The sequence below is a fragment of the Mesorhizobium sp. 128a genome (genome assembly GCF_053848025.1).
Window position 1 is genome coordinate 1 of the sequence record NZ_JBSPKY010000010.1, and the last position, 54,497, is coordinate 54,497.

58 protein-coding genes and 1 pseudogene (1 of these 59 running past the window's edge) are annotated in these 54,497 nt (G+C 63.2%); 40 read left to right on the forward strand and 19 right to left on the reverse strand.

Translation table 11 applies throughout. The features are described from left to right. Window positions 1-401 (forward strand): porin (locus ACWTU9_RS17285; RefSeq protein WP_455859335.1); only part of this gene is annotated, 401 nt, incomplete at its 5' end. Window positions 402-638: 237 nt separating this feature from the next. Continuing rightward, window positions 639-1,718, forward strand: coding sequence for a tyrosine-type recombinase/integrase (locus ACWTU9_RS17290; RefSeq protein WP_455859336.1), 1,080 nt, complete (start codon window positions 639-641; stop codon window positions 1,716-1,718). 59 nt (window positions 1,719-1,777) lie between these two features. Here the strand turns inward: ACWTU9_RS17290 and ACWTU9_RS17295 are convergent, their stop codons facing one another. Continuing rightward, window positions 1,778-2,677 (reverse strand): alpha/beta fold hydrolase, encoded by a 900-nt coding sequence (locus tag ACWTU9_RS17295; protein WP_455859337.1) that lies wholly within the window; start codon window positions 2,675-2,677, stop codon window positions 1,778-1,780. A 299-nt stretch (window positions 2,678-2,976) separates the two neighbouring features. Next, on the reverse strand, window positions 2,977-5,010 hold the full coding sequence (locus ACWTU9_RS17300; protein ID WP_455859338.1) for a lytic transglycosylase domain-containing protein: 2,034 nt from the start codon (window positions 5,008-5,010) through the stop codon (window positions 2,977-2,979). A gap of 248 nt (window positions 5,011-5,258) precedes the next feature. Between ACWTU9_RS17300 and dapA the strand changes: the two genes are divergently transcribed. The 3 genes from dapA to ACWTU9_RS17315 all read left to right on the forward strand — a co-directional run bounded on the left by dapA (window position 5,259) and on the right by ACWTU9_RS17315 (window position 7,474). Further along, on the forward strand, window positions 5,259-6,140 hold the full coding sequence (gene dapA, locus ACWTU9_RS17305) for a 4-hydroxy-tetrahydrodipicolinate synthase (RefSeq protein WP_455859339.1): 882 nt from the start codon (window positions 5,259-5,261) through the stop codon (window positions 6,138-6,140). Between the two features lie 25 nt (window positions 6,141-6,165). Beyond that, window positions 6,166-6,645 carry an SsrA-binding protein SmpB gene (smpB, locus tag ACWTU9_RS17310; protein WP_455859340.1) on the forward strand — a complete coding sequence of 160 codons (480 nt, stop codon included), beginning with the start codon at window positions 6,166-6,168 and terminating at the stop codon, window positions 6,643-6,645. Between the two features lie 88 nt (window positions 6,646-6,733). Beyond that, window positions 6,734-7,474 (forward strand): glycoside hydrolase family 25 protein, encoded by a 741-nt coding sequence (locus ACWTU9_RS17315; RefSeq protein WP_455859341.1) that lies wholly within the window; start codon window positions 6,734-6,736, stop codon window positions 7,472-7,474. A 37-nt stretch (window positions 7,475-7,511) separates the two neighbouring features. Here the strand turns inward: ACWTU9_RS17315 and ACWTU9_RS17320 are convergent, their stop codons facing one another. After that, window positions 7,512-8,417 (reverse strand): DMT family transporter, encoded by a 906-nt coding sequence (locus tag ACWTU9_RS17320; protein ID WP_455859342.1) that lies wholly within the window; start codon window positions 8,415-8,417, stop codon window positions 7,512-7,514. 131 nt (window positions 8,418-8,548) lie between these two features. Between ACWTU9_RS17320 and ACWTU9_RS17325 the strand changes: the two genes are divergently transcribed. Next, entirely contained in the window at window positions 8,549-9,037 is a 489-nt protein-coding gene (locus ACWTU9_RS17325) for an Lrp/AsnC family transcriptional regulator (protein ID WP_454577025.1), read from the forward strand. A gap of 18 nt (window positions 9,038-9,055) precedes the next feature. On the opposite strand, the gene ACWTU9_RS17330 is transcribed toward ACWTU9_RS17325, so the two are convergent. Continuing rightward, complete coding sequence (locus ACWTU9_RS17330; RefSeq protein ID WP_455859343.1) at window positions 9,056-9,721, reverse strand: uracil-DNA glycosylase; 666 nt, start codon at window positions 9,719-9,721, stop codon at window positions 9,056-9,058. Then, entirely contained in the window at window positions 9,718-10,299 is a 582-nt protein-coding gene (locus tag ACWTU9_RS17335) for a LabA-like NYN domain-containing protein (protein WP_454588395.1), read from the reverse strand. Before ACWTU9_RS17335 ends, ACWTU9_RS17330 begins: the two co-directional genes overlap by 4 nt. A 331-nt stretch (window positions 10,300-10,630) precedes the next feature. On the opposite strand from ACWTU9_RS17335, the gene rpoZ reads away from it, so the two are divergent. The 11 genes and pseudogenes from rpoZ to ACWTU9_RS17390 all read left to right on the forward strand — a co-directional run bounded on the left by rpoZ (window position 10,631) and on the right by ACWTU9_RS17390 (window position 19,909). Then, window positions 10,631-11,032: a DNA-directed RNA polymerase subunit omega gene (gene rpoZ / locus ACWTU9_RS17340; RefSeq protein WP_454588394.1), complete on the forward strand. Its 402-nt coding sequence runs from the start codon at window positions 10,631-10,633 to the stop codon at window positions 11,030-11,032. Window positions 11,033-11,160: 128 nt separating this feature from the next. Then, the gene (locus tag ACWTU9_RS17345; protein ID WP_142867696.1) at window positions 11,161-13,392 is read left to right on the forward strand and encodes a RelA/SpoT family protein; all 2,232 of its coding nucleotides are present in this window, start codon (window positions 11,161-11,163) and stop codon (window positions 13,390-13,392) included. Window positions 13,393-13,513: 121 nt separating this feature from the next. Next, the gene (gene pyrE / locus ACWTU9_RS17350) at window positions 13,514-14,092 is read left to right on the forward strand and encodes an orotate phosphoribosyltransferase (protein ID WP_455859344.1); all 579 of its coding nucleotides are present in this window, start codon (window positions 13,514-13,516) and stop codon (window positions 14,090-14,092) included. A 16-nt stretch (window positions 14,093-14,108) separates the two neighbouring features. Further along, window positions 14,109-14,489 carry a VOC family protein gene (locus tag ACWTU9_RS17355; protein ID WP_455859345.1) on the forward strand — a complete coding sequence of 127 codons (381 nt, stop codon included), beginning with the start codon at window positions 14,109-14,111 and terminating at the stop codon, window positions 14,487-14,489. A gap of 261 nt (window positions 14,490-14,750) precedes the next feature. Next, complete coding sequence (locus tag ACWTU9_RS17360; protein WP_454577033.1) at window positions 14,751-15,335, forward strand: DUF2062 domain-containing protein; 585 nt, start codon at window positions 14,751-14,753, stop codon at window positions 15,333-15,335. Continuing rightward, the gene (acpS, locus tag ACWTU9_RS17365; protein ID WP_455859346.1) at window positions 15,332-15,745 is read left to right on the forward strand and encodes a holo-ACP synthase; all 414 of its coding nucleotides are present in this window, start codon (window positions 15,332-15,334) and stop codon (window positions 15,743-15,745) included. Before ACWTU9_RS17360 ends, acpS begins: the two co-directional genes overlap by 4 nt. Before the next feature lie 96 nt (window positions 15,746-15,841). Next, window positions 15,842-16,591, forward strand: coding sequence for a signal peptidase I (lepB, locus tag ACWTU9_RS17370; protein WP_454588391.1), 750 nt, complete (start codon window positions 15,842-15,844; stop codon window positions 16,589-16,591). Continuing rightward, a complete protein-coding gene (gene rnc, locus ACWTU9_RS17375) occupies window positions 16,591-17,307 on the forward strand; it encodes a ribonuclease III (protein ID WP_455859347.1) in 717 nt (238 codons plus the stop codon). The genes lepB and rnc overlap by 1 nt, the downstream gene beginning before the upstream one ends. Continuing rightward, on the forward strand, window positions 17,304-18,236 hold the full coding sequence (era, locus tag ACWTU9_RS17380; RefSeq protein ID WP_454588389.1) for a GTPase Era: 933 nt from the start codon (window positions 17,304-17,306) through the stop codon (window positions 18,234-18,236). The genes rnc and era overlap by 4 nt, the downstream gene beginning before the upstream one ends. Window positions 18,237-18,607: 371 nt before the next feature. Continuing rightward, window positions 18,608-19,384 (forward strand): DNA repair protein RecO, encoded by a 777-nt coding sequence (gene recO, locus ACWTU9_RS17385; protein ID WP_455859348.1) that lies wholly within the window; start codon window positions 18,608-18,610, stop codon window positions 19,382-19,384. A 7-nt stretch (window positions 19,385-19,391) separates the two neighbouring features. Further along, window positions 19,392-19,909: pseudogene (locus ACWTU9_RS17390) on the forward strand (PaaI family thioesterase). Between the two features lie 33 nt (window positions 19,910-19,942). Here the strand turns inward: ACWTU9_RS17390 and ACWTU9_RS17395 are convergent. After that, entirely contained in the window at window positions 19,943-20,407 is a 465-nt protein-coding gene (locus ACWTU9_RS17395; protein WP_455859349.1) for an NUDIX domain-containing protein, read from the reverse strand. Window positions 20,408-20,639: 232 nt separating this feature from the next. Here ACWTU9_RS17395 and ACWTU9_RS17400 point away from each other — a divergent pair, with 232 nt between their 5' ends. The 8 genes from ACWTU9_RS17400 (at window position 20,640) to ACWTU9_RS17435 (ending at window position 28,666) form a co-directional block, all read left to right on the forward strand. Further along, on the forward strand, window positions 20,640-23,411 hold the full coding sequence (locus ACWTU9_RS17400) for a DUF2339 domain-containing protein (RefSeq protein ID WP_455859350.1): 2,772 nt from the start codon (window positions 20,640-20,642) through the stop codon (window positions 23,409-23,411). A gap of 61 nt (window positions 23,412-23,472) precedes the next feature. Further along, window positions 23,473-23,715 (forward strand): type II toxin-antitoxin system VapB family antitoxin, encoded by a 243-nt coding sequence (locus ACWTU9_RS17405; protein ID WP_455859351.1) that lies wholly within the window; start codon window positions 23,473-23,475, stop codon window positions 23,713-23,715. After that, the gene (locus tag ACWTU9_RS17410) at window positions 23,712-24,131 is read left to right on the forward strand and encodes a type II toxin-antitoxin system VapC family toxin (RefSeq protein ID WP_455859522.1); all 420 of its coding nucleotides are present in this window, start codon (window positions 23,712-23,714) and stop codon (window positions 24,129-24,131) included. Before ACWTU9_RS17405 ends, ACWTU9_RS17410 begins: the two co-directional genes overlap by 4 nt. A gap of 162 nt (window positions 24,132-24,293) precedes the next feature. Beyond that, on the forward strand, window positions 24,294-24,812 hold the full coding sequence (locus tag ACWTU9_RS17415; protein WP_455859352.1) for a sigma-70 family RNA polymerase sigma factor: 519 nt from the start codon (window positions 24,294-24,296) through the stop codon (window positions 24,810-24,812). Further along, window positions 24,809-25,600 (forward strand): anti-sigma factor family protein, encoded by a 792-nt coding sequence (locus ACWTU9_RS17420; protein WP_454588382.1) that lies wholly within the window; start codon window positions 24,809-24,811, stop codon window positions 25,598-25,600. Before ACWTU9_RS17415 ends, ACWTU9_RS17420 begins: the two co-directional genes overlap by 4 nt. A gap of 206 nt (window positions 25,601-25,806) precedes the next feature. After that, entirely contained in the window at window positions 25,807-26,904 is a 1,098-nt protein-coding gene (locus ACWTU9_RS17425; protein ID WP_455859353.1) for a peptidase C39 family protein, read from the forward strand. 5 nt (window positions 26,905-26,909) lie between these two features. Beyond that, a complete protein-coding gene (locus tag ACWTU9_RS17430; protein ID WP_454588380.1) occupies window positions 26,910-28,373 on the forward strand; it encodes a RimK family protein in 1,464 nt (487 codons plus the stop codon). Window positions 28,374-28,393: 20 nt separating this feature from the next. Next, on the forward strand, window positions 28,394-28,666 hold the full coding sequence (locus ACWTU9_RS17435; RefSeq protein WP_454577047.1) for a DUF3303 domain-containing protein: 273 nt from the start codon (window positions 28,394-28,396) through the stop codon (window positions 28,664-28,666). 38 nt (window positions 28,667-28,704) lie between these two features. Here ACWTU9_RS17435 and ACWTU9_RS17440 read toward each other — a convergent pair whose 3' ends face one another. After that, window positions 28,705-29,610, reverse strand: coding sequence for a LysR substrate-binding domain-containing protein (locus tag ACWTU9_RS17440; protein ID WP_455859354.1), 906 nt, complete (start codon window positions 29,608-29,610; stop codon window positions 28,705-28,707). 86 nt (window positions 29,611-29,696) lie between these two features. Here ACWTU9_RS17440 and ACWTU9_RS17445 point away from each other — a divergent pair, with 86 nt between their 5' ends. Beyond that, entirely contained in the window at window positions 29,697-30,614 is a 918-nt protein-coding gene (locus tag ACWTU9_RS17445) for a fatty acid desaturase family protein (RefSeq protein WP_455859355.1), read from the forward strand. A 9-nt stretch (window positions 30,615-30,623) separates the two neighbouring features. Here the strand turns inward: ACWTU9_RS17445 and ACWTU9_RS17450 are convergent, their stop codons facing one another. Then, entirely contained in the window at window positions 30,624-31,814 is a 1,191-nt protein-coding gene (locus tag ACWTU9_RS17450) for an amidohydrolase (protein WP_455859356.1), read from the reverse strand. A gap of 91 nt (window positions 31,815-31,905) precedes the next feature. On the opposite strand from ACWTU9_RS17450, the gene ACWTU9_RS17455 reads away from it, so the two are divergent. Next, window positions 31,906-32,766, forward strand: coding sequence for an AraC family transcriptional regulator (locus ACWTU9_RS17455; protein WP_455859357.1), 861 nt, complete (start codon window positions 31,906-31,908; stop codon window positions 32,764-32,766). On the opposite strand, the gene ACWTU9_RS17460 is transcribed toward ACWTU9_RS17455, so the two are convergent. From ACWTU9_RS17460 to ygfZ, 3 genes are all read right to left on the reverse strand, one after another. Continuing rightward, on the reverse strand, window positions 32,723-34,861 hold the full coding sequence (locus ACWTU9_RS17460) for a putative bifunctional diguanylate cyclase/phosphodiesterase (RefSeq protein WP_455859358.1): 2,139 nt from the start codon (window positions 34,859-34,861) through the stop codon (window positions 32,723-32,725). The two genes, ACWTU9_RS17455 and ACWTU9_RS17460, sit on opposite strands and share 44 nt — an antisense overlap. Before the next feature lie 66 nt (window positions 34,862-34,927). Then, complete coding sequence (locus ACWTU9_RS17465; RefSeq protein WP_455859359.1) at window positions 34,928-35,566, reverse strand: hydrolase; 639 nt, start codon at window positions 35,564-35,566, stop codon at window positions 34,928-34,930. Continuing rightward, entirely contained in the window at window positions 35,566-36,426 is an 861-nt protein-coding gene (gene ygfZ / locus ACWTU9_RS17470; RefSeq protein WP_455859360.1) for a CAF17-like 4Fe-4S cluster assembly/insertion protein YgfZ, read from the reverse strand. The genes ACWTU9_RS17465 and ygfZ overlap by 1 nt, the downstream gene beginning before the upstream one ends. 83 nt (window positions 36,427-36,509) lie before the next feature. On the opposite strand from ygfZ, the gene ACWTU9_RS17475 reads away from it, so the two are divergent. Beyond that, complete coding sequence (locus ACWTU9_RS17475) at window positions 36,510-37,841, forward strand: dihydroorotase (protein ID WP_455859361.1); 1,332 nt, start codon at window positions 36,510-36,512, stop codon at window positions 37,839-37,841. A 113-nt stretch (window positions 37,842-37,954) separates the two neighbouring features. On the opposite strand, the gene ACWTU9_RS17480 is transcribed toward ACWTU9_RS17475, so the two are convergent. The 4 genes from ACWTU9_RS17480 to ACWTU9_RS17495 form a co-directional block, all read right to left on the reverse strand. Continuing rightward, complete coding sequence (locus ACWTU9_RS17480) at window positions 37,955-38,758, reverse strand: hypothetical protein (RefSeq protein ID WP_455859362.1); 804 nt, start codon at window positions 38,756-38,758, stop codon at window positions 37,955-37,957. Window positions 38,759-38,875: 117 nt separating this feature from the next. Continuing rightward, the gene (locus tag ACWTU9_RS17485) at window positions 38,876-39,133 is read right to left on the reverse strand and encodes a hypothetical protein (protein WP_008874920.1); all 258 of its coding nucleotides are present in this window, start codon (window positions 39,131-39,133) and stop codon (window positions 38,876-38,878) included. A gap of 330 nt (window positions 39,134-39,463) precedes the next feature. Next, window positions 39,464-39,841, reverse strand: coding sequence for a TIGR02301 family protein (locus tag ACWTU9_RS17490; RefSeq protein WP_455859363.1), 378 nt, complete (start codon window positions 39,839-39,841; stop codon window positions 39,464-39,466). Between the two features lie 49 nt (window positions 39,842-39,890). Beyond that, the gene (locus ACWTU9_RS17495) at window positions 39,891-40,316 is read right to left on the reverse strand and encodes an NUDIX hydrolase (protein WP_455859364.1); all 426 of its coding nucleotides are present in this window, start codon (window positions 40,314-40,316) and stop codon (window positions 39,891-39,893) included. A gap of 125 nt (window positions 40,317-40,441) precedes the next feature. Between ACWTU9_RS17495 and ACWTU9_RS17500 the strand changes: the two genes are divergently transcribed. Next, window positions 40,442-41,206 (forward strand): SOS response-associated peptidase, encoded by a 765-nt coding sequence (locus ACWTU9_RS17500; protein WP_455859365.1) that lies wholly within the window; start codon window positions 40,442-40,444, stop codon window positions 41,204-41,206. A gap of 187 nt (window positions 41,207-41,393) precedes the next feature. On the opposite strand, the gene ACWTU9_RS17505 is transcribed toward ACWTU9_RS17500, so the two are convergent. Continuing rightward, on the reverse strand, window positions 41,394-41,549 hold the full coding sequence (locus tag ACWTU9_RS17505; protein ID WP_112560752.1) for a hypothetical protein: 156 nt from the start codon (window positions 41,547-41,549) through the stop codon (window positions 41,394-41,396). A 446-nt stretch (window positions 41,550-41,995) separates the two neighbouring features. Between ACWTU9_RS17505 and cysS the strand changes: the two genes are divergently transcribed. From cysS to ACWTU9_RS17545, 8 genes are all read left to right on the forward strand, one after another. Next, window positions 41,996-43,429 (forward strand): cysteine--tRNA ligase, encoded by a 1,434-nt coding sequence (cysS, locus tag ACWTU9_RS17510; RefSeq protein ID WP_455859366.1) that lies wholly within the window; start codon window positions 41,996-41,998, stop codon window positions 43,427-43,429. Next, the gene (locus ACWTU9_RS17515; RefSeq protein WP_455859367.1) at window positions 43,426-43,812 is read left to right on the forward strand and encodes a VOC family protein; all 387 of its coding nucleotides are present in this window, start codon (window positions 43,426-43,428) and stop codon (window positions 43,810-43,812) included. Before cysS ends, ACWTU9_RS17515 begins: the two co-directional genes overlap by 4 nt. A 23-nt stretch (window positions 43,813-43,835) precedes the next feature. Beyond that, entirely contained in the window at window positions 43,836-44,327 is a 492-nt protein-coding gene (locus ACWTU9_RS17520; protein ID WP_455859368.1) for a GFA family protein, read from the forward strand. Then, window positions 44,324-44,800 carry a GFA family protein gene (locus tag ACWTU9_RS17525; RefSeq protein ID WP_455859369.1) on the forward strand — a complete coding sequence of 159 codons (477 nt, stop codon included), beginning with the start codon at window positions 44,324-44,326 and terminating at the stop codon, window positions 44,798-44,800. The genes ACWTU9_RS17520 and ACWTU9_RS17525 overlap by 4 nt, the downstream gene beginning before the upstream one ends. Before the next feature lie 8 nt (window positions 44,801-44,808). Then, the gene (gene pip / locus ACWTU9_RS17530; protein WP_455859370.1) at window positions 44,809-45,768 is read left to right on the forward strand and encodes a prolyl aminopeptidase; all 960 of its coding nucleotides are present in this window, start codon (window positions 44,809-44,811) and stop codon (window positions 45,766-45,768) included. 46 nt (window positions 45,769-45,814) lie between these two features. After that, window positions 45,815-47,431, forward strand: coding sequence for a citramalate synthase (gene cimA / locus ACWTU9_RS17535; RefSeq protein WP_455859371.1), 1,617 nt, complete (start codon window positions 45,815-45,817; stop codon window positions 47,429-47,431). A gap of 128 nt (window positions 47,432-47,559) precedes the next feature. Then, window positions 47,560-48,489, forward strand: coding sequence for an EamA family transporter RarD (gene rarD, locus ACWTU9_RS17540; protein ID WP_455859372.1), 930 nt, complete (start codon window positions 47,560-47,562; stop codon window positions 48,487-48,489). 11 nt (window positions 48,490-48,500) lie between these two features. Beyond that, entirely contained in the window at window positions 48,501-49,187 is a 687-nt protein-coding gene (locus tag ACWTU9_RS17545) for a glutathione S-transferase family protein (RefSeq protein WP_455859373.1), read from the forward strand. 93 nt (window positions 49,188-49,280) lie between these two features. On the opposite strand, the gene ACWTU9_RS17550 is transcribed toward ACWTU9_RS17545, so the two are convergent. Both ACWTU9_RS17550 and ACWTU9_RS17555 read right to left on the reverse strand, forming a co-directional pair. Then, window positions 49,281-50,279, reverse strand: coding sequence for a transporter (locus ACWTU9_RS17550; RefSeq protein WP_455859374.1), 999 nt, complete (start codon window positions 50,277-50,279; stop codon window positions 49,281-49,283). Window positions 50,280-50,497: 218 nt separating this feature from the next. Then, window positions 50,498-50,788, reverse strand: coding sequence for a muconolactone Delta-isomerase family protein (locus ACWTU9_RS17555; protein ID WP_455859375.1), 291 nt, complete (start codon window positions 50,786-50,788; stop codon window positions 50,498-50,500). 111 nt (window positions 50,789-50,899) lie between these two features. Here ACWTU9_RS17555 and ACWTU9_RS17560 point away from each other — a divergent pair, with 111 nt between their 5' ends. Beyond that, complete coding sequence (locus ACWTU9_RS17560) at window positions 50,900-51,784, forward strand: LysR substrate-binding domain-containing protein (protein WP_455859376.1); 885 nt, start codon at window positions 50,900-50,902, stop codon at window positions 51,782-51,784. Window positions 51,785-51,814: 30 nt separating this feature from the next. On the opposite strand, the gene ACWTU9_RS17565 is transcribed toward ACWTU9_RS17560, so the two are convergent. Then, entirely contained in the window at window positions 51,815-52,426 is a 612-nt protein-coding gene (locus ACWTU9_RS17565; protein WP_181059005.1) for an LOG family protein, read from the reverse strand. A gap of 124 nt (window positions 52,427-52,550) precedes the next feature. Here ACWTU9_RS17565 and ACWTU9_RS17570 point away from each other — a divergent pair, with 124 nt between their 5' ends. Next, on the forward strand, window positions 52,551-54,053 hold the full coding sequence (locus ACWTU9_RS17570; RefSeq protein WP_455859377.1) for a LysM peptidoglycan-binding domain-containing protein: 1,503 nt from the start codon (window positions 52,551-52,553) through the stop codon (window positions 54,051-54,053). Window positions 54,054-54,271: 218 nt separating this feature from the next. Beyond that, window positions 54,272-54,497, forward strand: partial view of an ArsR/SmtB family transcription factor gene (locus tag ACWTU9_RS17575; protein ID WP_454577074.1) — the 5' portion only. It continues 110 nt past the right edge of the window; the window shows 226 of its 336 coding nt (coding positions 1-226); its start codon is at window positions 54,272-54,274; its stop codon lies beyond the right edge, outside the window.

Sequence of the window (54,497 nt, forward strand, 5' to 3'; positions counted from 1 at the left end):
ACATCACCCCGATGCAGAACCTGTCGCTCTTCATCATGGGCGGCTACGGCACCGACGACAACCTGACTGACACGACCTACGCTTTCCCGGCAGGCGGTCGCGGCTTCTACAAGCAGTGGGATGGCAACTGGGCAGTCTGGGGTGGTGGCACCTACACCATCAACGAGAAGACCTCGTTCAACGCCCAGGTCTCGTATGACGAAGGTGAGAACCTCGGCATCGCCGCCAACATCGCCTACGATGTTGTTCCAGGCCTGACGATCACGGCCGAAGTCGACTACATCAATGCAGGCAAAATCGATGACGTCGATACGCTTGGCACGAACCACAACTGGACCGGTATTTCTGATGGCGGCGACGACGCCATCGGCGGCATGCTCCGCTTCCAGCGCTCGTTCTAAGGACTGGCTTTATACAGGTGAATACCAGCCCGGGCGCTTCAACGCCCGGGCTGTTTTTGTTTCGTGACTGGACAAGACAAGCAGAAGGAACAGGGGGAATCGGCAGCTGAATAGTCCGTAGGGTGAGTTCGTGGGATCCGCTGATGGGCGGATGAAGTCACAACTGCGTGATTAAATCTCTTGAAAGGACGCTTCCAAGCGGATAGGTCTGACTCTATCCACTCGGGGGTGTGGCAATTGATGACCAACGAAGCGACGCAAGAGGGTGATCCCGCCGATCATTTCTCGATGTTTTCTTCTCAAACCTCGAAGATAAGATACAGCTACAACAAAATCCGAGAAGTAAAGTCGCACAGGGTCGGAGAGCTTTTTTCAGCATACCGGGACATACTCTGGGATGACGGGCGGCATAAGTACAATGTCAGCTCCTTCATCGGCGAAATAGACGAGATTCTCCTCGGAGAACGGTTCAGCGCCTTCGACCAGAGCACCCTGGACAACCTTATCGGCACCTTGCGCCAGCGCGGCAACAGCAACGCAACCATCAATCGAAAGATGGCTGCCCTCAGCAAACTGCTGCGCAAGGCTTACAAGATGGGGGATATCCACAGCCTGCCCGAGTTCCGCCGCCAGAAGGAGCGGGCGGGACGGATTCGTTTCCTCGAAAGGGACGAAGAGGCAAGGTTGTTCGCTGCCATCAAGAGCCGCAGCGAGGATGCCTATCGTCTCTCGGTCTTTCTCGTCGACACCGGCTGCCGCCTCGGCGAAGCGCTCGGACTGATCTGGAACGACATCCAGGAACACCGAGTCTCGTTCTGGATCACCAAATCGGGCCGCAGCCGCACCATTCCGATGACCGAACGGGTCAAAGAGGTGATCAAACTGCCGCCCTCAGAGGGTCGCAGGCCCAAAGGTCCGTTCACAAAACTCAGCCAGGCACAATTTCGGGCCATCTGGAACGATGCCAAGGCCGAAGTCGGCCTCGGCGCAGATGACCAGGTGGTGCCGCACATCTTGCGCCACACCTGCGCCTCGCGTCTGGTCCAGGGCGGCATCGACATCCGGCGCGTGCAGATGTGGCTCGGCCATCAGACGCTTTCGATGACCATGCGTTACGCGCATCTGGCCACAAACGATCTCGACGGTTGCGTCGTCGTGCTGGAAACACCCCGCGGCGAAGGGTTGTCCGGTGACGCGCAAAACTCGGCCTTCGCATCGCCGCTGACCACGCCTTCAGGGGCGGCGCCGAAGCAAAAAGGCGAAGCGACCGCGGCGAAAGCGGCCAAGGCGCCCAGGAAAAGCTCTAAAGCCAAATAGTTCCATCGATCGTTGATATACCGAAAAGGCAACCCCAGGATCATATTTGAACTTGGGGGTTACTTTGTTGGAGCTGTGTGTTCCGCCTTGTCCAGGAAAGCTGCGATGGCGCCGGGCAGATTGCCTGTCTCCAGGAAGGGGGCGTGGCCCTGGCCCTCAACGGTGATCGCTTCCATGCCGGGATGGCGCTTGCCCATCTCTTCGAATGTCTCCACCGACAAAAGTTTCGAGTTGGCGCCACGTATGGCAAGCAGCGGTATGGCCATCAGCGCATCGAACTGCGGCCATAGGTCCGGCAACGGCTTGCTGAAATCCGCACCGGCCAGCGTCTCGACCAGCTTGGGGTCGAAATTCGGCACCAGCCCCTGATCGGTCTCGCGATAGAGAGCCGACACCATCCGCTCCCAATCCGCCTGCGTCAGCGCGGAAAAGTCACCGCCATGAGCGCTGCGTTGGGCCTCGATAGCCTCGGTCCGGCTCTTCGGTTTTGGTGCCGGATCGAGATAGGTCCGGATATGGGCGAGCCCGGCGGCCTCGATCACCGGGCCGATGTCGTTGAGCACGATGGCTTTCAGCACGGCTGGCCGCAGTGCGCCGAGCACATGGATGATCAGCCCGCCGCGCGACGTGCCGACAAAGGCTGCGCTTGCGATGTCGAGCGCCGTGAGCCCGGCGAGGATGTCGCCGGCTTCGATGCCGACATTGTAGTGTCCGATATCGGGGTCGTAGGCCGATTGGCCGCGGCCGCGATAGTCGAAGGCGATCACCTTGCGAGGATTGTCGGCCCGCTGCGACAGGTAAAGCGCCAGCTCATGAAAGTCGCGCGCGTTGCGGGTCAGGCCGGGCAGGCAGACCGCCGGCCACGCTGTCGAATTCGTCTCGCCGTAGACGCGGGCGTGAAGCCTGTGCCCATCCGGCGCTGTGTAGAAGAAATCGGAAAAGCTGTCCGTGCTCGACATACCAAAGGGACTCCCTCGCCAGATTGTCTCCGTCTGCTACAGGCGAGGGGCGGGGTGGTCAAATCGAGGGTTGTCGGCAAGGTGACACTTTTGGAAATGTCGGAGGGACAGCGCCCGCCTCTGTCCTACCGGCCATCTCCCCACGAGGGGGGATTGGCGGTTCCGGCGCTACGCCCTTCCTTCGATGTTGGAGATTGGCGAAATCGGCAGTGACAGCTGATCCCCCCACTCGTGGGGAGATGGCCGGCAGAACAGAAGGGGGCGCGAAGGATCGCCTGTCTGCGACGACGCTCTGCCGCTCAGCTCCGCCCGTTCACGAGATCCCCGACAATGTCGTACTTCCCCGAAATGCGCATCTTGTAGACTTCGTAATTCTCCATCACGCGCTGTACGTAACTTCTGGTCTCCGTGTAGGGAATCCGCTCGATCCAGTCGACGACGGCATCTATCCCTTTGCCGCGCGGGTCGCCATATTTGGCCACCCACTGGGCGGCACGGTTGGGGCCGGCATTGTAGCCGGCGAACGTCAGCACGTAGGAGCCGCCGAAGCGGTCGAGCTGTTCGCCGAGGAAGGCCGCACCCAGTGTCGCATTGTAGCCGGCATCGCTGGTCAGCCGATCCTGCGAAAAGCTCAGTCCCGCCTTTTTCGCCAATTGCTTTGCGGTGCCCGGCATCAGCTGCAGCAGGCCGCGCGCGCCGGCGCTGGAGACGGCGCCGACATTGAACTCGCTCTCCTGGCGCGCGATGGCATAGGCCAGCGCCTTGCCCGAGCCGGAAATGTCGGCGGTGTCGGGAATGACGCCCAGCGGATGCGACAGCGCGCCGACATCGATGCCGCGCGCGCCGGCGATCTTGCCGATCTTCAGCGCCATGAAATGGTTGCCCTGGTTTTCCGCCAGCACGGCAAGCAGCGCCAGTTCGCCGGGACTGGTCAACTGCCCTGCAAGGTCGCGGTAGAGCGTCTCGGCATAGCGGTCATAGCCCGCTTCCTGCAGCCGCTTGATGGCGCTGACCGCTTCGCGTCCGTCAAAGCTTTGGCGGTCTGCATTGCTTGGCTCTGGGTAGACGATGTTCAGCGTGCGCAGGCCAACCCGTTCCGCCGCCAACTGGCCGTAGAAAGTGGTGCCATAGGCCGCTGCCTTGGTGAAATAACCCTTCGCATCGCCGGGTCCGCCGACTTCCGCCGCGCGGCCAAGCCAGTAATAGGCGCGCGACAGCGACATCGGCCCCTGCGCAAGGTCGGCGATGCGGGCAAAATGTCCGGACGCGGTGCCGGGATCGTTGAGGCCTCGCAGTGCATACCAGCCGGCGTGGAATTCGGCCTCGGCGGCACTGGCGGGGCTTTCGGCGGCATGCGCGGCAACGATCTTGTAGGCGGTCTTCCAGTCGCCCTGGTCGACCAGTGCGCGCGACAGCACGCGGCGCTCGACCCACCAGGCATCGGGATCGACCAGCGCGTCGCGATCGGTTGGCGCCTTCATCACCACTGCGGCGGCGTCGGCAAACTTCCGCTGCTTGCGCAGATATTCGGCTTGCGCGAAGAAATAGCCGGCCGATCGTTGTGCTTCAGGTACTGCTTTCAAGAGCTTGGCCGCGTTCTTGTCGCCACGCGAGGCAGCGGCCCAGGCATCGGCCAGCGGTTGCGCGCCGGCAAGCGCGGCGACCCGCAGCGCCGAATTCTCCCGATCGGCATAAAACATCCGTTCCATGCGGAAACGATGGTCGGCAGCCGGGATAAAAGCGCCAAACTCCTTGATGACGGACGCCTCATCCTTCGCTTCCAGCTTTTCGGTGCGCCAGAACGGCGACAAAACGGAAAGCGCGGCCTTGGCATTGCCCAGCGCCACATAGGATCGGGCAAGGATCACCACGCCTTCGAAGGTTAGCGGCTGGCTTCCATCAAAGGCTTTCACCACTGTCTGCGGCGGGGGGCTTTCGCGGTAGAGCGCGCGCTCGCTGTTCTTGCGCAGGGCGATTGTGCCCGGCCAGTTCGGCAGCATCTTTGGGGTATCGGCAATCTCGCTGCTCGGCACACGGTCGCCCCCATAGAGCGCGATCGCCCAGGCCAGGATATGGCGGTCGAGCGAATTGGCCGGCAATGTTTCGCGTACGGCTCGTGCCGCGGCAATATCGCCGGTCGCCAACGCGTCGAGCCCGCCTTTCAACACGACGATACTGCCGGAGGGCGCGTCGGTCTGCGCTCCGTCCTGCAGGCCAGGCATCGGGATCGACGAGGTCGTCTGCTCGTCGACGCTCTCGTTTGCCGCCGTCCCCACTATCAGCAGGGCAACGGCGCCAAGCAATACGAAGCGGAAGGGCCGACTGGCCGGCATGGATCCTGATCTTTCCCTGTTGCGGCACCTTAAATGGCAAGCCCAGGTGCCCGAGAGCCTAGACTTAGGTCGTGAAGAGCCCGTAAACAAAGGGTTATCGAGGCCGTTCGAATTGCGCTTGCTGGCACCATCGGCATGCTTGCCGCTGAACAGTGTCGAGACTATGGTGCGCGGCTTCGCTTTCGGCTAGAAGGCGCCGACGCTGAAACACATCAAGAAACCCGAGAAGTCCCAAGGAGTTGGACGACATGCTGAGAGGCTCGCTTACTGCGCTCGTGACACCGTTCGAAAAGAGCGGGCGTTTCGACGAGAAAGCCTTTCGCGCTTTCGTCGAGTGGCAACTTGGCGAGGGCACGACGGGTCTCGTTCCGGTCGGCACCACCGGCGAGTCGCCGACGCTATCCCATGATGAGCACCGCCATGTCGTCAAGGTCTGCATCGAGGTCGCCAACGGCCGCGCTCCGGTCGTTGCCGGCGCCGGCTCCAACAACACTGCGGAAGCGGTTGGTCTGGTGCAGTATGCCGAGCAGGCGGGCGCCGATGCGGCATTGGTCGTCACGCCTTATTACAACAGGCCGACGCAGCGCGGCCTCTACGAGCATTTCGCTGCCGTCGCCAGGGCGACCAGCCTGCCGATCATCATCTACAACATCCCGCCGCGCTCGGTCATCGACATGATGCCCGAAACGATGGGCCGGCTGGCACACGACTTCAAGAACATCGTCGGCGTCAAGGATGCCACCGGCAAGGTCGAGCGTGTGTCCGAACAGCGCGCCACCTGCGGCAAGGATTTCATCCAGCTTTCGGGCGAGGATGCCTCCGCGCTCGGCTTCAACGCCCATGGCGGTGTCGGCTGTATCTCGGTGACGTCAAATGTCGCGCCGCGGCTGTGCGCCGAATTCCAGGAAGCCACACTGTCCGGCGACAGCGCCAAGGCGCTGGAGTTGCAGGACCGCCTGCTGCCGCTGCACAAGGCGATCTTCCTCGAGCCCGGCCTGTGCGGCGTCAAATACGCGCTGTCGAAGATAGGCAAGGTCGAGAACGTGGTGCGCTCGCCGCTGGTGACGATCGAGGCATCGACCGCGGAGCGGATCGATGCGGCGATGAAGCATGCCGGCTTGATAAATTGAGGATGAGGCGCCACCTCTCCACATCATGAATCAAGTCAGAAAAGCCGATCCCAACAACAAGACCGTTGCGGAGAACCGCAAGGCGAGGTTTTCCTATGAGGTGCTCGACACGGTCGAGGCCGGCCTTGTGCTGACCGGCACCGAGGTCAAGTCGCTGCGCCAGGGCCAGGCCAACATCCAGGACAGCTATGCCTCGGTCGAAGGCGCGGAGATCTGGCTGATCAATTCCTATCTGCCGGAATATCTGCAGGCCAACCGCTTCAACCATGAGCCGCGCCGGCGCCGCAAGCTGCTGCTCAACAAGCGCGAGATGGCAAAACTGTCACAGAGCATCGAGCGCGAAGGCATGACGCTGGTGCCGCTAAAGATCTATTTCAACGACCAGGGCCGCGCCAAGCTCCTGCTCGCCGTCGGGCGCGGCAAGAAACTGCACGACAAGCGCGAGACTGAAAAGCAGCGCGACTGGTCGCGCGAGAAGGGCCGGTTGCTGAAAGAACGCGGCTGAGGAACATCGATCCTTGGCCCGAAAAAAGCCAACAGTCTGGCTTTCAAGGGTGGAACGGCTGAGCCGGCTGTTCCGACAGGGGATCGCCTTGAAAAACCGGATTGTTCTCTGGGGCGCGGCCAGTCTGGTCTTTGCCGGCCTCGTCGCGGCGGGCGGCTCTTTCTACTTCCAGACTTTCTCGCCGGATCGCGAGAGCTATCCGGTCAGGGGCATCGACGTTTCCCATCATCAGGGTGAGATCGACTGGCGGCGCGTTGCCGCCGACGATGTCGCCTTCGCCGTCATCAAGGCGACCGAGGGCGGCGACCATGTCGACGACGCCTTCGCCAAGAACCTGCGCGAGGCGCGCGCGGCCGGCCTTGCTGTCGGCGCCTATCATTTCTTCACCTTCTGCCGGCCAGGTGCCGACCAGGCGAAGAATTTCATCGCGGTGGTGCCGCGCGATCAGCCGCTGCTGCCGCCGGTGGTCGACATCGAATTCGGCGGCAACTGCCCGCAACGCCCGTCACCGGAGCAACTGAGCGCGGAGCTTCAGGCCTTCCTCGGTCCGGTGGAGGCTGCGTTCGGCAAGCCGGCAATCATCTACCTGACCGACGAGGCCGCGGAGGCCTATCTCGGACAGATAGCTGTGCGTCAGCGCTGGCTGCGCTCGCTGGCGCGCAAGCCGAGCGAGGACGGCTGGATCTATTGGCAGTATCACAATATGGGCCGCGTCGACGGCATCGAGGGCGATGTCGACCTAAATGTGCTGCAGGGTGGGCAGCAAACGCTGGCCGAGTTATTTGCCACGCCCGGATCGGTCTTTCCGCAAACGCGTCCATCGCCCTGATCGGATCAGGCAGTCATCCGCTTTGGCGACCGCAGTCTCACGCAGTCTTGCTCACAGGTCTGGCGACAGCCGAAAAAGCCATCCCTGCAGCCATGATCAGGACGGCGGCGAACTGGGTGCCTGTCGGCGTTTCACCGAGCACAGTCATGGCGATGAGGACCGTCGCGATCGGCACGCATGGCATGAACAACGATGCCGTCTGCGACCCCAACTGTCGGACGACATAAGTATAGAGGAACATGGCTGCCGCACCTGCCAAAAACCCTTGAATGACGATCTGGCTGGCGATCTCGGCCATTGATGCGACGCGCAGGCCGCTTGGGGCAAAGAAACAGAGCAGCGGCAGCGGCACGCATGACAGGAGCACGACCGTTGCGGTCGCCGTAACCGGATCGACACGCCAGCGCCGCACGAGAATGGCATAGGTGGCAAACATTGCGCCCGATGCGATGAACAGGACATCGCCGAAGAGGACGTCCTTCATGCCGCTATCGCTGCGCCCCGGCGCAATGAACAGGATCAGCCCGGCAATGATGGCAGCGACGCCGATGGTTCGCTGACGTGAGGCCTTGTCCGTCATGGCGATGTGCGACAACACGAACGAGAAGAACACGATCGAGGCAGGGCAAAGTGCCGCCCCATGCGCGGCGGGTGCGTAAGTGAGGCCCCAATTGATGATGATCGGGTAGGGCACTCCAGCCAATGCCGCGAGTGTCAACGCACGCCTCCAGCCCAATGCCTTGCCAGTCGCCAGGCCGCTGCGCCAGACGACCGGCAGCATGACCATGCCGGCCCCGACAAAGCGCAAGGTCGCGAGATCGGTCGCCGTCAGATGCTCCCGCAGGCTGAAGCGGGCGGCGACAAACTGCACAGCGTAGATACCGATCATGGCCAGGCCCGCAAGGATTGCGGGCTTCGTGTTTCGGTCCTCTGCCACGCGCATTTTCTATCCCGCTCGATCCTGCCAGCGGAGGCTTCTACCTCAGGCGGCTTTTGTTGCAAGCGCAGCCTATTGCTGAAAATGGTGCGACAAAATATGCTATTTTCACAATACGGAAGTGAAATTCACACAATATGGGCGCTGCAGACGTGAATCATGAATCCGACCAGCTGGACGCCATCGACCGCAGCTTGCTGCGGCTGCTGCAGGAGGATGGGCGTCGCACCACCCTCGATCTCGCTGCCCGTGTCGGCCTGTCGCCGACCGGCACCAGCCAGCGCGTGAAGCGCCTGTTTCGTGACGGGTTCATCACTGCGGTCCGGGCCGTGCTCAATCCGCAAAAGATCGGCCGTGGCACGCTCGTCTTCATCGAAGTCAGGCTCGACCAGGCGGCGCCGCATGTGTTCGACCGTTTCGCCGAAGCGGTGGCCAAGGCCCCCGAAGTGCTGGAATGCCATATGGTCGTCGGCGGCTTCGACTATCTGGTCAAGGCCCGCATTTCGGAAATGGCCGCCTACCAGGATTTCCTCAAGCGCGTGATCCTGCCGCTGCCGGGTGTCAGGGAAACGCACACCTATGCGTCGATATCGGACGTAAAGCCGGACGCGCTGCTGCCGGTGTGAGACGACACTTGGCAGCTCTCAGCCCCGCAGGAAAGCGGCGATGTCGCTGAAGACCTTGACGAACATGGCTTCGGTCAACACACCCGTATTGGTGTTGTAGCGCGAGCAGTGATAGCTGGAAAACAGCGTGACTCGGCCGGCCTCCAGTCGGCCGCCATGCTTGAACGGATAGGCAGCGACACGCTGGCCCAGCGCCCTGACCGTCGACTGATGCGCGATCGAGCCGAGCGCCAGGACGGCGCGCAGTCTGGGAAAGCTTGCAATCGTTGGCACCAGAAAGCTGCGGCAAGTGGTGATCTCGGCGCCGACCGGCTTGTTGTCCGGTGGCACGCAGCGCACCGCATTGGTGATCGCGGTCCCGACCAGTTGCAGCCCGTCATCGGGGCGCGCCTTGAACTCGCCGCGCGCAAAGCCGTGCGCGATCAGCGTCGAATAGAGCAGGTCGCCGGCATAGTCGCCGGTGAACGGCCGCCCCGTCCGGTTGGCGCCGCGCAGGCCAGGCGCCAGCCCGACGATCAGAAGCTCGACCGCGTCGCCGCCGCCTGGTGGCAGGAATGTTGGCACCGGCGCATTGAACCATGACGGTTCGCGCTGCCGCCATTCGGCGATGAAATCGTGCAGCCGTGGACAGAGCGGGCAGTCACGGTCCGGTTCGGAGGCGGCGTCCAAGGCCGTCGCCGTCAATAATCTTCCTCTTCGACTTCCGCCGGATCGGGCCGGCGCACCGGCCGCTCGGAGGGATCGCGGCCGACCTCGTTCTTGAGAGATGTCAGGTCGATGAAGTGATCGGCCTGGCGGCGCAGATCGTCCGAGATCATCGGCGGCTGCGAGGCCATGGTGGAGACGATCGAGACCTTGCGGCCGCGCCGCTGCAGCGCCTCGACCAGGGTGCGGAAATCGCCGTCGCCGGAGAAGATGACATAGTGATCGACGACATCGGCGAGCTCGAGCGCATCGACGGTCAGCTCGATGTCCATATTGCCCTTGATCTTGCGGCGGCCGGTTGAGTCGGTGAATTCCTTGGCCGGCTTGGTCACCACCTTGAAGCCATTATAGTCGAGCCAGTCGATCAAAGGGCGGATCGAAGAGTATTCCTGATCCTCGACCAACGCGGTGTAGTAGTAAGCGCGCAGCAGATAGCCGCGCTTTTGAAAGCTCGATAGCAGCTTGCGGTAGTCTATGTCGAAGCCAAGTGCGCGCGAGGTGGCGTAAAGATTGGCTCCGTCAATGAAAAGAGCGATTTTTTCACGGGGGTCGAACATGGCAATATTCCTTTTTCGAAATAGGTGGCGGACTAATCGAAATGGATCGGATATATCGGTCGGCTCGTAAATAAACCGGCTGACCTTTCGTCAACCGAGATAACGCCAGTTTTGCGGCAATCCAAGGGTGCCCAGGCTGACTGCAAGCAATTGTGATCGGGGCCGTGTCGTCGCCGGCGAGCAGGCTTCGCCGGCAAGGCATTTATCGGCGTCCGAAACCGGCATGGGCGTGCCCCGGAGGCCGCAGCGCCATAATGCTTGTATTTTGGCGGCGTTCGGGTTATGGACCGCGCCTGTTTTCCATCAAATCCAGGCATGAAAGGGGCAATCAATGGCCCGCGTAACCGTTGAAGACTGCATCGACAAGGTCGACAACCGCTTCGAGCTCGTGCTGCTTGCTGGCCACCGCGCCCGCCAGATCAGCCAGGGCGCGCCGATCACCGTGCCGCGCGACAACGACAAGAACCCGGTCGTGGCGCTGCGCGAGATCGCCGATGAGACGCTGTCGCCCGACGATCTCAAGGAAGATCTGATCCACTCCCTGCAGAAGCATGTCGAGGTCGACGAGCCGGAAGCCGACGGCGAGGCGATCGCCGACCAGACCGGCGGCGCAGTCGCCGCAACCGATGCCGATGACGCCGAAGACAACGTCACCTTCGATCGCATGACCGAGGAAGACCTGCTGGCCGGCATCGAGGGCCTGGTTCCCCCGGAAAAGAGCGACGACTACTAAGCAGACGCTCTGGATCTGCCGGGAATATGGTTCCGGCACTTCCGTCCCGTCAGTTTCGTGGCTATCTATGAGATGCGCCGTACATCAGTGCGGCGCATCAATCATTTCAGCACCGAAAGAACCCGCCCATGATGCGTCAGTATGAGCTTGTCGAGCGCGTCGCGCGCTACAAGCCTGACGTCAACGAGGCGTTGCTCAACAAGGCCTATGTCTACGCCATGCAGAAGCATGGCCACCAGAAGCGCGCTTCCGGCGATCCCTATTTCTCGCATCCGCTCGAAGTCGCCGCCATCCTCACCGAAATGCACATGGATGAGGCGACGATCGCAGTCGCTCTGCTGCACGACACGATCGAGGACACGACCGCGACGCGGGCCGAGATCGACGATCTGTTCGGCCCCGAAATGGGCAAGCTGGTCGAAGGCCTGACCAAGCTGAAGAAGCTCGATCTCGTCTCCAAGAAGGCCGAGCAGGCGGAAAACCTGCGCAAGCTGCTGCTGGCCATCTCGGAGGATGTGCGGGTCCTGCTGGTCAAGCTTGCCGACCGTCTGCACAATATGCGCACCCTCGACCACATGCCGGAGGCCAAGCGCCTGCGCATCGCCGAGGAGACGATGGACATCTACGCGCCGCTGGCCGGGCGCATGGGCATGCAAGGCATGCGCGAGGAGTTGGAGGAGATCGCCTTCCGCTTCATCAATCCGGAGGCGTATCGCGCCGTCACGGCGCGGCTTGCCGAGATATTCGAGCGCAACAAGGGCGTGTTGACCGACATTGAGAAGGCACTGTCGGCGCTCTTTGAAAAGCATGCCATCAATGCCGGCGTGAAGAGCCGCCAGAAGAAGCCGTGGTCGGTGTTCCGCAAGATGGAGGCCAAGGCGCTGTCCTTCGAGCAACTCTCCGACATCTTCGGCTTCCGCGTCGTCGTCGACAGCGTCGAAGACTGCTATCGCGCACTCGGCGCTATCCATACGACATGGTCGATGGTTCCCGGCCGCTTCAAGGACTACATCTCGACGCCGAAGCAGAACGACTATCGCTCGATCCACACCACCATTGTCGGCCCGTCGCGTCAGCGCGTCGAACTGCAGATCCGCACCCGCGAGATGAACAAGATCGCCGAATACGGCGTCGCTGCCCATTCGATCTACAAGGACACCGGTGGCAAGACGAACGGTGCCGCCCATACGATCTCGAAGGAGACCAATGCCTATGCCTGGCTGCGGCGCACCATCGAGCAACTGGCCGAAGGCGACAATCCGGAAGACTTCCTCGAAAATACCAAGCTGGAACTGTTCCAGGACCAGGTATTCTGCTTCACGCCGAAGGGCATGCTGATCGCCCTGCCGCGCGGCGCCACCCCCATCGACTTCGCCTATGCCGTGCACACCGATGTCGGCGACACCTGCGTCGGCGCCAAGGTCAACGGCCGCATCATGCCGCTGATGACGGAGCTCAAGAACGGCGACGAGGTCGAGATCATCCGCTCCAAGGCGCAGGTGCCGCCGGCGGCCTGGGAATCGGTGGTCGTCACCGGCAAGGCGCGCTCGGCCATCCGCCGCGCCACCAAGAACGCCATCCGCAAGCAATATTCGGGTCTCGGCGCCCGCATCCTCGAGCGCGCTTTCGAGCGCGCCGGAAAGACCTTCACCAAGGAAAACCTGAAGCCGGTGCTGCACCGGCTGGCGCGCAAGGACATCGAGGATGTGCTGGCCTCGGTCGGGCGTGGCGAACTCGCCTCGACCGACGTCATGAAGGCGGTCTTCCCCGACTATAAGGACGAGCGCGTCACCGTCAGTGCCCCCAAGCAGCGCGAGGAGGGCTGGTCGAAGATCCGCAACGCCGCCGGCATGCTGTTCCAGATGCCCGGCACGCGAGCCGCGCGCAAGGACAAGGACCAGCCGCGCGATGGTGCCGTGCCGATCCGCGGCGTGCGCGGCGACCTGCCGGTGCGTTTCGCGCCGGAAGGTGCCGTGCCCGGCGACCGCATCGTCGGCATCGTCCAGCCGGGCACCGGCATCACCATCTATCCGATCCAGTCGCCGGCGCTGCAGGCCTTCGACGACCAGCCGGAGCGCTGGATCGATGTGCGTTGGGACATTGACGAGCAGACCAAGGAGCGCTTTCCGGCACGCGTCTCGGTCACCGCCATCAACGCGCCGGGCTCGCTCGCCGACATCGCCCAGGTGGTTGCCTCGAACGACGCCAACATCCATACGCTGTCGATGGTGCGCACCGCGCCCGACTTCACCGAAATGCTGATCGATCTCGAAGTCTGGGATCTGAAGCACCTCAACCGGCTGCTGTCGCAGCTCAAGGACAATTCGAGCGTCAGCGATGCGCGGCGGGTGAATGGGTGAATAGTGAATGCGGCGGGCGAATAGTGAATAGTGAATAGTGAATAGTGAATAGTGAAGAAGACGCACTCCCCGCTCACTACCATTCATCATTCACCACCCGCCACGGAACACGGAGCGAGCAATGAACACCGACGAAGTGCTGGGCATTTTCCGCGAGGCGGGCGCTGTTCTGGAGGGCCACTTCATCCTGACGTCTGGCCTGCGCAGTCCGGTCTTCCTGCAGAAGGCTCGGGTGTTCATGCATGCCGACAAGACCGAGCGCCTGTGCAAGGCACTAGCCGAAAAAATCCGCAAGGCGGTGCCGGGCACGATCGACTATGTCGTCGGCCCGGCGATCGGGGGCCTTATCCCGGCCTACGAAACCTCGCGCCATCTCGGCGTCCCGGCAATCTGGGTCGAGCGCGAAGGCGGCGAGTTCAGGCTGCGCCGCTTCGAGATCGCCCCGGGATCGCGGGTCGTCATCGTCGAGGACATCGTCACCACTGGTCTCTCGATCCGCGAGACCATCGACTGCCTGCGCGAACTTGGCGCCGAAGTGGTGGCTGCCGCCTGCATCATCGACCGCTCGGCCGGCAAGACCAATGTCAGCGTGCCGCTGATCGCGCTCGCCGAATATGAGGTGCCGGCCTATCCGGCCGACCGCCTGCCGCCCGAACTTGCCGCCATTCCCGCCATCAAGCCTGGCAGCCGCAACATCTAACCGGGAGGATCGCCGCATGATCGCCGGCATCGATCATTTCGTGCTGACGGTTCGCTCGGTGGAGGACAGCTGCGCCTTCTACCAGCGCGTGCTTGGCCTGAAACGTCTCGATGAGCCCGAGCGGCCGACGGCGCTGCTGTTCGGATCGCAGAAGATCAACCTGCATGAAGTCGGCCGCACTTTTGAACCGAAAGCCAAGACGCCGACGTCCGGCTCCGGCGATTTCTGCCTGGTCGCCGCAAGGCCGCTCGCCCAGATCTGTGCCAGCCTGGAGGCCAATGGCGTGGCAATAGAAGTCGGCCCGGTCGAGCGCACCGGCGCTCGTGGCGCAATGATGTCGGTCTATTTCCGTGACCCGGACGGCAATCTGGTCGAAGTCAGTGAATATCGGGAATAGTTTATCCCCCTCGGCGTCGTCTTCGCGGGCGGCCTTATCGTCGTCATCCAGCCTCTCACCTGACGTTGTCCTCAGTTTCGCCCCAATAGCGCTCTTGTTACAGGCCTGCGGCAGACCATCGCGGCGGCGTTTTGTTGTTCCGCGGCAAGGCAGTCGCTATATCAAAGTCGTTGTTGCCTTTCTGCGCCCTCGAAGCGCAAGATAGACCTATCGCGTCCGGCCTGGATGGTTGGGGCGTTGCTGAACGGGAACTGAAACAGAGTGCTTTTTCGACGCCGCAAGCCTGATGGCCTGTTGGAGCGGGTGCGTACCTATCTCTGGCCGCGCCGCTCGTTTTCTCGCTCGTTGCAATATTTCTCCAAGCGCATCCTCAGGCTGAAGGCCACCCCGCACGCAGTGGCGGCCGGCGTCGCGGCCGGCGTGTTCGCCTCCTTCTTCCCGCTCGGCTTCCATTTCGTCATTGCCGCAGTGCTCTGCTGGGTAATCGCCGGCAATCTGGTGGCGGCGGCACTGGGTGCCGTGTTCTTCGGCAATCCGCTGACGTTCCCGCTGCTCTGGGGCGCGTCCTGGGAGACCGGCAAGCTGATCCTGCATGAGCGCCTGCCCAAGAACGGACCCCCCGCGCATCTCGGCGAAATGATGCATACCCTGTCGTTTGCCAAGCTGTGGCACCCGATCCTGGAGCCGATGCTGATCGGCGCGGTGCCGCTCGGGCTGGTCTTCGGCCTGATCTTCTACGGCATCACACGCTGGGGCATGACCGCCTTTCGCGAGCAGCGCCGGAAGCGCATGGCCGAACGGGCACACAAATCCGGCCACCGCGGACGGGAAGTTCCGGCGGAATGATCATCGGCATCGGCAGCGACCTGATCGACATCAGACGCATCGAAAAGTCGCTGGAACGGCATGGCCAGCGTTTCATCCAGCGCATCTACACCGCGATCGAACAAGCCCGCTCGGAGGGCCGTGCCGGGCGTGTCGCCTCCTATGCCAAGCGCTTCGCCGCCAAGGAGGCCTGCGCCAAGGCGCTCGGCACCGGCCTGGCGCAAGGCGTGTTCTGGCGCGACATGGGCGTCGCCAACCTGCCCAGCGGCGCGCCGACCATGGTGCTGACCGGGGGAGCGGCGGCACGGCTGGCCAAAATCCTGCCGCAAGGGCACAAAGCGGCGATCCACCTCACAATCACCGATGATTTCCCGCTTGCTCAAGCCTTTGTGATCATCGAGGCGTTGCCCGCCGAACAAGCGCCACATTGATTGCATCTGACGACCGGCGATTATATCTAACGCCGGCATGACGTTGCCCAGCGCGCGCCGAGACTCTATACCATCCAACGCATAATCGAGGACGACATGAGCGTGGCTGAAAAATCCGAGAAGAAATCCGGCGGGCTTGGCGAAATCGTCAGCGTCATCATCCAGGCTTTGTTGCTGGCCATGGTCATCCGCACGCTGCTGTTCCAGCCCTTCTCGATCCCGTCGGGATCGATGCGGCCGACTTTGCTCGAAGGCGACTATCTCTTCGTCACCAAATGGTCCTATGGCTTCTCGCGCTATTCGTTGCCGTTCGGCCCCGACATCTTTTCCGGCCGCATCTGGGGTTCCGACCCGAAGCGCGGCGACGTCGTGGTGTTCAAGTTCCCGCCGGATCCGTCGCTTGACTACATCAAGCGCGTCGTCGGCCTGCCCGGCGACAAGATCCAGATGAAGAACGGCCAGCTGTTCATCAACGGCGAGGGTGTTCCGCGTGTGAAGACCGGCCAGATCCAAAATCCGGATATCACCGAAGTGCCTGAGCCGGTCGACGTCTATCGCGAGACCCTGCCCAACGGCGTCAGCTACGACACACTCGACCTGACACCGAATTCGATAACCGACAACACCAAAGAGTTTGTCGTGCCCGCCGGCAACTATTTCATGATGGGCGACAACCGCGACAACTCTTCCGACAGCCGCCTCAGCGTCGGCTACGTGCCGGCTGAGAACCTGGTCGGCCGCGCCAACATCGTTTTCTTCTCGATCGCCGGCAAAGCGAGCCCGCTCGAGATCTGGAAATGGCCGTCGCTGGTGCGCCTGTCGCGCATGTTCCATTTCGTAAATTGATGGCTTTGAAGCGCCCGACTGGTGACACTCTTGCCGACTTGGTGAAAGCCAGGACCGGCCATTCCTTCCGGGATGTCCGTTTGCTCGAGACCGCGCTGACCCATTCCAGTGCGGTCAGGGCCAACAGCAACAACCAGCGCCTCGAATTCCTCGGCGATCGCGTGCTCGGCCTGATCGTTGCCGACATGCTTTTCGAAAAATTCCCCGAAGCGCCGGAAGGTGAAATCGCGCCGCGCTTCAATGCCCTGGTCGATGCGCGGACATGTTCCGAGATCGGCATCGAAATGCAGCTGGAAGATCTGGTCCGGGCGGACGCAGCCTTGAAGGCGCGCTCGCGCGGCTCGGGCGGAAACTATCTGGCCGACGCGGTCGAAGCGCTGATCGCGGCGGTCTATATCGATGGCGGCCTCGATGCCGCCAGGCAATTTGTTCTGCGATACTGGGAGCCGCGCTCGAAGAAGGTGGTGGCAAAGCCGCCCAACCCGAAATCCGACCTGCAGGAATGGATTGCCAAGACGAGCGATGTCCGGCCCGAATACGCGATCGAAAAACGTGAAGGACCCGAGCATCAACCGGTTTTCACTGTTTCCGTGAGGGTCAGTGGCTTTGCCCCGGCAAGCGGCATAGGCGGCTCTCGCCGCGCAGCCGAGGAAGCGGCGGCATCGGCATTTCTTGTGCGTGAAGGCATCTGGGCCAACCAAGGGAGTGCGGCATGACCGCCGGTGAAGACTTGCCCTCGGCAGCGGAGGCTCCCGTCACCCATTCCGGCTTCGTCGCCCTGATCGGCGCGCCCAATGCCGGCAAGTCGACGCTGGTCAACCAGCTGGTCGGAGCCAAAGTGTCGATCGTCACCCACAAGGTGCAGACCACCCGCGCCATCGTGCGCGGCATCGCCACGCACGACAATGCGCAGATCGTCTTCGTCGACACGCCGGGCATCTTCAAGCCGAAGCGCCGGCTCGACACCGCGATGGTGACCACGGCCTGGGGCGGCGCCAAGGACGCCGATATCGTGCTGCTGTTGATCGATGCGGAGCGCGGCATCAGGGGCGACGCCGACGCCATCCTCGAGCGGCTGAAGGATGTCCGCCAGCCGATGGTGCTGATCCTCAACAAGGTCGACCGGGTCAAGCACGAAGCGCTTTTGGCCTTGTCCGCGGCAGCGAATGAAAAAGTGCCGTTCAAGCGCACCTTCATGGTCTCGGCGCTTACCGGCTCCGGCTGCAAGGACCTGCTCGACTACCTCGCGCAAGCGCTGCCGGCTGGCCCCTGGTACTATCCGGAAGACCAGATTTCCGACCTGCCGATGCGTCAGCTGGCGGCCGAGATCACGCGCGAAAAACTCTATCTGCGCCTCCACCAGGAACTGCCTTATTCCTCCCATATAGAGACCGAGAAATGGGAAGAGAAGCCGGACGGCTCGGTGCGCATCGACCAGACCATTTATGTCGAGCGCGACAGCCAGAAGAAGATCGTGCTCGGTCACAAGGGCGAGACGATCCGCGCCATCGGCCAGTCCGCGCGCATGGAGATATCAGGCATTTTGGAGCAGAAGGTGCACCTGTTCCTGTTCGTCAAGGTTCGCGAGAACTGGGGCGATGACCCCGAACGCTACCGCGAGATGGGGCTGGAGTTTCCTCATTGAGATTCGTCATCTGGAACTGCCCGGCAGTTTGAGACGACGGCATGCATGACCCGAAACTGACGATCGATACCGATCTCGTGCGCCGGCTGATGGCCGGCGGACAAAGCTTTCAGACCCATAATAGACAACGATAGTCACCGCCGGTCTGCCCGATCGGTCGACATGCTGGACACGACCCATCCGAACCAGTCCGGCAGGTTGTGCGTCGACCGCGCCGGCCAACCCGTTCTTATTGGCGGTTGCTTGGCGGAAAATCCCGACGGCTTTCCGATGGTTTTCCGACATTTCGATGCAAGCCAATGTCAGGAGCTCATGCAGGGTCCCCGGCACGATCCTTGATTTCGCCACGCAACCGGTGACAAGCTCCCGCCATGGAATGGCGCGACGAGGGAATCATTCTCGGCACTCGCAAGCATGGCGAAACCAGCGCCATCCTCGAGGTGATGACGCGCGCGCATGGCCGCCATCTGGGCCTGGTGCGCGGCGGCCGCTCGCGCAAGCAGCAGCCGGTGCTGCAGCCCGGCAACCGCGTCGACCTGCTGTGGCGGGCCCGCCTCGACGAGCATCTCGGCACCTTCCAGGCCGAGGCGATCGAGATGAACGCCGCCCGGCTGATGGACACCGCGGTAGCCGTCTACGGGCTGCAGACCATGGCCGCGCATCTGAGGCTCCTGCCGGAGCGCGACGCCCATGGCGGCCTCTACGAGACGCTGGCCGTGATGATCGCTCATCTCGACGATGCGGATGCCGCCGGCGAACTGGTGGCGCGCTTTGAACTGCTCATCCTCGATGAACTCGGCTTCGGCCTCGATCTCAGCCAGTGCGCGGCGACCGGCGCCCGGCAGGATCTGGCCTATGTCTCGCCGAAATCCGGCCGCGCGGTATCGCGCCAGGCCGGCGCGCCATGGCGCGACAAGATGCTGGCGCTGCCGGCCTTCCTGCAGCGCGGCTCCGGCCTGCGTGCCGATCAGGCGGCACTTGAGGATGCTTTCCGGCTGACCGGTTTCTTCTTTACCCGCCATGTCTACGAGCCGCGCGGCATCGAACAGCCAGACGCGCGTACCGGTTTCCTCGCCGCCTTGCGCAAGCATCATTCGGGCGGCAAAGCCGCCGCAACGGCAGGCGCCCTCCCAGAAATCACGCCGTGAGATTCCCATGAGCGAAGTCGAACTTTATCCAGGCCGGGTGTCGCCGCTTGGCCTTGGCACCATTCCGCTTGCCGACCTCCTCGAATACAGCGGCCTCGACTTGCTGCAGCGGATCATCGACGGCAAATATCCGGCGCCGCCGATCTCCTTCCAGCTGAATTTTACGCTGACCGAAGTGTCTGAGGGCCGGGCGGTGTTTCGCGGCATGCCGAGCGAGCGCCACCTCAACCCGTTGGGCGGCGTGCATGGCGGCTGGGCGGCAACGTTGCTGGACTCCGCACTGGCCTGCGCGGTTCAGAGCTGCTCGACAAGGGCGAGGCCTATACGACGGCCGAGTTCAAAGTGAATTTTACGCGGCCGATCACGCCAAGGACTGGCGAGGTGGTCTGCGAGGGCAAGATCGTCCACAAGGACCGCACGCTGGCGGTATCGGAAGCGACGCTGAAGGACGCGCAGGGCAAATTGCTCGCCTTCGGCACCGAGACATGCTCGATCTTTCCAGCCGCCAATCTCGCGGCGCGCTGAGGCTCGCCATCCGACGGGAGGGCAACGTAGCGCTCAGCCCGTTTTGCGACGCTCGATGAAATCATCGAGCATGGCGCGCTGACCGCTGAGAATCTTGAGGCTGGCTTCAGCCAATGAAAACCAGCCGGCCCTGTCGACTTCGGGAAATTCCTTCATCGCGCCCGACCTTGGCGGCCACTCCATGGTGAACATGCTGCTTTTGACGGCATCGGCGTCGAGGTCGGCTTCGACACTCCAGGCGATGACGATCTTGCCGCCGGCTTGCCGGTAGCTGCCGACACGCTCGAAATCGCCTTCGATGGCGACACCGAGTTCCTCCTTGGCCTCGCGCCGGGCGGCCGCCAGCTCATCCTCGTTCTCTTCGACAAGACCCTTGGGGATCGACCACGCGCCTTCATCCTTCCTTGCCCAGAACGGGCCGCCGGGATGGACCAGAAGAAATTCGAGAATGCCGGCCTTTGTCCGGTGGATCAGCAATCCCGCGCTTCTTTTCGGCATTGGATTTCCTCGCAGCTCATCTGAGGATAGCATGTCTCCCTGGCAAGTAGCGGTGGCGCCATTCCTGACCATCCGGGATAATGGGTGAGGATAACGACTGTAGACCGCTGGAATTTGCCGGCGAAACATGCTCGATGATTTCTCTCCGGTCACCATTGCGGTGGCGTGACTTGAATAGCCGTGTGGCCGCCGCAATTGTCAGTGAAAACTGGCCTGGTTTGGGGGAACCGCCATGTTTGAAAGCCTGATAGGCGCTGTCGTCGTTATCGTGCTTTTCGTCATCGTGCTGCGGCAGCAGGGCCGCATCGGCCTGATCGAGCGCGAACTAGGCGCGCTGCGCAGCCTGGTTCTGTCCGGGGTGAATGTCGCCGCGCCCGCTGCCAAGGCAGTTGAGGCGGTCGCAAGTGACAACGTGCCCGCGGATGCCGCTCAGGCCACCGCAGCGATTGCCGGCATAGCTTCGCCAATAGCAGCCGAAGCGGCACCAGCACAGGCGGCGACCGCGGCGACCGAAGCAGCACAAGCACCGGCTGCGGCTGCCGAAGCGGCCGCCAGCGAGCCTGTGCCAGAGCTGTCAGCCGCGGCCAAGGCGGCGTTCACCGGATCCGCGACCGCCGCAGCAAAAGCCGCCCGCCGGTCCGAGGTCGAAACCGCGCTCGGCACACGCTGGGCGGTCTGGGTCGGCGGCATCGCGCTGGCCTTGGGCGGCCTGTTCCTCATCCGCTACACCATCGAGGCTGGCATTTTCGGCCCGGAAGTGCGGCTGGCCCTGGCAGCCTTGCTCGGGCTGGTGCTGATCGGCGGCGGCGAGTTCATCCGCCGCACGGGCTTCAAGGTTCCGGTGGAAGGGTTGGCTGGCGCCTATATCCCGGCGATCCTGACGGCTGCCGGTGCCTTCATCCTGTTCGGCACGGTCTATGCCGCCCATGCCGTTTACGGCTTCGTCGGCCCGACCTTCGCCTTCACCGTGCTCGGCGCCATCGGCGTGGCGACGATTGTCGCCGCTCTCATCCACGGCCAGGCCCTGGCCGGCATCGGCCTTGTCGGCTCCATGGCGACGCCGGCGCTTGTGTCCTCTCAGGCGCCATCTCCATGGGCGCTTTTCGTCTATCTCGCCATCGTGCTTGCCGCCACCGCCGTGATCGCCCGCATGCGCGACTGGAAATTCCTGATGGCGGCGGCGTTCTTCGGCACCGGCGCCTGGACCATCGCTTATATGATGGCTTCGCCCGGCACCGACCTTGCCGTCATCCTGTTCATCGACGCGGTGACGCTGGCGGTGCTTGCCTTTGTCTGGCTGGGTAGCCGCGGCGGCGAAGCGGAAACGGCAAAGAACGCCTTCGACTGGCCCTCGATCGTGCCAGGTGTCTTCGTTGCTTTTTCGGCGCTGGGCCTGTCCGTCGACATGACACTGGTCGCCGCCGGCGGCGCCCTGCCTGGCGCGTTCGTCCTCGTCGCCCTTGTCGCCACCGCGCTCTACCGGCCGCGCGCGCTGCCGCTGCTGCACGCCGCCGGTGTGGTGAGTGTGATGATCTATCTCGGCATCATTCCGCCCGCCACCATCGGCTCAGGCATATCCCAGGGAAACATAGGCTTTGACGGAATGCCGGTGGCGGCCGGAAATCCCTTGACCCTGCGCATCGGCATTGGTCTTGGCCTAGTCTTCATCGGCGCCGGTTTCTGGGCCGCACGCCGCTTCGCCGCCACCACGCAGGTTCGCGCGGCATGCTGGGCGGCATGGGGCGTTGCCGCGCCGCTGGTTATTCTGCTGACGCTGTGGCTCGCCTACGGCAATCTCGACCGCGACCTGGCCTATGCCGCGGTCGCTACCCTTCTGGTCGTCGTCTTCGCCGCCGGCGGCGAATGGATCGCGCGCGCCGAAGAGCCGCCGCTCAGGGGTGGCGTGGCCGTTTCCTTTGCACTGGGTGGAGCGGCTGTGGCTGGCCTGCTGATGCCCCACATGGCTTTCGGTTCCGGCTGGACCACGCTGCTTCTCGGCGTTGCGGCAATCGTGCCGGCGCTGGCGACGCGCTGGCGCTCCTATCCGGTCCTCGGCTGGATTTCGGTCGGCGCGGTTGTCGCCGTGCTTGGCCGCGTTGCCTTCGATCCGACCATCGTCGGCGCCGAATTGCTGACGACGACGCCGGTGTTCAACTGGCTGCTGCCCGGTTACGGCGTGCCGGCGCTCGCCTTCGGCTTCGCCGCCTGGCAACTCGCCCGCACCACCAATGGCCGGCCGCGCCTTGCCATGGAGGCGGGTGCAGCCCTTTTCGCGCTGCTCACCATCGCCATGCTGGTGCGCCACGCCATGCATGGCGGCGTCATCGACACCGGCACCGTCACGCTCGCCGAACAGGCGATCTACACCCTGATCGCCCTCGGCGCCGGCGCCATATTGGTCGCCATCGACATGCGCTCGCCAAGCTCGGTGCTGCGCTACGGCTCGATGGCCGCCGGCGTGGTCTCGGTCGCCTTCATCGTCTTCCAGCATTTCCTGATGCTGAACCCGTTGTTCACCGATGAGTCGACCGGCCAGATCCCGGTGTTCAACCTCTTGTTCCTGGCCTACCTCCTGCCGGCCATCGCCGCTGGCGGGCTGGCGCTCTATGCCAGGGACAAGCGGCCGCCATGGTACGCGCAGATGCTGGCTGTTGTGGCGGCATTGCTTGTCTTCGCCTACGCCACACTGTCGGTCAGGCGTGCGTTCAAGGGCGAGTTCATCGGCCTGTGGAGCGGTCTCGGCCAGCTCGAGACCTACACCTATTCGGCGCTCTGGCTGGTCATCGGCGTCGTGCTGCTCACCGCCGGCGTCTGGCTGAAATCGCAGGTGCTGCGCATTGCCTCGGCGGCGCTGATCGCGATTGCCGTGGTGAAAGTCTTCCTGTTCGACATGTCGGAGCTGGAAGGCGTGCTCAGGGCGCTGTCCTTCATCGGCCTCGGCGCCGTGCTGATCGGCATCGGCCTGTTCTACCAGCGGCTGCTGACCAGGGCGGCGAGGGAGTAGCGCTGCTTCTTGAACGAATATGCAGGATGGAATATATGAATATCCAATAAAGGATATTCATATGCCGCTCTATATACGTGACGACGAAGTGGATGCGCTGGCCACCCGATTGCAGCGCGAGACGAACGCTCCGAGCAAAACCGAGGCGGTACGGATCGCGCTCGTACACGAACTCGAACGCAATCGAACCAAGGTGCCGCTGCGCGACCGGATTGCCAGGCTACAGCTCGAGGCCAGGAAGATTGGTCTGCCCAATCCCGATTTCGATATGAAGAGGTTCACCGACGAGATGTGGGAAGACTGATGTTTGTCGACGCGTCGGTGGTGGTCGCCATTCTCAACCAGGAGCCGGGTTGGGAGGAATTGATCAAGCGGGTTTCCGGGTTTTCCGGCTTGCTCTGCGTTTCTCCCTTGGTGCGCTTCGAAGCAACACAAGCACTGGCGCGTGCTGGTGCGGGGTCGCGCAAACCCACTGCCGGGGCACTTCTCCATGCTCGCGATTTGGTTGATCGGTTCATTCTGGAGATTGACGGAGACAATGTGACGATCGACGACGACATCGGCTCTCGGGCCATCGACGCCAGCGCCCGTTACGGCAAAACCGTTGGGCACCAAGCGGATCTGAACCTTGGCGACTGTTTCGCCTACGCCTGCGCGAAAAGTCGCGATCTTCCGCTCCTCTACAAGGGCAATGATTTCGCACTGACCGATTTGGGATAATTCGGCTTTCTTGTTGATTGCCGGGAATAATTCGGCTCACGCTCTCGTTATCTCAGTGCTTGGGTGACCGGGGCGGCAGACCGCTTCGCGCTGGCTGCTTGCGCCACGCCGGGAAGGCGCGTTCAATCGGGTTAAACAAGGGCGACCTCAGAACCAGCGGTCATGGACGAAAAGAAGGCAGCAATCCTTGGTGAAATACCGCGCCTGCGCCGCTACGCACGCTCGCTTCTGCGCGACCGCGATTCCGCCGACGATCTCGTCCAGGATTGCCTCGAACGGGCGCTGTTGCGGCTCGAGAGCTGGCAGACAGGAGAAAGCCCCCGGAGGTGGCTGTTTACGATCATGCATCATTTGTTCATCGATCAGATGCGCAAGGTGAACCGGCGCGGTGAGGTGGCGATCCTGCCGCTCGACGCAAACGAGGCGCAGGCAGTCCCCGCCGAGCAGGCGGAGAATGCTGCATCGCGCGAGATCATCGAGGCTCTGCAGGCGATCAGCCCCGACCGCCGCGCCGCCCTTGTCATGGTCGCCATCGAAGGATTTTCCTATGCCGAAGCCGCCAACATTCTCGGCGTGCCCGCAGGCACGCTGATGTCGCGCATAGCGCGCGGGCGCGAGGAACTGCGCAGCCTGCTCGACGACACCGCACGCCGCCGCTCGATAAGGATCGTCGAGAAATGACCCGCCGCGATTTTTCCGAACGCGACATCCACATGGCCCTCGACGGCGAGCTGCCGGCAGACGAGCGCGCCGCCTATGACGCCTGGATCGACGCCAATCCCGAAATGAAGGCGAAAAGCGCCCGCTACACCGCCGACCGCGCCGCGCTACGCGCCGCCTTTGCCGGCGTGCTCGACGAGCCGGTGCCGATGCTGTTCAAACAGATCGTGCGCGGCGAAGGCCCGACCAGGGTAGCGGCGCGGCACTCGCGCTGGTGGCTTGCGGCTGCGGCGGCCGCGGTTCTCGTCGTTGGCGGTCTTGGCGGCTATTTTGCCGGCATCGACGGCATCGGCAGCGATGACGGAGCAGATGACCAACTGGCCGAGGAGGCCATCGCCGCCCATGTCATCTATGCCGCCGAGCAACGCCATGCGGTGGAAGTCCCGGCCAGCGACAAGGACCATCTGCAGACCTGGCTGTCCAACCGCGTCGGCCTGAAGCTGGTGGCGCCCGATCTGGTGGCGGAAGGCTTCCAGCTGGTTGGCGGCCGGTTGCTGCCCGCCGGCCAGGGCAAGGCCGCTATGCTGCTCTACGAGGACGCCAAGGGCCAGCGCATCTCCCTGTTCGTTACCGCCGACTCGGCTGCCAAGTCCAAGGGCACCTACATGGCGGACGCCGACGGTCCCGAGGCCGTCTACTGGCTGGACAAGGGCTATGCCTGCGCCGTCGTCGGCTCGCTGCCGCGTGAGCAACTGGCTGCGGTCGCCAAGCGCGCCTACGGTCAGCTTCTGGCGGGTCTCGCCAGTTGAGCGCATTCCGTTTTCGGGTCATGCGCCGGGCCGGCGCCGCACTTCGCGGTGCCGCTCCCACGCCCGCCACTCGCGGCGGAACCTGTCACAATTCGGCCCTATTCAAGGTGCGATAGCGCTTGGCTGATGTCGGCGTTTCGGCCGATGTTTGCGTCGTTTTTGACCGGGGCCTTTTCCTCCACCCAATCGAGGTTTTCTGAACCCGCATGCCTGCCGAGATTCGCAAGGCCCGCGCGTCCGACGTCGATGACCTCGCCGCCATCGAGAAGGCGGTTTTTTCCAGTGACCGCATTTCCCGGCGCTCCTTTCGCCAGTTGATCGAGCGCGAGACCGCCGAGTTGCTGGTCGCCGAGGACGATGGCCGCGTCGCCGGTTACGCCGTGGTGTTGTTTCGCAAGGGCAGCGGCGTGGCCCGGCTCTATTCGCTTGCCACCAGTCCGTTTTTCGGCGGCCGCGGCATTGGCCGCATGCTGCTTGCATCGGCCGAAGAGGCAGCCTTTGAGCACGACCGCATGATGCTGCGTCTCGAAGTGCGCGAGGACAATCTGCGCGCCATCCGCATCTATGAGCAGAGCGGCTACCGCAAGATCGGTCGCGAACCCCACTATTACGAGGATGGCGAGACGGCTCTGCGCTACGAAAAGACCTTGCGCGGCGACATTCCGGTCGCCACCGAAGTGCCGTTTTACCAGCAGACCTGCGAGTTCACCTGCGGCCCATGCTGCCTGATGATGGCGATGGCCAATTTCGATTCCGGCTTCGTGCCCGATCCGGTCATGGAAATCCGCCTGTGGCGCGAGGCGACGACTGTTTTCATGATGTCCGGCCCGGGCGGTTGTGAGCCGTTCGGCCTTGCGGTGGCCGGCCACGAAAACGGATTAGCGGCCGAAATCTTCGTGTCCTTCTACGGCGCGCTCTTCTTGCAATCGGTGCGCAGCGAGGACAAACGCCGGGTGATGGAACTTGCCCAGGTCGACTTTCGCCGTCGCGCGGAACAATACGGCATCCCGGTGAATTACCGTCCATTCGCCATCGACGACATCAGAGGCGCTTTGGCCGAGGGAAAACTTGTGCTGGTGCTGATCAGCGGCTTCCTGATGTTCGGCAAGAAGGTGCCGCATTGGGTGTTGGCCATCGGCGACGACGGCGATCACATCCTGATCCACGATCCCTGGGTCGAGGACGAAAGACAGGAGACCATCCTCGATGCCGCCAACATTCCCGTCCCCCACGGCATCTTCATGAACATGGCGCAATTCGGCCGCGACGGACTGCGTGCTGCCATCACTCTTGGGAAACGCTGATAACAATGACCTGGGTCATCCTCACCGGCCGTCAGAATGATCTCGACCAGACGGCGACGCCACATAAGATCATCACCAACCGTGACTATCTTGCACATCCGGCGCTGTTTCGCGGCCAGCAGCCGAAGGTGATCAACCTGTCGAACAATTACGCCTACCAGAGCCGCGGCTACTATGCCTCTCTGCTCGCCGGTTCGCGCGGCCACAAGGTCATCCCGACGGTCGAGACGATGATCGACCTGTCGGAGCGCAAGCTCTACGAGCACGCACTGCCGGAGCTGGAACTGGCGCTCAACAAATGCCGCAAGGATCTCGGCGGCGTCTTTCCGCAAAAAGTCTGCATCTTCTTCGGCATCGGGCCGTCGAAGATCTGGGATCGCTTCGCCAAGCTGTTGTTCGACTGGTTCCGCGCCCCCGCGCTTGAGGTCCACATCAAGGACAGCGCCGAATGGGCTTCGATCCGCAAGATCGGCTTCCTGCCGCTGGCCAGGATGACCGAGGAGGAAGAAGCCTTATTCGTGCAGGCGCTGGAGACCTACACCAACCGCGAGTGGCGTGACACCAAGGGCCGCACGCCGGCGCGCTACACCTTCGCCACGCTGGTCGATCCGCATGAGGAACTGCCGCCGTCGGAGATTTCCTCGCTGCGCTACTGGGCCAAGATCGCCGAAAAGATGGGCGTCGAAATCGAGCCGATCACCAGGAAGGACCTGGCCAAGCTCGCCAATTACGACGCGCTGTTCATCCGCGAGACCACTTCGATCTCCAACCACACCTACCGCTTTGCCCGCCGCGCCCAGCAGGAAGGCATGCCGGTGATCGACGATCCGCTGTCGATGATCCGCTGCACCAACAAGGTCTATCTCAACGAGCTGATGGCCTACAACAAGGTGCCGGTGCCGCCGACGGTGATGATTGCCGGCACCACCGACCTCGAACTGGCGGCGCAGACGCTGGGCTTTCCGCTGGTGCTGAAGATCCCGGATTCATCGTTCTCGCGCGGCGTCAAGAAATGCGGCAACTTCGAGGAACTGAAGACACTCGCCACGGAGTGGCTTGAGGATTCCGATCTTCTGATCGCGCAGAAATTCATTCCGACCGAATATGACTGGCGCGTCGGCGTGCTCGGCGGCCAGCCTCTGTTTGCCGTGCACTATCTGATGGCCAAAAAACATTGGCAGATCGTCAACCACAAGGCCAGCGGCAAGCCCGACCAGGGCGGCATCAAGACCTTTACGCTGAAAGAGACGCCGCCGCATGTCGTCGAGACCGCGGTGAAGGCGGCGCGCTGCATCGGTGACGGGCTTTACGGCGTCGACCTCAAGGAAACCAAGGACGGTGTCTTCGTCATCGAGGTCAACGACAACCCCAATCTCGACCATGGTTGGGAGGATTCCGGCGAAAAGGACGAGGTCTGGGTGCGGCTGACGCAATGGTTCCTGGAGCGGCTCGATCGTCCCGGGCGGTAATTCAAGGCGAGGGGGGACGTATGCAGTTCATCGTCATCGAGGATTTCACCGGCTGCGATCGCAAGGAAATCTATCGCCGCTTCGGCGAGCGCGGCCGCCTGAAGCCGGACGAGCTTGTCGTCCACCACTCCTGGATCGCGGCGGATATGAGCCGCTGCTTCCTTCTGGTCGAGGCCGATGACGTCACGCTGCTGCAGCGCTGGGTCATCGAATGGTCTGACCTGGTGGAGTTCGAGATCATTCCCGTGGCGACGAACAAGGACATGGTAGCGGCATTGGCGGGCCATCTTTGAGTGGTGGTATTCGCCGCCCATCTCTGAGCCGCAAGCCATCATCGAAGCGCCGGCGAATCCACCGACCGCCGGCATTCCTCGATCAGCCAGGAACGGAACGCCGCCACCACGTCGCGCCTTGCGCTGCGCTCGGGGATTGTCAGGCAATAGGGCTGGCGCAGCGCGATCGATAGGGCGCTCGGCCGGACCAGCCGGCCGTCTTCCAGCGCCTTGGCGCAATAGATGCCTTGCGCCAACGCCACGCCCAGCCCCGAAATCGCCAGGTCGAGCGCTGCCCGCGATGAGTTCGCCGACAGGCCGCGCTGCACTGCCCGGCCGGGATCGATGCCGGCCGCCTCGAACCAGTTGCGCCATGACGGGAACGACGCTCCGGTCGGCCCCCAATCGGTGTGGATCAGCGGGAAGCCGGCAAGGTTCTCTAGCCTGATCTTGGCGGCAAGCCTTGGCGCGCACACGGGATACACGGCGTCCCTGACGATGTCCTCGGTCGGGTGTTCACGATAGTGCGGTCCGAAGGACAGCCTGAGGTCGACCAGTTCACGGTCGAACGGCACCGGGTCGTCATCGCCGCGCAGAGAGATGTCGACGGCGCCGTGGCTGGCGACAAAGCCGGCGAGACGCTCCGAGAGCCAGCCCATCGCCATGGACGGCGGCACCGATATGACAAGCCGCGGGCGGAAGGCATCGCCGCCGCGCGCGACGCTGCCGATCTCCTGGAAGGCCAGGGTCAGCCTCGGCAGCATCTCGACGCCGGCCTCGGTGAGCACGACGCGGCGGTTGACGCGGTGGAACAGCTTGCGGCCCATCTGCTCCTCGACGGTGCGGATGAGCTGACTGACGGCGGCTGCCGAGATCGACAGTTCTTCCGCCGCCGCGGCAAAGCTGCCCGAGCGCGCCGCCGCCTCGAAGGCTTGAAGTCCTCTCAGGGATGGAAGTGCGGCCATTGGCGATCAAAAAGATAAGTTGTGCTTATCTATTTTGCAGAAATCCTCGTTTTTAGAAAGGTTTCTCGTTGGGGTAGCGTGGCGCCATGACCGTATCAGTCCAAACCGACCCCACAGACCATCGCGATGTCATCGCGTCGCTGACCAATGAGCAGCGTAGCCGCCTGACCGGCAAATCGGACGGGCGGGGCCTGACCCAGCTCGCATTTCATCTCGGTGGGATCATCCTTATCGGCGCGCTGATCGCGGCCAAGGTGCCGTATTGGCCGCTGCTGATGCTGCCGCAAGGCATCCTCATCGTCTTCCTGTTCACGTTGCTGCATGAAACGGTGCACAGGACAGCTTTCGAGACGCAGTGGCTCAACGATGCCGTGGCAAGGGCCTGCAGCCTGGCGATCGCGCTGCCGGCTGACTGGTTCCGCTATTTCCATTTCGCCCATCATCGCTTCACCCAGGATCCCGAGAACGATCCCGAGCTCGCCTTTCCGAAACCGGAGACGATGCGGCAATACATCGTCCACGTCTCGGGCCTGCCGGTGTGGTGGGCGCATTTGCAGACGCTCTACACCAACGCGACCGGCGGTTACCGCGACAACTACGTGCCGCCAAAGGGCCTGCCCAAGGTGCGTGCTGAGGCCCGCGCCATGATCGCTTTCTATGTCGTAGTCACCGCACTGGCGCTCTGGTTCAAGGCGACGGTGCTGCTCTATGTCTGGATCGTGCCGGCACTGCTCGGCCAGCCCTTCCTCAGGCTTTATCTGCTGGCCGAGCACGGTCGCTGCCCGCTCGTTGCCAACATGCTGGAAAATAGTCGCACCACGCTGACCAACTGGCTGGTGCGCAAGGTTGCCTGGAACATGCCGTATCACGCCGAGCACCACGCCTATCCCGGCGTGCCGTTTCATCAGCTGCCGGCGTTTCACCAGCTGATCGAGCGCCATCTCAAAGTGGTCGAGCCCGGCTATGTCAGCTTCCACGAAAAATACATCGAGACGCTGCGCTGACAGTGATGCTCAATCCGCGGACTTGATCGTCTTGGCCTCTAGCGGCTGTTCGACCAGCGTGACGAAATAGCGGAGCACGGTGGGAACGATGGCGTCGTTGAAGACGTAGCGATCGCCGTGCAACCCTTCGCCGGGTCCGACTGCCCCAGCGCCGATCCACGCATAGCAGCCGCCCGCTTCGCGAACCATATAGGCGAAATCCTCGCAGCCGAGGCTCGGGTTGAATGCGGTCTCGACTTGTTCGCGACCGACGACGACAGCCGCAGCTTGCACGGCCTGGTCTGTCGCGGCTGATGTGTTGACCAGCGGCGGATAGCCTTTGCGATAGGCGAGCTTGGCGGTCAGGCTGTGCGCCGAGGCGATACCGTCGGCGATCTCTCCGATTAGCCTTTCACAATGGTCCGAAAGAGCCGGCTCGAAGAAGCGGCAGGTTCCCTGCAGCCAGACCGTGCCCGGCACGATGTTGCCGACATTGCCGCCATGAATCTGCGTGATCGAGACGACCAGCGCCGTCTGCGGGTCGACCGAGCGGCTGACGATGCGCTGCACGCCCTGAACGAAGACGCTGGCTGCAAGCACCGGGTCGTCGCCTAGCTGTGGCATGGCGGCATGCGCGCCGGTCCCCTCGAAACTCAGCTCGAAATTGTCGACGGCCGCCATCATCGCGCCGGCGCGGGCAGCGATCGTGCCAAGCGGCAGCCCCGGCCAATTGTGGACGGCGTAGACGGCTTCCACCGGGAAGCGCTCGAACAGCCCGTCCTCGATCATCCGCATGCTGCCGCCTTCGTTTTCTTCCGCCGGCTGGAAGATGAAATAGACGGTTCCGTCGAAGGCTCTGCTATCGGCGAGCAGCTTGGCGGCGCCGAGCAGCATCGCGGTGTGGCCATCATGGCCGCAGGCATGCATCACGCCGTCCTTTTTCGACGCGTATGGCAATCCCGTTTTCTCGACGACCGGCAAGGCGTCGAGCTCGGCCCTGAGCCCGATTGCCCGCGCGCTGGGTCCCCCCTTGAGCACGCCGACCACCCCGGTGCCGCCTATGCCTTGGTGGACCTCATCGAGCCCGAAGGCGCGCAGCCTGTCGGCAACGAAGCGCGCGGTCTCATATTCTTTGAAGCCGAGTTCGGGATTGGCGTGGATGTGATGCCGCCATTGCACCACCTGCGGGGTGAGGGCGGCGACGGGGTCGTTGTGCAGCATTGCGCTCTCCTTGCCGGCCGTCGTAAATTTCGGCCTTGTCGATGCCAGCACCTAAAGGGTTGCGGCGGCGGCGTCTTGAACAGGATTGACCGTGTTGGGAATTCACGAGCCGCAGGAGACAACGCAGTTCTGGCGTCATCCGCGCTTTCGCGATCTTGGCATGCTCAGGGCGCGGTTCACGCGGCATCGCTATGAGCTGCACACGCACCCGACCTATGTCGTCGCCCTGATCACGCAAGGCTGCGAGCGTGTCCGCATCGGCAACGAGAGCGTCGTTGCGCCGTCGGGCACGGTCCTCCTCGTCAATCCGGAGGTGTGGCACGATGGCGAGGCTGGTGCCGAGAAAGGCTGGGCCTATCGTACCTTCTATCCCTCGACCTCACTTATGGGCGCGATCGCAGCAGAACTCGGGCAGGATCGTGCGCCACTGTTTTCGCAATCGATCGTCGATGATGCCGATCTCGTCCAGGCTGTAGCCGTAGCGCATCAGAGCTCGATATCAGGCGATGCGGCGGGTGCCGAAACATCCATGCTGATCGCCTTGCGCGAGCTCATCCTGCGTCATGGCGACTGGGGCGGCCGACGGCGCGAGACGGTCGAAAGCTTCGGATCGAAAAGCAGGCTTCGGGTCTATGAACAGGTCATCGAAGACCATCTGAGTTCGGACCTCGATTTGCAGCGGCTCTCCGAAGCCGCAGGCGTGACGCGCTTTCAGGTCATCCGGGATTTCAAGAAGGCGCTGGGTCTCACCCCGGCCGCCTTCATCCGCGACCGCAGGTTGCGTCGCGCTGATCTCCTTATCCGGCAAGGTTCCGATCTCGCCGATGCCGCCTTTGCGGCCGGCTTCTCCGACCAGAGCCATCTCTCGCGCACCTTCCGCGCGGCGCATGGAATGACACCGGGCATGTTCAGGCGGGCCGGCGTACCGCTCTCGTCTTCAGCAGGCGATTGATCTCAGTCGCCTTTGACGGCACGCCGATCAGAAAGCCCTGCGCCTCGACGCAGCCGGCCTTGCGCAATATGTCGAGCTGGGCTTCGGTCTCGACGCCTTCTGCGGTGACGGTGATGCCTAGCTCGGCGCCAAGCCCGATGATCGTACGCACGATCGCCGCCGTGTCCCGGTTGTCGATATCATGGATGAAGGAGCGGTCGATCTTGATCTTGTCGACGGGAAAACGCCTGAGATAGCCAAGCGACGAATAGCCCGTGCCGAAATCGTCGAGCGCGATGCGCACTCCGAGTTCGCGCAACTGCCTCAGCGTCTTCAGCACCGTCTCGCTTTCATCCATCAGCACGGTTTCGGTGATCTCCAGCTCAAGCCGCCTGGCCGGCACGCCTGAAACGGCCAGCGCCGAAATCACGCTGCGGGCAAAGTCGGCGCTTCTGATCTGCACGGCCGAGACGTTGACGGCGATGCGCATTCCGTGCGGCCAGCCGGCGGCCACGCTGCAGGCCTGTTTCAGCGCCCATTCACCCAGCGGAACGATCAGTCCGCTGTCTTCGGCGGCCGCGATGAAATCGTCGGGCGCCACCAGGCCGCGCGTCGGCGAATTCCACCGCATCAAGGCCTCGGCGCCAACGATCTCGCCTGACGCGATGTTGGTGATCGGCTGGAAGTCCAGGACGAATTCCTGCCGCTTCAGTGCCGTCTCGAGATCGGTTTCGAGCGCCAGGCGCGCCCGCGCCAGGGCATCCATGCCGGGCTCGAAAAAGCGGTAGACGTTGCGGCCTTCGCTCTTGCCCCTGTAAAGCGCCATGTCGGCGTTCTTCAAAAGCGTGTCGGCGTCTTTGCCGTCACCGGGATACAGCGCGATGCCAAGGCTGATGCCGACATGCATGTCGCGGCCCTTGTTGCGAAACGGCTGGCTGATGACCGAGACGATGCGTTTTGCCAGGTTCTCCGCATCGGCGGTCCCTTTGGGATTGAACTGCAGGATGGCGAACTCGTCGCCGCCGAGGCGGGCGACCACATCCGTATCGCTGCGCAGGCTGTGCCGCAGCCGCTCGGCCACGCATTTCAGCAGCCAGTCGCCGGCCGGGTGCCCCCAGGTGTCGTTGACGGCCTTGAAGCGATCAAGGTCGAGCGAGAAGATTGCCAGCGGAGTAGCAGGGGTTTCGCCAAGCGCCTGGTCGAGCCGCTCGCGGAACATCGAGCGGTTGGGCAGGTCGGTCAGCGTGTCGTAATGGGCAAGATGGCTCATGCGCTCGTCGGCGCGCCGGCGCTCGGTGATGTCTTCGAAGGTTGCCACCCAGCCGCCGCCGGCAAGCGGCCGGCGCGAAACAAACAGCGTGCGGCCATCAACTAGTTCGCGATAGCTCGAACGGGTTTGGCCGGCCTCCAGGGTCGCCCTCGTCTTTGCCACCTCGACATCGATGTCGATGGACACAAAGATGCCGAGGCGAACGAGCTTTTCCAGCATCTGGCCGTGTGTCATGCCGAGCGCGAAATCAGCTGCTTTTGCCTTGCACAAATCCAGAAAGCGCTGGTTGCGCACGATCAGCGTGCCGTCCGCGCCATACATCAACAGGCCTTGCGACATGTTGGCGAGCGCCGCATCGAAGCGGCGATGCTGCTCCTTCAATTCCTGCTCGGCCCGCCTGTGCTCCGTGATGTCCTCATAGATCGACACCCAGCCGCCCGAGGCCAGCGGTCGGTGCGTGATGGAAACGATGCGGCCGTCCGACAGGATTTCCTCGTAGGTCGAGGCTTGCGCGCGCTCGATATAGGGCTTGCGCATGGCATAAAGGTCTTGGGCACTCTGCGAGGCGACGCCGATGTCGACGCTGTGTTGGAGAATGTCCAGGAACGCGATGCCGGGCCGCACGATCTTCGCATCGAGGGAGAAGATGCTGAGATAGTTGCGGTTGCAGATGATCATCCGCTCGTCGGCATCGAACATGCACAGGCCATGCGACATGTTCTCGACGGCCGCCGAAAAGCGCTCGTTCTGGTTGCGCAATTCGTCTGCGATCTGCCGTGTCGCGGCGACGCCTCCGCCTCCCCGTCTGCGGACGGGCGAACCACCCTTGACGTGCGCAACGGACATGAGGCGTACCTGCTGACCGTGATCGAGCCCGGTACTGTGGGTCCCGCCGGTTAATTTAGCGTATGTTCACTCGGCCGAACGCACCGGAACCGCTGCCAGGCGCTGCTTTTCGATCGTTGCATAGCGCTTGAGAAACGCTGCCTGCGCCGAGGTTACCGAGCGCGGGGTGAAATCGAAGCGATCGGCATTGAAGCCGCGCGGCCGGCCGAAGAACTCGGTTGCTTCCGCGGTCGAAAAGCCGGCGAGCAGCGTGGCCTCGTAGTAAGCGGCGATCTGGTCGGCGCGCTTGATTTCCTTGCGCAGGCCGACGCCGAGTTCGGCCGGCAGCGAGAAGCGCTGGTGGATGGCGCGCTGGAGACGCAGCTCGCAGTCCTTATAGGAGCCGCCCATCACCGATTTGAACGGCGAGATCATGTCGCCGATGACATATTCCGGTGCGTCGTGCAGCAGGGCTGCCAGCCGCGCATTGGCCGAGGCGTCCGGCTGTAATTCGTCAAAAAGGGCCTCGACCAGTAGGGAATGCTGAGCGACCGAAAAGGCGTGATCGCCGCGCGTCTGGCCATTCCAGCGGGCGACGCGGGCAAGCCCATGAGCGATGTCGGAAATCTCGATATCGAGCGGCGAGGGGTCGAGCAGGTCGAGCCGCCGCCCCGACAGCATGCGCTGCCACGCACGCGGCGGCGCACCGACACGGTCGGCGGCCATCAGGCGTCCTCCGCGCCGACCGCTTCCTTGGGAAAGCTGAACTTTGCCCAGGCCGGGATGGCGAGCGAGACGGTAACATCACCGGCCAGGACCGGCTGGCCGGCGTCGATCGCCGCCTTCACCCGGTCGATGCGGGCTATGGCGAGGCCGGCCGTGCCTGCGGTCGAGCCGAGCATGCCGACGGGCCGCCCCGCAACCGTCAGTTCAGTGCCCTCCGCGGGCAAGGCATGGTCGGCCGAAACGATCAGCACCCGCCGTCTGGCGGTGCCGCGATGCTGCATGCGCGAGACCACTTCCTGGCCGACATAGCAGCCCTTCTTGAAGCCGACACCGCCGGCCTCGTCGAGCAGCACGTCGTGCGGGAAGGCGTCGCCGAGCTGATAATCGGAACCGCTCTCGGCGATGCCGTGGGCTATGCGGAGCGCTTGCCATGCGGCTAGGTCGCCGCCCGCCGGCGTGCCGCCATAGCTGCGCCTGACGGACAGCTGGCTGAAGCGTGCATCAGAAACGTCAGTTGAATCAGTTTGTGAGGCGGTTGAATCGGGTCCCCATGCAACCGTCACAAGCGATTGATCCTGCTTGCTAATCTCGACCTTGGCGCGCAGCTTGTAAAGCGCGAGCCGGCGCAGGAAATCGTCGGATACATCGGCGCGGCATTCCAGCCGGAAGCCATTCTCGCCACTGCGCGAGACCAGGAAGTCGAACAGGATCTTGCCTTGCGGCGAAAGCAGTGCGCCGGGCTTTGCCTCTGCGGCGCCCAGCGTATCGAGGTCCGTGGTGAGGATGTTCTGCAAAAAATGCTCGGCATCCGGGCCTGACACGGAAATGACGGCGCGGTCTTTGAGCAGGGCAAAGGGCATGGGTTGAAATAAAGCCTGATCTTGCAAAAGGGTCGGCCTTTACGTAAGCCGACGACATTCCCCCCGCAAGAGACCGAACGCCAATGGCCACCACCTACGATCTCATCCTGACAGGCGGCACGGTGGTCAACCATGACGGCGAGGGCGCGCGCGACGTCGGCGTCAGGGATGGCCGCATCGCGGCCATCGGCGATCTTCGCCAGGCCTCGGCCGGCGAAACGATCGACTGCCGCGGCTTGCACATCCTGCCGGGCGTCGTCGACAGCCAGGTGCATTTCCGCGAACCGGGACTGGAACACAAGGAAGATCTGGAGACGGGTTCGCGCGCGGCTGTGCTGGGCGGCGTCACCGCCGTGTTCGAAATGCCCAACACCAACCCGCTGACCACCAGCGAAGCGGCGCTTGCCGACAAGGTGCGGCGCGGCACCGGCCGCATGCACTGCGACTTCGCCTTCTGGGTCGGTGGCACGCGCGAGAACGCCAATGATGTCGGCGAACTCGAGCGGCTGCCCGGTGCTGCCGGCATCAAGGTGTTCATGGGTTCCTCCACAGGCGACCTCCTGGTCGAGGACGACGAGGGTGTCGCTTCGATCCTGAGGAACACCCGACGCCGCGCCGCCTTTCACTCCGAGGACGAGTTCCGGCTGCGCGAGCGCCTCGGCCTGCGCGTCGACGGTGACCCGTCCTCGCACCCGGTCTGGCGCGACGAGATCGCCGCCTTGCGCTGCACCGAACGCCTGGTGCGCATCGCGAGAAACACCCGCGCCCGTATCCACGTCCTGCACATCTCCACCGCGGAAGAGATTGTGTTCCTCGAACAGCACAAGGATGTCGCCACCTGCGAGGCGACGCCGCACCATCTGACGCTCGCCGCCGACGATTATGCGCGGCTGGGCACGTTGATCCAGATGAACCCGCCGGTGCGGGCGGCGCGTCATCGCGATGGCGTCTGGCACGGCATTGGCCAAGGCATTGTCGATGTGCTGGGCTCCGATCATGCCCCGCACACGCTGGCCGAGAAGGCAAAGCCCTATCCGGCGTCGCCATCCGGGATGACCGGGGTGCAGACGCTGGTGCCGATCATGCTCGATCACGTCAATGCCGGCCGGCTGACCCTGCAGCGCTTCGTCGACCTGTCCAGCCACGGCCCGCAACGCATCTTCGGCATGGCGAGAAAAGGTCGCATTGCCGCCGGTTACGACGCCGATTTCACCATCGTCGACCTGAAGCGCCGCGAGACTATCACCAACGCGCAGGCCGGTTCCAAGGCCGGCTGGACGCCCTATGACGGCAAAGAGGTTACCGGCTGGCCGGTCGGCACCGTCCTGCGCGGCCGCCGCATCATGTGGGAAGGCGAGATCGTCACGCCGGGACAGGGCAGGCCGGTGGACTTCTCCGAAGCGCTGCCAGCATAGGCTCCATACCTCCCCTTGTGGGAGGTCGGACCAAAGGTCCGGGTGGGGCTAGTGCCGCACCCCCACCCCGATGCTTCGCATCGCCCCTCCCCACAAGGGGGAGGGTAAGCTGCTCAATCCCCGGCGACGAAAAACGTCCACTGCCCGGCCGGGGTGATGCCGACGCGGTAGAAGATGTAGGCGCCGAACTGCTTCATGTCGTCATAGTCGCCGGCGGTGACGATCTTGAACAGTTCGACCCGCTGCCTGGCGTCGAGCTTATCCAGCGGCAGGGCGAAGAAATACGGCCAGACATAGAGTTCCTGCGGCGTGCCGACGTCGACATGGACATAGCCGGCATTGAGCACCTCTTCCATGATGGCGAGGATTTCCTGGCCTTCCTTGTCGCCTGAAAGCCCCTTCAGGAAAGCGATCGGGTCGCCCTCGATCTCGCCCAGCGACAATTGGGTCATGGTGTCGCCCTTGCCGATCAGTGGCCGCAGCTTCTCGATGTCGCCGCTGACGCAGGCTTCGACCATCAGGTCGTGCATGCGCCTGACCGGCTCCGGCAATTTGGAAAGGTCGTAGACGACTTCAGGCACCGGCGCATCGGGATCGACACGCGGGTTGGCCACGCCGCCATCGTCCGTCGGCCCTTCCGGTTCGCTTTGCTCGGGCTCTGCGGGCGATGTCGGCTGGCTGGCGGCCGGCGGCGTTGTGCCGGGCAGATCGGGCATCGGCACGGAGTTTTCGGATGGCGCCGTCTCACCATTGGCTGGCGGCGCCGCCGGCGCCGGAAGCTCCTCGCGCTTGATCTCGCTCAGCGCATAGACAGGGCTGCTTGTCAGGACAAGTGCCAGCGGAACCGCGGCGCAGGAAGCGGCAAGCCAGATGCTGAGGACCATGCCGTGAGGCCGGCCTGACATCGAAAAATTCACCGCTTGCCTCTCCTAGGCTCTTTAGGTGCCGGGCATGATGCCCAAACGGCGCGCCGTAGTCAAAGAACCAGTCGGGTGCCAAAGCGCCATTTGGCGCCGGCGGGAACGCGTGGCGCTCTAGTGCCGCAGCCGCTCCGGCTCGAATGCGCCAGCGATCACTTTTTCACGCATGCGGTCGAGAAGGGCAAGGGCCGAGGTTTCGCCATTGGCGCGCAGCATCTCGCCGAAGGCCGTTTCAAGTGCTGCTTCGGCGATGATTTCCGGCTCGATGCCGGCGGACAGACCTTCCGCCCAGGCCTCGCTATGGCTTTCCACCGCGGTCAGGCGCTTTTCTTCCCTGACCAGCGCGTCGATGTCGTTGACGCCATGTTCCATTGCGATCCACCCTTTTCAAGCGACGATCCGACGGGTCGGATCCGGCTTGGGCTGTCCCTATCTCCACGCAGGATAAGTAAGTATTTGTAAATACGACATTTTTTTGATCGTCTTTTACAAACTTCATCGCCTGCGTTCGGTCCGATTCAAAACTTAACGATTAGACCGGTGAGCGGGATGAAAACCTTCAGTTTGAGTTAATTCCACATCCGCGCGCTAACGTTTCGTTAATACTGTTGCCAAAGTGCAACACCAAGATTGCATCAAGGCGCCGCGGATACAAGGCTGGATGCACGAAAAGCTGTTGGCTATGACGCCGTCAGGCGCCTTTCAGTTGCCGTAGCGCGAGGCGATGTCGCGTGACAGCGTCTCGCCTTCCTTCATGTAACGGCTGATCGCTTCGGTCGCCGATGCCGTGCATTGCGTATAGGTTCCGCCGAAGGAGCGGTAGCCGCGATTGAAGCTGGCGATGAAGCGGGCGCGCCGCTCCGGATCGGGATTTTCCGAATCGATCAGCTTTTCCATTTCGGTGCGCCACTGGTCGCCCTTTTCGCCGCACAGATTGCGCAGGAAATGCAGCGACCCCAGCACCTCGGCCAACCGCATCAGCCCGGGCTCGAACGGCGACTCGGCGGCCAGCGCCGGCTGCACGGCGACAGCCGTGCTGGCGGCGAGGCATGCGGCGAGGAAGAGCGCGGCGCGGGTCACAAGTCTATCTGGCGAAACAATTTGTCGCCTGCAAGGCGATTCTCTGCGTTCAGATACCGGAGCCGCTCGAGCCCACAAGCTCCTCAGTGACCTCAAACACGTCGCCCGCGAGCGGCATGTCGGTCATTTCGTTCAGCGTATAGAAGGCGGCGGTCTCGGCGTCGTCACTGGCTGTCGCCTCGCCGCCTGCATAGACAGCGCCGAAGACCGTCAAGAGATAGTCGACCGGGTGATTCTCGCCGCTGCCGTCGATGTGGATGTCGCGAAGCGGACGATAGTCTTTCGCCCGCAACCCGGTCTCCTCCAGCAATTCGCGCGCCGCCGCCTGCTCAAGAGTTTCGCCGGGCTCGACCTTGCCGCCGGGAAAGGCATAGACCCCTTGCGACGGGGGTCGCGCCCGCTTGACGAGCAGCACCGTCTTGCCACGCACGACGGCGACGGAGACTGCGGGAAGTGTCTTGCGCTGCTCGTTCATCGATCTCGATTCGCCCTGCCCGAGGCTAGCCCCTGTGGACCGGCCTGCGGCAGAGAGCTTTAGCGGTTGCGCTACGCCGGTTCCATCGCCACTTTCGCGATCGGATCATTTCATCGAGCTTGCCCATGTGCGGACGCTTTGCCCTGACCGCCACGCCGGACGAGACCGCTGCCTTGCTCGGCCTGGCCGAACTGGAGGATTTTCCGGCCCGCTACAACATCGCGCCGACGCAGCCGGTGCTGATGGCGCTGTCCGGACCGCCGCGCATGCCGGGCTCGAATTTTCCGGATCGCCAGGCGATGCTGGTGCGGTGGGGTCTGATCCCCACCTGGGTCAAGGACACAAGGGAATTTCCGCTGCTGTTCAATGCGCGCTCGGAAGGAGCGGCGGAGAAGGCCTCGTTCAAAGCCGCCATGCGCCATCGCCGCGCATTGGTGCCGGCTTCCGGCTTTTATGAGTGGCAGCAATCGGGCAACGGCAAGAAGGGCCAGCCCTACTGGATAAGGCCGAGGCATGGCGGGCTCGTCGCCTTTGCCGGGCTGGTCGAAACCTATGCCGAGCCCGGTGGTTCGGAGATGGACACCGGCGCCATTCTCACCGTCAATGCCAATGCCGGCATCGCTCATATCCATGACCGCATGCCGGTGGTGATCGCGCCTGAGGATTTCGCCCGCTGGCTGGACTGCAGGACGCTCGAACCGCGCGACGTGGCCGATCTGCTCAGACCCGCTCAGCCCGATTTCTTCGAGGCAGTTCCCGTCTCCGACCTCGTCAACAAGGTCGCCAACACGGCGCCGGAGATTCAGGACATTGGCATCGTCGGGCCGGAGCCCGAGAGGGTCAGGCGCCAGAAGCCCGGCGCGGACGACAGTCAAATGACGCTGTTTTAGAGCACGATCCCAAGGATCCAGTCTTCGGGAAGAACCTGCTCAATGAGGAAGATCTGCTGTTTTCAGGCGCTCTCAAGCGCCTCAGCCTGCCATGCCGGCACGCGCCTTGTCGGCGGCCGGCGGCCTAAAGCAATTCCAGGAAAAGTGTGAGGGGTTTTCCGTCCGGAATTGCGTAAAAACAAAGAGTTCAGGCAGCGCGGGGCGAGGTGATTTTCGGCGCCGGCTTCTTCTTCTTCGCGGTGTGCAGAAGGGCAGCGACGATCGCGGCCGGCCCGATTGCGCGGTAGTGGTTGGCAAGCGCCGGTTGCTTGGCGCGGCTCGATTCCTGCTTGGTTCGTGACATCAGTCTCTTCCCTGGTAACATTTCCGTGTCTGCGTTTGCCGGCCGAATCTGACCGAATCGTGACCTGTGGTGAACTAGCCGGCGAATGTTTCATGACTGTGCCGACATGTTTAATAAAATGTTTCACTGGCTCATGACCTGTGATCCAGCGACGCTTTTGCCGGAAGTTGCGACTTGACGGCAACACCGGCCAAGGCGATAAAGCCGCCCATGAAAACGTTTTTCGCCATTTGTGGCATTTGCATTATTGGCTAGCCTCGCGCTGGTCCGGACGTTTTCGCCTCATCTTTCCCCAGAGTGGACAAACGCCCCGGCCAGCAGGCTGGAGCCCGATTTGTGCCTAGGCGCAAGGACGGCTCTGCGCAGAGCATGATCCCGAAAAGTGGGAACCGGTTTTCGGATAAGATCATGCTCAACCAAAGAGTAACGGACCGGAAGGGCACTTAATGTCTGACGCATCGAAGGGTCTCAGCCTCTACAACACGCTAACGCGGACGAAGGACATGTTCGTCCCGATCGACGCCGCGAATGTGCGCATGTATGTCTGCGGCCCGACCGTCTACGATTTTGCCCATATCGGCAATGCGCGGCCGGCGATCGTCTTCGATGTGCTGTTCCGTTTGCTGCGTCACCTCTACGGCGAGGCGCACGTTACGTATGTGCGCAACATCACAGATGTCGACGACAAGATTAACGCCCGCGCGTTGCGCGATTTCGGTGCCGAGATCGCGTCGGGAAAACTGACGCTCAACGAGGCGATCCGCCGCGTCACCGAAAAGACCGCCGACCAATACCATAGGGATGTCGCCGCACTCGGTTGCTTGCCGCCGACGGTCGAGCCGCGCGCCACCGAATTCGTCGCGCGCCGTGCCGACGGCAAGGCCGACATGATCACGCTCATCGAGCGTTTGATCGAACGCGGCCATGCCTATGTCGCGGCGGGCGAGGTGCTATTCGACACCGCCTCGATGCCGGACTACGGCGAGCTGTCGAAGCGCAATCTCGACGAACAGCAGGCTGGAGCGCGCATCGCCGTCGACGCGCACAAGAAGAACCCGGGCGACTTCGTGCTGTGGAAACTGTCCTCGCCGGAAGAGCCCGGCTGGGACAGCCCGTGGGGCAGGGGCCGGCCCGGCTGGCACATCGAGTGCTCGGCCATGTCGGCCGCCTATCTCGGTGACGCCTTCGATATCCATGGCGGCGGCCTCGACCTGATCTTCCCCCACCATGAGAATGAGATCGCCCAGTCGCGTTGCGCCCACGGCACCGACGTCATGGCCAATGTCTGGATGCACAACGGCTTCCTGCAGGTGGAGGGCCAGAAAATGTCGAAGAGCCTCGGCAATTTCTACGCCATCGCCGAACTGCTGGAGACCGACACGTTCGGTGGCCGCAGATGGCCGGGCGAAGTGCTCAGGCTGGCCATGCTGATGACGCATTATCGCGAGCCAATCGATTTTTCCGTGCGCAAGCTGGAAGAGGCTGAGAACACGCTGCGCAAATGGAAGCGCGCCGCCGATCTCGCACCGGCCGCAGGACAAGTGCCGGCCGAAATCGTGGCGGCACTGTCGGACGATCTCGCTACCTACGCCGCTTTCCAGCAACTGACGCAGCTTGCTGGCGAGGTCGCGGATGGCAACGAAGCGGCCGCATCGCTAAAGGCCTCGCTGCTGTTCCTCGGCTTCGATGTGGCGTCGGCAAAGGTCGATGAGGACAACGTCGCCAAAGCCATCGCCAATCGCCTCGCCCTCATCGCCGCGAAAAACTGGGCCGAAGCCGACCGCATCCGCGACGAGCTTCTGGCGCAAGGCGTGCAGTTGAAGGACGGCAAGGACCCGGTCACGGGCGAAAGAATCACCACTTGGGAGGTAAAAAGATGATCGACCATCTCGGCATCAATGTCGCCGATTTCGACGCTTCGAAGGCCTTTTACGACCAGGCGATGGCGCCGCTTGGCGCGTCGCTGATTTACATGGTGCCGCTGGAATATACCGGCGGCGCCAAGGTGGGCGGTTATGGCCGCGACCGGCCGGTGTTCTGGCTGCAGGCCGGCAAGGACGAGCCGAGAACCCATCAGCATGTCGCCTTCACCGCGCGCAGCCGCGCCGAGGTCGATGCCTTTCATGCCGCGGCGGTTGCCGCCGGCGGCAAGGACAATGGCGGGCCGGGCCTGCGGCCGCATTATCACCCGAACTATTACGGCGCCTTCGTCTTCGACCCCGACGGCAACAATGTCGAGGCCGTCTGCCATGCCCCGGAATGAGCCATGAATTGGAGTGAGACGCGATGAGCCTCGACAACCGGCCAGTCTATACCGGCGGCTGCCAGTGCGGCGCGGTGCGCTTCCGCGTCGAAGGTACATTAGGCGACGCCTCGATCTGCCACTGCCGCATGTGCCAGAAGGCGTTCGGCGCCTTCTACGCGCCGCTGGTTTCGGTGCGCGGCGCCAAACTCGACTGGACGCGCGGTGAGCCGAAATATTTCGCCTCGTCCAGCCATGTCGACCGTGGTTTTTGCGGCAATTGCGGGACGCCGCTGACCTTCACCGCGCCTGACGGCGTTGGTCTCGCCATTGGAGCGTTCGACAATCCGGCTGACATCGTGCCGCTGATCCAGTGGGGCACGGAGGCAAAACTGCCTTATGTCGATACCATCCCGCAATTGCCAGGCGAGGACACGATGGCCGACATGTCATCGGCTCCTTATCTTGCCGAACTCGTCTCCTACCAGCATCCCGACCACGACACCGAACAATGGCCGCCAGAGGAAAAATCATGACCGATGATATCAGAACCGGCGGCTGCCAGTGCGGCGCCGTGCGCTTCCGCATCAAGGGCAAGCTCGGCCGTCCCTCCATCTGCCATTGCCGCATGTGCCAGAAACAGTTCGGGTCGTTCTTCGGTGCGCTGGTCACCGTGCCCAAGAATGGAGTCGAATGGGTGCGCGAGGAACCGACCTATTTCCAGTCGTCGGTCAACATCGATCGCGGCTTCTGCGCCCGTTGCGGCACGCCGCTGACCTATCGCCAGCCCGGCGCGCTGGAGATCGCCATCGGCGCCTTCGACGACCGCTCCGATCTCGCGCCGCAGATCCAGATCAATTACGCCGCCCGGCTGCCCTGGGTGGAGACGATCTTCGACCAGCCCGTGCATCAGGATCCGGATTTCTATACCCGCCAGGAGCAGATCATCTCCTTCCAGCATCCCGACCACGAAACCACGGACTGGCCGGCGCACGGCCTGCAGATATGAGCAATGAAATGAGCAGTGAACTTCGTACTCTCTATCCTGAGATCGAGGCTTTCGAGTCCGGCATGCTCGATGTCGGCGACGGCCACCAGATCCATTGGGAGCGTTCAGGCACCAAAGGTGCCAAGCCGGCGGTGTTCCTGCATGGCGGTCCCGGCGGCGGCATCTCGCCAAAACATCGGCAGTTGTTCGACCCGAAGCTTTATGATGTCATTCTGTTCGACCAGCGCGGCTGCGGGAAATCGACCCCCAACGCCTCGCTCGACGCCAACACCACCTGGCATCTTGTCGCCGACGTCGAGCGCCTGCGCGAAATGTGCGGCTTCGACAAATGGCTGGTGTTCGGCGGCTCTTGGGGCTCGACGCTTGCGCTCGCCTATGCCGAGACCCACCACGATCGCGTCAGTGAGCTTGTCGTGCGCGGCATCTACACGCTGACCCGCGCCGAACTCGAATGGTATTATCAGTTCGGCGTCTCCGAAATGTTCCCCGACAAATGGGAGCGCTTTCAGAAGCCGATCCCTGAAGCCGAGCGCGGCGACATGATGGCCGCCTACCGCAAGCGCCTGGTGGGGACCGACCGCAAGGCTCAACTCGAAGCAGCTCTTGCCTGGAGCCTGTGGGAAGGCGAGACCATCACGCTGCTGCCGGAGCCCGAAACCAGCGGCAAGTTCGGCGAGGACGATTTCGCCATCGCCTTTGCCCGCATCGAGAACCATTATTTCGTCCATGCCGGCTGGCTGGAGGAGGGACAGCTGCTGCGCGATGCTTGGAAGCTGAAGGACATTCCCGGAACCATCGTCCACGGCCGCTATGACATGCCATGCCCGGCGCATTACGCCTGGGCGCTGCACAAGGCTTGGCCGAAAGCGGATTTTCACCTCATCGAAGGCGCTGGCCATGCCTATTCTGAGCCGGGGATCCTCGACCAGTTGATCAGGGCAACGGACAAGTTCGCGGGAAAGAAATGACATCGGCCTTCGGGCCAGAGGAGGGTGTGCACGCACCCGCGCAGCCATGACAAAGCAACGCCTATATCTCTTCGACACCACCTTGCGCGACGGCCAGCAGACGCCCGGCATCGACTTTTCCGTCGAGGACAAGATCGCGATTGCAAAGCTGCTCGATGAGTTCGGCCTCGACTATGTCGAGGGCGGCTATCCCGGCGCCAATCCGACCGACACCGCCTTCTTCCAGCAGAAGCGGACGGCGCGCGCGAAATTCGTCGCCTTCGGCATGACCAAGCGGGTGGGTGTATCGGCGTCGAACGACCCCGGCCTTGCGGCGCTCGTGCAGTCGAAGTCCGACGCCATCTGCTTCGTCGCCAAGAGCTGGGACTATCATGTCCGCGTCGCGCTCGGCTGCACCAACGAGGAGAACCTCGACGCAATCAAGGCTTCGGTCGAAGCGGCTGTCGCCGCTGGCAAGGAAGCGATGGTCGATTGCGAGCATTTCTTCGACGGCTTCAAGGCCAATCCGGACTATGCGCTGGCCTGCGCCAAGGCCGCCTATGACGCCGGCGCACGCTGGGTGGTGCTGTGCGACACCAATGGCGGTACGCAGCCCTCGGAAGTGCGCGCCGTGGTCGAAAAGGTGATCGCCGCCGCCATTAGGGGCGATCATCTCGGCATCCATGCCCATGACGACACCGGCCAGGCGGTGGCGAATTCCCTTGCTGCCGTCGAAGCTGGCGTGCGCCAGATCCAGGGCACGCTGAACGGCATCGGCGAACGCTGCGGCAACGCCAATCTCGTCTCGATCGTGCCGACGCTGGCACTGAAGCCGGCCTTCGCGGATCGCTTTGAGACGGGTATTTCGGCCGGGGCCCTGACCGGGATATCCAGGCTTTCCCGCGCATTCGACGAATTGCTCAACCGCGCCCCGGAAGCGCAGGCGCCCTATGTCGGCGCCTCGGCCTTCGCCACCAAGGCCGGTATCCATGCCTCGGCACTGGCCAAGGAGCCGGCGACCTATGAGCATGTCGAGCCGCAAGCCGTCGGCAACCGCCGCCGCGTCATGGTCTCCGACCAGGGCGGCAAGGCCAATTTCCTCGCCGAGCTGAAGCGCCGCGGCATCGACGTGCCGAAGGACGATCACCGCCTCGATGCACTGATATCGGTGGTCAAAGAGCGCGAGGCCGAGGGTTATGCCTATGAGGGTGCCGATGCCTCCTTCGAGCTCCTGGCGCGCAAGATGCTGCACGGCCTGCCGGAATTCTTCAACGTCACGTCGTTCCGCTGCATGGTCGAGCGCCGCTTCGACGCCAACGGCCAGCTGAAGACGGTCTCCGAAGCGATCGTCAAGGTCGAGGTCGACGGCGAGGAGAAGATGTCAGTCGCCGAAGGCCACGGCCCGGTCAACGCGCTCGATATTGCACTGCGCAAGGATCTCGGCAAGTTCCAGGGCGAGATCGCCGACATGGAATTGGCCGACTTCAAGGTGCGTATCCTCAATGGCGGCACTGAAGCGATCACAAGGGTGCTGATCGAATCGCATGACGGCACCGGTGCCCGCTGGTGGACGGTCGGGGTGTCGGAAAACATCATCGACGCCTCCTTCCAGGCGCTGATGGATTCGATCGTCTACAAGCTTATGAAGAACCGCGAGATGGCGGGGCTGGTGGCTGCGGAGTAGGCCTTTTTCCTCGCCCGCGCGAGCGGGGGCGACTTGCGCCCCTGCACTTGAACCATCAGCGAAAGTCCATTGATCCATCACAACTTTGCGATGGTCTTGGCCGAGCCGTTGATCCATAGCGTTGCGCCATGGCCACCAACGTACTTGCCCCCGATGCCGACGCCAAAGCCCGCCGCGGTTTCCTGCTGGCGCTGGGGGCCTATCTCTTGTGGGGTATGCTGCCCTTCTACATGAAGGCGGTCGCCCATCTGCCGCTTACCGAGGTGATCGCCCACCGGATCGTCTGGTCGGTTCCGATTGCCGCTGCGGTGCTGGTCTGGGCCGGCCGTACTGCCGACTTCAAGGCGGCGATCCGTTCACCCCGCACCATCGCCATGGCGGCGCTGACGGCGACGCTGATTTCGGTCAATTGGGGCATCTATGTCTGGGCGATCTCGGTCGACCGCACCGTCGAAACCGCACTCGGCTACTACATCAATCCGCTGGTCAGCATCGTCGTCGGCGCGGCTCTGCTTGGCGAGAAGCTCGACCGGCTGCAGATCGCGGCGGTGGCGCTGGCGGCGATCGCGGTCGCGGTGCTGACCGTCGATGCCGGCAAACTGCCCTGGGTGTCGCTGGCATTGGCCTTTTCCTTCGCCGCCTACGGCTTCTTCCGCAAGACGCTGCCGATCGGTCCGAGCCAGGGCTTTCTGCTCGAAATCCTTTTGCTGTCGGTGCCGGCGCTTGGCTACATCGTCTTCCTGATCGCCAACGGCCAGGATCATTTCATCTCCAGCAACGGCACCGACACGGCATTGCTCATCGGCTGCGGACCGGTCACCGCCGTGCCGCTGCTTCTGTTCGCCTTCGGCGCCAAGCTTCTGCGCCTCTCCACCATCGGCATCATGCAGTACATCGCTCCAACCATGGTGTTCCTCATCGCCGTGCTGATTTTCGACGAGCCCTTCGGCACCACGCAGGCGATTGCCTTCGCGCTGATCTGGGCGGCGTTGGCGATGTATTCCTGGTCGATGTTCCGTGGCCGTGAAACCCGGCCCGTGGCGCTGGCCGCGAAATAGGATCTCCTTCGATGTACGTGCTGCACATTGCCAACAAGAACTACTCGTCGTGGTCGCTGCGGCCATGGGTGCTGATGCGGACCCTCGATATTCCGTTCGAGGAGCGGCTGACGCCGTTCCCGACCGGGCCCAGCTTTGATCTCTACCGGTCGTTTTCACCCAGTGGCCGCGTGCCTTGCCTGGTCGATGATGGCTGGGCTGTGTGGGATTCGCTTGCCATCGCCGAATATCTCGCCGAGCGTCACCACGGTGTGTGGCCGGTCGAGGCCAAAGCACGCGCCTGGGCACGTTCGGCCGCCGCCGAAATGCATTCGGGCTTCACCACCTTGCGGGGCGCATGTCCGATGAACTGCGGCGTGCGTATAAAGCCGTTTCCTATGTCTGACGCGCTGAAGCAGGATCTATTCCGGTTGGGAGATCTCTGGAACGATGGCCTTGCTCGGTTCGGCGGGCCATTTCTTGCCGGCGGTCATTTCACCGCCGTCGACGCCTTCTTTGCCCCGGTGGCGTTCCGCGTCCAGTCCTATGGGCTCTCTTTCGAGGGTGCGGCCGCCGCCTATCCCGCGCAATTGCTTGGCCTGCCGGCAATGCAGGAATGGTATGCGGCGGGCCTCGCGGAGACCTGGCGCGAACCGGATCATGAAGCGGAAGTCGCTGCCGCCGGCACCGTCACCGAGGATCTTCGCGCCACGGCGTGATGAGCAATTCCAGGAAAAGTGTGTAGCGGTTTTCCCGGGAAAACCGCGTAGCGCTTTCCCTTGGGAATTGCGTCAAACAAAAGCCAGTCGGTGCTACATCCGCCCGAGCCGCCTGACGAACAGATAGGTCGCCGCCGCGATCACGATCGAAACCGCCGACACCACCCAGAACCCCATCGGCGTGTTGACCAGCGGCAGGCCGCCGACATTCATGCCGAAGAGGCCCGAAATGATGGTCATCGGCAACAGCACCGCCGTCATCACCGACAGCACATAGAGCAGCTGGTTCGACTGCATCGTCAGCTTGGCCATCAGTTCGTCCTGCAGCAGCCTTGTGCGCGCCTGCAACTGCTCGCCGTCGTGATAGAGTGTGTGCGCCCGGTGAGAGAGCCTTGTCGCCATGTCGTTGATAGGGTCAGGCAGCTCATTGCGATGCGAATGGTCGAGATGGCGGAACAGGTTTGTGAGCGTCGCCATCTGCCGATGGATGACCACCAGCTGACGGCGCGCCTCGACCAGCGACTGCCGCTCGCTGTGCCAGGCATCGCGCACGATACGATCCTCGATGCCGTCCAGCGTATCGCCAAGGCCGTGAAGCTCGGCCGCCATGCCGTCGAGCGACTGGCCCATGACCGCCTCGATCAGGTCGGCAGGGGCGCGGAATTTGCGTGAGCCGCTCTCCACCGCCTTGCGAATGAGATCAACCGATTCCAGTGGCTGCTTGCGGGCGCCGATCAGCATTTTTTCGTTGAGGGCAAAGCGGAAATGGCCGAGTCCGCGTGCCTCCGCCGAATAGTCGTGGCGCAGATCCGGCAGGTCGCCATAGAGCCAGTCATCCTCGAGATCGATATGGCAGCCCTGGCTGGCGCCGAGGAAGGCTTCGCGCACTGGCGCGGGCAGCGCCGCCTCGGCGGCGATCTCGCGGCGGGCGCGCAGGTCGGACAGCTGGTAGCTGCGCCAGGTCCATGCAGCCCCGGCGGCGTCCTTGGTGCGCAGCCCGTCGGCGGTGAAATGATAGATGAAGAACAGCCCGTGCTCGTCGGGCAGGTAAGGCGACAGGGGAGTGCCTTCCGCGTTGAGAGCGATGTTCACGGCTCGCCTCGCCAAGTATTAATTTCGACCACGCCGCGCGCGGATGCCCGCTATTCCTAACACGGGCGAGCCGGGTTCTGTGTGACAGTTTCTTGACAGCCGATCACAGTCTGTCGATCAGCTTGCGGCATGCTCCCGGCGTCACGAAGCCTTGCGGTGGATCGTCGCCAGGCAGCCAGCGGCGTCGATTGCCGCCGGCCGCACTTGGCTGGGATCTCTCAGCGCTTGGGCCCAAACCCGGGGTAGGGCGCAAGCGGCACCACTGCGGCGATGTCCATCATCCCGGCTTTGATCAGCGGCAAGGTGGCGAGGTGGCCGCGCACGTCGGCGTCGCTGCCGGCTTCGAACATCATGCCGCTGCCGGGGATATCGCCGCGGTTCCACACCTGGCGCACTGCACCCTCGGCATAGAGCGTGCGGCGCTGTTCGGCTTCGCCGGGCAGCAGCGGCGCGAAATCGGCGTCGCTGAACTTTTCGGTGTTGCGGGTGAGAAGGGCAAAGAACTGCATTTCTGTCTCCTGTGGTTTCGATGCCCAAACTATCGCTGCCGCTGGTCAGACAGTCCAAGACTGATTAGGCTAAAGTTGAGACCCTAAAGGACTTCAGGCTTTGGAGAAAAAATGTTTGACCTGCGCCAGCTCCGCTATTTCGTCGCCGTGGCCGAAGCCGGCACTATCGGCCGTGCCGCGGAACTCCTGCACATCTCGCAGTCGCCGCTGAGCCGCCAGATCATGCAGCTCGAGGCGCAGCTTGGCATCACCCTGTTCGAGCGGGCCAAGCAGCGCGTTCACCTCAATGCCGAAGGCAAGGCCTTTCTTGCCGAGGCGCGGGCGCTGCTTGCCAATGCACGGCGTCTGGAGGAGCTTGGCCGCAACCTTGCCAGCGGCGCTGTCGGGCGGCTCGCCATCGGTTATGTCGAGGGCGCCGTGCATGCCGGCCTTGTCAGCCGGATGCTGCGGCAGTTCCGCCGCGACCGGCCGGATTTTCATCTGCAGTTGAAGAACCAGCGTTCCGCGGTCCAACTCGAGGGGCTACGCCAGCGTTCGCTCGACCTCGGCTTCGTCTACGGCCCGCCCGCTGCCGACGATCCCGATCTTGCCGCCATGCTGGTGAAGCGCGAACCGCTGGTGCTGGCGATGCCGCAAAATGATCCGCTCGCCGCTATCGTCGACATCCGGCCCGAGCATCTCGATGGCCGCGTCTGGATCACGGTGGTGCGCCAGCCCGACGACACCAACCGGGTTCAGTTCCTGGCTGCCTGCGCCAAGGCCGGCTTCGTGCCCGACATTGCCTATGAGACCGCTGATCCCCTGACCTCGCTCGGCCTGGTCAGCGCCGGGCTCGGTCTGGCGACGGTTCAGGCAAGTCTCCAGAGCGCGGCACCCTCAGGGATCTTGTTCCGTGACCTGCCCTGGTTCGAGCGGACCGTCTCGATCCATCTTGCATGGCGACGTCAGGACAAGCGGGCGGTGATTGTGGATTTGAGGGAGGCAGTAGGGAAGTAGGGGATCTTCTAAACATACTCCCTTGCTCCCCTACATCTTATCAATCACCGACTGCACGCCTTCCGTCGGCGCATCGACCGACGAGCCCGCCACCATGATGGCGGCGACGATGGCTTCGGGGTCTTCGACCACCAGCGGCTTGACCCGTTGCGCAGTGTGGATGAAGCCTTCGCTCGACATGTGGTCGAGCAGCGCCAGCATCGGATTCCAGAATCCTTTGACGTTGGCAAAGACGATCGGCTTACGGTGATGGCCGAGCTGACCCCAGGTCATGACCTCGACGATCTCCTCTACCGTGCCGATGCCGCCCGGCAGCGCCACAAAGGCGTCGGATTTTTCGAACATCTTGTGCTTGCGCTCGTGCATGTTGTCGGTGATCAACAACTCGTCGAGCCGGTCAAGCGCGGTTTCGGTCGCCTCCTTGTTGATGAGGAAGCGCGGAATGATGCCCGTTACCTTGCCGCCGGCCTTGAGCGCGCCTTCGGCGACGGCGCCCATAATGCCTTTGGTTCCGCCGCCATAGACCAATCGCAGGCCGGACTTGGCGAGCGAGCGGCCAAGCAGGTGTCCGGCCTTGGCGTAGATTTCATCGCGGCCCGGAGACGAGCCGCAGTAGACGCAGACGGATCGAATCGTGTTCATTCGTGATTGGTGATTGGGTCTGAATGCGGGGTCAAGCCCAGAGGCCGACAAGCCCGGGCTTTTTCTTGTCGGTTCCGGCAAAAAGCGCTAGACCGGCGTTAGGTGGCTAAGGGGTAGGGGAAATATGGCTGTTAATCCTTTGAAGGCGTTTCTGTTCGCGGCGGGTGGGACCGTCGCGGTCGTCGGAACCGCTTATGTGTCGGGCGCACTCGACCCGTATCTCAATCCCACGCCGCCGGCGGAGGTTGCGTCGCTGACGCCGCCGGCTGACAAGCCGGCCGATACAGGGACCGAGGGAAGGCTGCCACCGGCGCCTGCCGCGCCCACCGATGCCAAGGCTACGCCGGCCCCTGCCGATGCAACGGCTCCAGCCACAGAAGCTACTGCACCGGCTGTGGCCGGCCCGGTTGTGCCGAGCTTCGATGTGGTGCGCGTCGAAAGCAACGGCTCGATCGTCGTTGCCGGCAATGCCGCGCCCAATTCCAAGGTCGAGATCCTCAACGGCTCGACAGTGCTCGGCTCGACGGTCGCCGGCCCGGACGGCGCCTTTGTCATCGTCCTCGACGATCCGCTCAAGCCCGGCGACTATACGATTGCGCTGCGCTCAACGACAGGCGATGTCGTTACGCCTTCGGTGCAGACCGCCGTCGTTTCGGTTCCCAAGGACGCCGCCGGCCAGGTGCTGGCGATGGTCGAGGAGCCTGGCAAGCCGGCCGAGCTGTTGACCGTTCCGGCGCCTGAGACCAAGCCTGCGGCACCGGCTGCCGGCGATCAAGCCGCTGCTCCCGCTGCCGAGGCGCCTGCCGCGACCGCACCTGCCGCCCCGGCCGCGGTGGATGCCGCCGCAGCTCCCGCACCGGCGACACCGCCGGCTGCGGCGGTGGCCGAACCGAAAATCGTCGTCGAGGCGGTCGAGATCGACGGCAACAAGATCTTCGTTGCCGGTCTCGCCGATGCTGGCCGCAAGGTGCGCGCCTACGCCAACGATATCCTGCTCGGCGACGCGGTGACGTCGTCGGACGGCCATTTCCTGGTCGAGGCGACGCGCGACATCCCGGTTGGCAGCTACACCATCCATGTCGACGGTCTCGATGCCGACGGCGTGAAGGTGGTTGCCCGCGCCGCCGTACCGTTCGAGCGTGAGCCTGGCGACACGGTCGCCGCGGTGGCACCCGCCGGGACCAAGCCAGCCGAGGCAAAGCCGGCCGCACCGGCTGCTGCCGAAGCGCCGGCCGCTCCCGCACCGGCTCCTGCCGCTCCGGCTGCCAGCGCACCCGCAGTAGCCGAGGCACCGGCGGCCCCGGCAGCGCCCGCTGCCGAGGCTCCGGCTGTCGTTGCGGCAGCAACGCCCGACGTGCCGGAAACGGTGGCGCCGAAACTCGAACATGCCGACGGCGCCGTCATCATCCGCCGCAACGACACGCTGTGGCGGATTTCACGGCGGGTCTACGGTCACGGCGTGCGCTTCTCGACCATCTATCTCGCCAACCAGGACCAGATCAGCGATCCCGACCGCATCTGGCCGGGGCAGGTGTTCAAGGTGCCGGAAAAGTCCAAGGAAGGCGAAGCCGCCGACCTCAAGGCAATGGGCGAGCAAGCGACGACAGCGCCGGGAAAGACGCAGTAGTTAAGTGATTAGCTAATCTCCCCGTGTGGGGGAAATGCCCGGCAGGGAGGAGGGGGCGCGCTGTCCCGCCGGCCTGTCATTGGTGCTCCCACTATCAGCTGGAGTCCGTTTTGCCGATCAGAAAGGTCGTGATCCTTCACGCCCCCTCTGGCCTGCCGGCCATCTACCCATCGGATTAGCTTGCCCCACCCCAGTTCATCGTCTATCGCCGATGAACGATGACACACTCCCTCTCCGAACAAGACCACGCAAACTGCGCACCGCCCGCCAGCCGCGCTGTCGCGGCTCGCTTCGCGGCACTCTCACACCCGGCGCGCATCGAGATCCTGAAACATTTGTCGGCCAGCAAGTCCTGCTGCTGCCGCGAGGTTGTCGACCATCTCGATCTGGCGCAGTCCACCGTTTCCCAGCATTTGAAGATCCTGGTCGAGGCCGGCCTGGTCC

What these genes read in the sequence shown, in the direction of transcription:
- ACWTU9_RS17295 (WP_455859337.1), bottom strand. Translation starts at nt 2,677, where the DNA reads ATGTCGAGCACGGACAGCTTTTCCGATTTCTTCTACACAGCGCCGGAT.
- ACWTU9_RS17300 (WP_455859338.1), bottom strand. Translation starts at nt 5,010, where the DNA reads ATGCCGGCCAGTCGGCCCTTCCGCTTCGTATTGCTTGGCGCCGTTGCC.
- dapA (WP_455859339.1), top strand. Translation starts at nt 5,259, where the DNA reads ATGCTGAGAGGCTCGCTTACTGCGCTCGTGACACCGTTCGAAAAGAGC.
- smpB (WP_455859340.1), top strand. Translation starts at nt 6,166, where the DNA reads ATGAATCAAGTCAGAAAAGCCGATCCCAACAACAAGACCGTTGCGGAG.
- ACWTU9_RS17320 (WP_455859342.1), bottom strand. Translation starts at nt 8,417, where the DNA reads ATGCGCGTGGCAGAGGACCGAAACACGAAGCCCGCAATCCTTGCGGGC.
- ACWTU9_RS17325 (WP_454577025.1), top strand. Translation starts at nt 8,549, where the DNA reads ATGGGCGCTGCAGACGTGAATCATGAATCCGACCAGCTGGACGCCATC.
- ACWTU9_RS17335 (WP_454588395.1), bottom strand. Translation starts at nt 10,299, where the DNA reads ATGTTCGACCCCCGTGAAAAAATCGCTCTTTTCATTGACGGAGCCAAT.
- rpoZ (WP_454588394.1), top strand. Translation starts at nt 10,631, where the DNA reads ATGGCCCGCGTAACCGTTGAAGACTGCATCGACAAGGTCGACAACCGC.
- ACWTU9_RS17345 (WP_142867696.1), top strand. Translation starts at nt 11,161, where the DNA reads ATGATGCGTCAGTATGAGCTTGTCGAGCGCGTCGCGCGCTACAAGCCT.
- pyrE (WP_455859344.1), top strand. Translation starts at nt 13,514, where the DNA reads ATGAACACCGACGAAGTGCTGGGCATTTTCCGCGAGGCGGGCGCTGTT.
- ACWTU9_RS17355 (WP_455859345.1), top strand. Translation starts at nt 14,109, where the DNA reads ATGATCGCCGGCATCGATCATTTCGTGCTGACGGTTCGCTCGGTGGAG.
- acpS (WP_455859346.1), top strand. Translation starts at nt 15,332, where the DNA reads ATGATCATCGGCATCGGCAGCGACCTGATCGACATCAGACGCATCGAA.
- lepB (WP_454588391.1), top strand. Translation starts at nt 15,842, where the DNA reads ATGAGCGTGGCTGAAAAATCCGAGAAGAAATCCGGCGGGCTTGGCGAA.
- rnc (WP_455859347.1), top strand. Translation starts at nt 16,591, where the DNA reads ATGGCTTTGAAGCGCCCGACTGGTGACACTCTTGCCGACTTGGTGAAA.
- era (WP_454588389.1), top strand. Translation starts at nt 17,304, where the DNA reads ATGACCGCCGGTGAAGACTTGCCCTCGGCAGCGGAGGCTCCCGTCACC.
- recO (WP_455859348.1), top strand. Translation starts at nt 18,608, where the DNA reads ATGGAATGGCGCGACGAGGGAATCATTCTCGGCACTCGCAAGCATGGC.
- ACWTU9_RS17395 (WP_455859349.1), bottom strand. Translation starts at nt 20,407, where the DNA reads ATGCCGAAAAGAAGCGCGGGATTGCTGATCCACCGGACAAAGGCCGGC.
- ACWTU9_RS17400 (WP_455859350.1), top strand. Translation starts at nt 20,640, where the DNA reads ATGTTTGAAAGCCTGATAGGCGCTGTCGTCGTTATCGTGCTTTTCGTC.
- ACWTU9_RS17405 (WP_455859351.1), top strand. Translation starts at nt 23,473, where the DNA reads ATGCCGCTCTATATACGTGACGACGAAGTGGATGCGCTGGCCACCCGA.
- ACWTU9_RS17415 (WP_455859352.1), top strand. Translation starts at nt 24,294, where the DNA reads ATGGACGAAAAGAAGGCAGCAATCCTTGGTGAAATACCGCGCCTGCGC.
- ACWTU9_RS17420 (WP_454588382.1), top strand. Translation starts at nt 24,809, where the DNA reads ATGACCCGCCGCGATTTTTCCGAACGCGACATCCACATGGCCCTCGAC.
- ACWTU9_RS17425 (WP_455859353.1), top strand. Translation starts at nt 25,807, where the DNA reads ATGCCTGCCGAGATTCGCAAGGCCCGCGCGTCCGACGTCGATGACCTC.
- ACWTU9_RS17430 (WP_454588380.1), top strand. Translation starts at nt 26,910, where the DNA reads ATGACCTGGGTCATCCTCACCGGCCGTCAGAATGATCTCGACCAGACG.
- ACWTU9_RS17435 (WP_454577047.1), top strand. Translation starts at nt 28,394, where the DNA reads ATGCAGTTCATCGTCATCGAGGATTTCACCGGCTGCGATCGCAAGGAA.
- ACWTU9_RS17440 (WP_455859354.1), bottom strand. Translation starts at nt 29,610, where the DNA reads ATGGCCGCACTTCCATCCCTGAGAGGACTTCAAGCCTTCGAGGCGGCG.
- ACWTU9_RS17445 (WP_455859355.1), top strand. Translation starts at nt 29,697, where the DNA reads ATGACCGTATCAGTCCAAACCGACCCCACAGACCATCGCGATGTCATC.
- ACWTU9_RS17450 (WP_455859356.1), bottom strand. Translation starts at nt 31,814, where the DNA reads ATGCTGCACAACGACCCCGTCGCCGCCCTCACCCCGCAGGTGGTGCAA.
- ACWTU9_RS17460 (WP_455859358.1), bottom strand. Translation starts at nt 34,861, where the DNA reads ATGTCCGTTGCGCACGTCAAGGGTGGTTCGCCCGTCCGCAGACGGGGA.
- ACWTU9_RS17465 (WP_455859359.1), bottom strand. Translation starts at nt 35,566, where the DNA reads ATGGCCGCCGACCGTGTCGGTGCGCCGCCGCGTGCGTGGCAGCGCATG.
- ygfZ (WP_455859360.1), bottom strand. Translation starts at nt 36,426, where the DNA reads ATGCCCTTTGCCCTGCTCAAAGACCGCGCCGTCATTTCCGTGTCAGGC.
- ACWTU9_RS17475 (WP_455859361.1), top strand. Translation starts at nt 36,510, where the DNA reads ATGGCCACCACCTACGATCTCATCCTGACAGGCGGCACGGTGGTCAAC.
- ACWTU9_RS17485 (WP_008874920.1), bottom strand. Translation starts at nt 39,133, where the DNA reads ATGGAACATGGCGTCAACGACATCGACGCGCTGGTCAGGGAAGAAAAG.
- ACWTU9_RS17495 (WP_455859364.1), bottom strand. Translation starts at nt 40,316, where the DNA reads ATGAACGAGCAGCGCAAGACACTTCCCGCAGTCTCCGTCGCCGTCGTG.
- ACWTU9_RS17500 (WP_455859365.1), top strand. Translation starts at nt 40,442, where the DNA reads ATGTGCGGACGCTTTGCCCTGACCGCCACGCCGGACGAGACCGCTGCC.
- ACWTU9_RS17505 (WP_112560752.1), bottom strand. Translation starts at nt 41,549, where the DNA reads ATGTCACGAACCAAGCAGGAATCGAGCCGCGCCAAGCAACCGGCGCTT.
- cysS (WP_455859366.1), top strand. Translation starts at nt 41,996, where the DNA reads ATGTCTGACGCATCGAAGGGTCTCAGCCTCTACAACACGCTAACGCGG.
- ACWTU9_RS17515 (WP_455859367.1), top strand. Translation starts at nt 43,426, where the DNA reads ATGATCGACCATCTCGGCATCAATGTCGCCGATTTCGACGCTTCGAAG.
- ACWTU9_RS17520 (WP_455859368.1), top strand. Translation starts at nt 43,836, where the DNA reads ATGAGCCTCGACAACCGGCCAGTCTATACCGGCGGCTGCCAGTGCGGC.
- ACWTU9_RS17525 (WP_455859369.1), top strand. Translation starts at nt 44,324, where the DNA reads ATGACCGATGATATCAGAACCGGCGGCTGCCAGTGCGGCGCCGTGCGC.
- pip (WP_455859370.1), top strand. Translation starts at nt 44,809, where the DNA reads ATGAGCAGTGAACTTCGTACTCTCTATCCTGAGATCGAGGCTTTCGAG.
- cimA (WP_455859371.1), top strand. Translation starts at nt 45,815, where the DNA reads ATGACAAAGCAACGCCTATATCTCTTCGACACCACCTTGCGCGACGGC.
- rarD (WP_455859372.1), top strand. Translation starts at nt 47,560, where the DNA reads ATGGCCACCAACGTACTTGCCCCCGATGCCGACGCCAAAGCCCGCCGC.
- ACWTU9_RS17545 (WP_455859373.1), top strand. Translation starts at nt 48,501, where the DNA reads ATGTACGTGCTGCACATTGCCAACAAGAACTACTCGTCGTGGTCGCTG.
- ACWTU9_RS17555 (WP_455859375.1), bottom strand. Translation starts at nt 50,788, where the DNA reads ATGCAGTTCTTTGCCCTTCTCACCCGCAACACCGAAAAGTTCAGCGAC.
- ACWTU9_RS17560 (WP_455859376.1), top strand. Translation starts at nt 50,900, where the DNA reads ATGTTTGACCTGCGCCAGCTCCGCTATTTCGTCGCCGTGGCCGAAGCC.
- ACWTU9_RS17565 (WP_181059005.1), bottom strand. Translation starts at nt 52,426, where the DNA reads ATGAACACGATTCGATCCGTCTGCGTCTACTGCGGCTCGTCTCCGGGC.
- ACWTU9_RS17570 (WP_455859377.1), top strand. Translation starts at nt 52,551, where the DNA reads ATGGCTGTTAATCCTTTGAAGGCGTTTCTGTTCGCGGCGGGTGGGACC.